Here is a 57,671-nt window from a genome sequence, read left to right on the forward strand (position 1 = left end):
GGTTCCTGGCGCACAACACGGCCCGGTTGGACAACCTGTACGGTCCGACCGAGGCCGCGGTGTCGGTGACCTTCCACGAGGTCGACGACGCCACCGGGGTGTCGGTGCCGATCGGTGTCCCGGAGTGGAATTCGCGGGTGTACGTGCTCGACGCGCGGCTGAATCCGGTCCCGGCCGGCGTGCCCGGCGAGCTGTACCTGGCGGGTGCGCAGCTGGCGCGCGGCTACCACGGCCGGGCGGATCTGACGGCGGAGCGGTTCGTCGCCTCGCCGTTCGGCGACGGCGAACGGCTCTACCGCACCGGTGACCTGGTGCGGTGGGATCCGGCGGGTCGCCTGGAGTACGTCGGACGCACGGACTTCCAGGTCAAGATTCGCGGTTTCCGCATCGAGCTCGGCGAGATCGAGGCCGCGCTGCGCGGCGTCGACGGTATCCGGGACGTGGCGGTGATCGTCCGCGAGGACGACCGGGTCGGACCGCAGGCGATCGCCTACGTGGTGCCGCAGCCCGGCGTCGTGCTCGACGTCGCCGACGTGAGCACGCAACTCGGGCGGGACCTGCCGTCGTACATGGTGCCGGCGGCGTTCGTGGTGCTCGAGGCGCTGCCACTGAACGTCAACGGCAAGCTCGACCGCAAGGCGCTGCCGGCGCCGGTGTTCGAGGCCCGGGAGTTCCGGGCCCCGACCACCGTCACGGAGGAGGCCGTGGCGCGGGTGTTCGCCGAGGTGCTCGGTCTCGAACAGGTCGGTCTCGACGACGACTTCTTCGCCCTCGGCGGCGACAGCATCGTCTCGATCCAGCTGGTCTCGCGCGCGAAGGCCCGCGGCGTGGTGTTCACCCCGCGGGACGTGTTCGAACGCAAGACCGTCGCGGGTCTGGCGGAGGTCGCCACCCTCACCGGCGGTGGGGCGGGTGCACCCGCGGAACTGCCCGGCGGCGGTGTCGGCGACGTCCCGCTGACGCCGGCGATGCGTGACGCGCTCGACGCCGCCGGCCACGTCGAACGACTCGCCGTGGCCACGGCGGTGATCCTGCCCTCCGGCGTCGACCACGATGCCCTGGCCGGGGCGATCGGCGTGCTCGTCGACCATCACGACGCGCTGCGTGCGATCGTCGAGCACGACGCCGACGGCGCCGTCGCCCTGCGGGTGCGTGCCACCGGCACCGTCGACCCGGAAACCCTGCTGGCGCAGGCGGAACCGGCAACGGACGCGGCCGACGACGTGCGGGCCCGCGCCGAGCGGGCCCTCGGGGCGGCCGTCGAGCGACTCGACCCCGCCACGGGCCGGATGGTGCAGTTCGTCCGCATCGACGACGGGCGCGGCGAGACGCTGCTGATCGTCGCCCACCGTTTCGTGGCCGACGACGCGTCCTGGCGCATCCTGGTCGACGATCTGGCCGCCGCGTACGACGCCCTCGCGGCCGGACGCCCGGTGGTGCTGCCCCCGGTCGGTACCTCCCTGCGCCGCTGGGCGCACGGGCTGGTCGAGGCGGCCGGCCGGCCCGAGCGCCGCACGGAACTCGCACTGTGGCGCTCGATCCTCGACGGACCGGACTTCCCGATCGGGAACCGCCCGCTCGACCCGGCCGTCGATCTCGGCGCCACGGTCGAGCACGTGCGCGGCACCGTCCCCGCCGCGGACACGGAGGCGCTGCTCACCGCGGTGCCCGAGCGGTTCCACGGCACCGTCCGCGACGGTCTGGTCACCGCGCTCGGCCTCGCGCTGGTGCGGTGGCGCCGGGACCGGGGCATCGACGAGACGTCCACGCTGCTCGCGGTGGACGGGGACGGACGCGACGCGGCCGTGGTCCCCGGTGCCGACCTGTCCCGGACCGTCGGATGGTTCACCACCGTATTCCCGTTCCGTGCCGGGTTCGAGGGAATCGACCTCGACGACGCGTTCGCCGGGGGACCGGCGATGGGCGCCGCCGTCAAGGCGGTCAAGGAACAGCTGCGGGCCCTGCCCGACGGTGGTGCCGGCTTCGGTCTGCTGCGGCACCTCGACCCCGATTCCGCCGGGGAGCTCGGCGCTCCGCGGCCGCAGGTTGCGTTCCACTACGGCGAGCCGGTCCCGGGCGGCGCGTGGGCGCCGGCCGATGCGTTCGGCGACCTCACGGTCCGCCCCGCCGGCCTGCCCGTCACCGCGACGATCGACGTCGCGGCGACCGTGTCGTACCGCCCGGAGGGCCCGCAGCTCGAGGCGCGCTTCGGTTTCCCCGCCGGGGTGGTCGAGCGCTCGGAGATCGAGGAGCTGGCACAGCACTGGCATGAGGCCCTGGCTGCGCTGGCCCGCCACGTCCGCGAGCCGGGCGCCGGGGGCCTGACCCCGTCGGACGTGCCGCTCGTGTCGGTCGCCCAGCACGACCTCGACGTGTGGCAGTCGCGGTACCCGTCGGTGACCGACGCGTGGCCGCTGTCGCCGCTGCAGGCGGGTCTGCACTTCCACGCGCTCATGACCGAGGCGAGCGTGGACGTCTACACGATGCAGGCGGTGCTCGAACTCGGCGGTGCGGTCGATCCGGAGCGGCTGCGCGCCGCGGCGCAGGCGCTGCTGGACCGGTACCCGAACCTGCGGACGGTGTTCGTCACCGACAGCGGCGATCCCGTGCAGCTGGTGCTGGGTGACGTCGACGTGCAGTGGCGGCACGAGCACCTCGGCGGCCTCGCCGAGGACGCCCGCGACGCCGAGCTGGCCCGCATCCTGCGCGACGAGCAGGTCCGGCGCTTCGACCTCGGCACCGCCCCGCTGATCCGGTTCCTGTTCGTCGACGTGGCCGAGGGCCGCTCGCTGCTCGCGGTGACGGTCCACCACATCCTGCTCGACGGCTGGTCCATGCCGGTCCTCATGCAGGACCTCATGGCGCTGTACGTCACGCACGGGGACACCACCGCGCTCCCGGCCGTCCGCTCCTACCGGGAGTTCCTCGAGTGGCTGGCGGAGCAGGACCGGGAGGCGTCGCTCGAGGTGTGGGCGAAGGCACTCGCCGGCGTCGAGGAGCCGACCGTCCTCGCCCCGTCGGTGCGGCATCCCGACGCGGACGCCATCTCCTCGGTGCACGTGGTGTTCGACGAGGAACGCGCCGCGGCGGTGACCGCCCTGGCCGCGAGCCTCGGGGTCACCGTGAACACCCTGGTGCAGGCGGCCTGGGCGGTGCTGCTCGGCCGGATCGTGGGACGCTCCGACGTGACCTTCGGCGCCACCGTGTCCGGCCGGCCGGCCGAGCTGCCCGGCGTCGAGTCGATGGTCGGCCTGTTCATCAACACCCTGCCGGTGCGGGTGGACACCGATGACGACGAGACCGTCGCGCAGCTGCTGCGCCGCGTGCAGGCACAACAGGCGGAACTGCTCGGCCACCACTACCTGGGTCTGACCGAGATCCAGCAGCGGGCGGGCGGGCGGATCGGATTCGACACGCTGCTCGTGTTCGAGTCGTACCCGATCGACCGGGCCGCGCTGTCCTCCGCCGCCACGGACCTCGACGGCATGACCGTCACGGACGTCCGGCTCGACGACGCGACCCACTACCCGCTGACGCTGCTCACCCTCGCGCAGTCGGAGATCGTGTTCACCTTCAAGTACCTGGAGCGGTACTTCGACGAGACGGAGGTGACCGTGCTCTCGCAGCGGTTCGTGCGGGTCCTCGACGCCTTCGTGGCCGACGCCCAGGCGGCGGTGGGGGACATCGACCTCATGGACGCCGCGGAGCGGGCACACCTCGTCGCCGAGGCCGAGCCGGCGCAGGCTTCGGCCGCGAGCACCGGCCGCACGCTCGCCGCCGTGCTGGCCCACGTGGTCGAGGAGGATCCGGAAGCCCCGGCCGTGGCCGTCGACGGCACCGAGGTGCCGTACCGCGAGCTGGACGCGCGGTCGTCGCGGCTGGCGCGGCTGCTCATCGCGCGCGGCATCGGCACCGGCGACGTCGTCGCCGTCGCCGTCCCGCGGTCGGTGCAGTCGGTGGTGGCGCAGTGGGCGGTCGCCAAGACCGGCGCGGCCCTGCTGATGGTCGATCCCGGCGGCCCGTTCGTCGGGGCGCCGGGCGCCGCAGGGGTGACGCTGGGCTTGACCGTGGCGGAACTCACCGCCGGCCTGCCCGGCACCGTCACGTGGCTGCCGCTCGACGACGAGCAGCTGCGCGCCGAGCAGGCGGCGCAGGCCGCACACCCCGTCTCGTACGCGGACCGGCTCCGGGTCGTCGGGTCCGAGAGCCCGGCCCTGGTCACCGCGACCCGCACGTTCACCCAGGCCGAGCTGATCGACCGGATCGGCGAGCTGCGCGAGCAGTACGGCCTGACCTACGAGTCGCGCAGCGCCGCGGTCGGGTCGACCGCGGCGGAGGCCGGTGCGCTCGAGCCGCTGCTGGTCACGGCCACCGGCGCGACGGTCGTCGTGGTGCCGGAGGGCGCCGACTCGGGGGAGGCACTCGACGCCGCCCTGTACGACGAGTGGGTCACCCATGCCCACCTGACCGCCGACGCGCTCGACACACTCGAACCCGGGGGGCTCGAGGATCTGGCGGTGGTGGTCGTGGTCGATCGGGCGCCGGAGGACCTGCTCGAGCGGTGGCGCACGGCCCATCGGGTCGTCGTCGCCTGAGGTCCGGCCCGCCGCGGTGAGGCTCCCCTTTTCGTCGGGGGAGCCTCACCGCGTCCGGTCCCGGCGGGGGCCCGAGGGTAACGTCGCGGGCGCATCGGTGGATGAACGAGTGGCGGCTACCGGCCGGTACGGTCCCGCCGAGGGCGCCGGGCGCAGTGACTATGCTTGCTCGTTCGCGCGCGAGCAACGGAACCGAAGCGAAGGATGTGGGCATCTACATGCGGTCTTCTCGACACGACGGCAGCCTGGGCGGGAGCGATCCGGCGATCGCTCCCCAGTCGCCGGCCGTCGAGCGCCGCGAACGCCCCGCCCGCAGCCGCCGTCCCGCCCCCACCCGCCCCCAGCGGGGCTCCCGCACCCGCACCCAGGCGACGTTGCTGCCGCAACTGCTGGTATCGGCCGTGGAGGAACGCGGCGATCACCCGGCGGTCGTCGCGGCGGGCGGGGCGACGCTCACGTACCGGGAGCTGGACGAGAAGTCGTCGCAGCTGGCGCGGCTGCTGATCGAGCGGGGCATCGGCCCGGGCGACGTGGTGGCGGTCGCCGTGCCCCGCTCGGCGGAGTCCGTCCTGTCCGTGTGGGCGGTGGCGAAGTCGGGGGCGACGTTCCTGCCCGTCGACCCGAAGTACCCGGCCGAGCGGGTCCTGCACATGGTGTCCGACTCCGGCGCGGCCGTCGGCCTGACCCTCACGGCCTTCGCCGCGGACCTGCCGGGCTCGGTGCGGTGGACCGCGCTCGACGATCCCGGCGTGGCCGGTGACATCGCCGCCCGCCCCGGCCACCCGGTGTCGTACGCCGATCGGATCCGGCCGCTGTCCGAGCTGCACCCGGCCTGGATGATCTACACCTCCGGGTCGACGGGCCTGCCGAAGGGCGTGTCCGTCCCGCACACCGGCATCGCCGGCCTGATCACCGCCGAACGCGAGCACTACCGGGTCACCGCCGAGGCGCGGGTGCTGCACATCTGCTCGCCCAGCTTCGACGTGTCGATGCTCGAGCTGCTGAGCGCCTTCACCGCCGGCGCGACCCTGGTGGTCTCGCCGCCGACGATCGTCGGCGGCGCGGACCTGGCGGAGCTGCTCGCGGCCGAGCGCGTCACCCACACCTTCATCACCCCGGCGGCGCTGGGGTCCGTCGACCCGCAGGGCCTGGACGACCTGCGCGTGGTCGTGGTGGCGGGGGAGAGCTTCGGTCCCGATCTCGTCGAGCGCTGGGCCGCGCCCGGCCGCGACTTCTTCAACGGATACGGGCCGACCGAGGCGACCGTCCTGGCGGTGAGCAGTGCCCCCTTGCACCCGGGCGAGCCGATCCGCATCGGTACCCCGATCCCCGGCGTGGGGGCATACGTGCTCGACACGCACCTGCGCCCGGTCCCCGCCGGTGTCACCGGTGAGCTGTACCTGGCGGGCGCACAGCTCGCGCTGGGGTATCACGCCCGTCCGGGCCTGACCGCCGACCGGTTCGTCGCCAACCCGTTCGCGGACGGCGGGGCGCGCATGTACCGCACCGGCGACCTCGTGCGCCGGGACGACAGCGGTGTGATCGAGTACCTCGGCCGCTCCGACTTCCAGGTCAAGATCCGCGGCTACCGCATCGAACTCACCGAGATCGACGCGGTCCTCGTCCGGCACCCGGACGTCGAGTTCGCCACCACCGTGGGCCGCGCCCTGCCCTCCGGGGAGACCGCGCTCGTCTCCTACGTCGTGCCGGCCGCCGGGGGCGCGGACCTCGACACCGGCGCTCTCGTCGAGTTCGCGGCCGGCTTCCTGCCCGACTACATGCTCCCGGCGGCGGTCGTCCCCATCGCCGAGGTGCCGCTCAATCCCGTCGGCAAGCTCGACCGCGCGGCCCTTCCCGCCCCGGTGTTCGCGGTCCGGGAGTACCGGGCGCCGCAGACCCCGGCCCAGCAGGCCGTCGCCGACGTCTTCGCCGACGTCCTCGGCGTCGAGCGGGTCGGTCTCGACGATTCGTTCCTCGACCTCGGCGGCAACTCCCTCGTCGCCACCCGGCTCGTCGCCCGGCTCGGCGCGGCCCTCGACACCCGGGTGCCGGTGCCGCTGGTGTTCGAGGCGCCGACGGTGGAGGCGCTCGCGGCGCGGCTCGAGTCGCAGGCCGGCTCGGGTGCCGTGGCGCTGGTCGCCCGCGACCGCCCCGAGCGGATCCCGTTGTCGCTCGCCCAGCAGCGCATGTGGTTCCTGAACCGGTTCGCGCCCGAGTCGGCGGTGGACAACATCCCCGTCGCGATCCGGCTCGCCGGGCGTCTCGACGTCGACGCCCTGCGCGGCGCGGTCGCCGACCTCGTCGCCCGGCACGAGTCGCTGCGCACCGTCTACCCGGAGACCGACGGCGACGGCTACCAGGTGGTACTGCCGGTGGCCGAGGTACTGCCGGATCTCGCCCCCGTCGAGGTTGCGGCCGAGGACGTTCCCGCTCGCGTCCTCGAGCTGGTCGGCACCGGGTTCGACGTCACCGCCGCCGTGCCGTGGCGCGTCGCGCTGCTGCGGATCTCCGACGAGGAGCACGTGCTCGTCTTCGTCGTGCACCACATCTCCGGCGACGGTTTTTCCATGACGCCGCTGACCCGTGACGTCGTCGCCTCCTATCGGGCGCGCACCCGTGACGAGCCGAATCCGTTGCCGCCGTTGTCGGTTCAGTACGCCGACTATGCGCTCTGGCAGCGCGAGGTGCTCGGCGACGAGGACGATCCGGAATCCGTGCTGTCGCGGCAGCTCGCCTACTGGCGCGCGCAGCTCGCCGACCTGCCCGAGGAACTCACCCTCCCGGTGGACCGGCCCCGTCCCGCCGTTGCGTCCAATCACGGTGCCGCCCTTCGTGTCCCGATCGACGCCGAACTGCACGCGGCGCTCGCCGACCTGGCCCGCACCCACAACGCGAGCGTGTTCATGGTGGTGCACACGGCGCTGGCCGTGCTGCTGGCCCGGCTGTCCGGCACCGACGACATCGCCGTCGGCACCCCCGTCGCGGGCCGCGGCGAGGCCGCCCTGGACGACCTGATCGGCATGTTCGTCAACACGCTGGTGCTGCGCACCGCCGTCGAACCCGGTGAGCCGTTCGCCGACCTGCTCGCCCGGGTGCGCGGCACGGATCTCGAGGCGTTCGCGAACGCCGACATGCCGTTCGAACGGCTCGTCGAGGTGCTCGACCCGCCCCGCTCGCAGGCCCGGCACCCGCTGTTCCAGGTGATGCTCACCTTCCAGAACCTGCCGCAGTCCGCCCTGGAGCTGCCCGACCTGAGCATCTCCGGGGTCGAATTCGACACGGCCATCGCGAAGTTCGATCTGCAGGTCACCGTCGCCGAGCAGCTCTCGGAGCGCGGCGCCCCCGGCGGGATGACCGTCGAACTCGCCTACGCCACCGATCTTTTCGACGCCCCCACCATGCGGTCCCTCGCCGACCGGTTCACCCGGATCCTGCGCGGCGTCACCGTGGACGCCGCCACCCCGGTCGGCGCGCTGCCGTTCCTGGACGACGCCGAGGCCGAGCGGATCCTCACCGAGTGGAGCACGCTCGGGTCCGGGGTCCGGGTGCCCGCAGCGGCGACCCTCGCCGACCGCTTCGACGCCGTCGTCCGCCGCAGCCCCGACGCCCCGGCCGTCACGTTCGCCGGACGCACCCTCTCGTTCGCCGAGCTCGACGCGCGCGCCAACCGCCTCGCCCGCCGGCTCGTCGCGGCCGGGGCGGGCCCGGAGGAGCTCGTGGCCGTCGCGCTGCCCCGGTCGGCCGAGTTGATCGTGGCGCTGCTGGGGGTGCTCAAGTCCGGTGCCGCGTATCTGCCCACCGACACCACGTATCCGGCGGAGCGGCTGCGGTACATGCTCGAGGACGCACGTCCGCGCTGCGTCGTCACCACCACCACCGGTGACGGCGACGCTCTGCCGGACGTCGGCCTGCCCCGGGTGTACATCGAGGACGACGACCCGCACGCGCCGTCCGGGCCGCTCACCGACGCCGAGCGGAGCGCGCCGCTGCATGCGGACAACCGCGCCTACGTCATCTACACCTCCGGCTCCACCGGCCGCCCCAAGGGCGTCGCGGTCACCCACCGCAACGTGCTGACCCTGTTCGACAACGCCGAACCGCTGTTCGGGTTCGGTGCCGACGACGTGTGGACGCTGTTCCACTCCTACGCATTCGACTTCACGGTGTGGGAGCTGTGGGGACCGCTGCTGTACGGCGGCCGGCTCGTCGTCGTCGACTACCTGACCTCACGCTCGCCCGAACAGTTCCTCGAGCTGCTGCGGGCCGAGCGGGTCACCGTGCTCAACCAGACCCCCTCGGCGTTCCTTCAGCTCGACGAGGCCGACCGGGTCGCGTCCGTGGAGCGTCCCGACGCCGATCCGCTCGCACTGCGATACGTCGTGTTCGGCGGCGAGGCGCTCGACCTCGGCAAGCTCGACGGCTGGTACGGGCGCCGGCCCGTGGCGCCGACGCTGGTCAACATGTACGGCATCACCGAGACCACGGTTCACGTGTCGTTCCTGGCCCTCGACCGCGGCGCCGCGCGCCCCGGTGCCGCCAGCCGGATCGGCCGCTCCCTGCCGGGGCTGCGGCTGCGGGTGCTCGACCGGCGGCTGCAGCCCGTCCCGGTCGGGGTGCCGGGCGAGGTGTACGTCTCCGGTGACCAGCTCTCCCGCGGCTACCTCGGTCGGCCGGGACTGACCGCCGCGCGGTTCGTCGCCGACCCCTTCGGGGCGGGCCGGCTGTACCGCACCGGCGACGTCGCGCGGTGGAACGCCGACGGCGAGCTCGAGTACGCCGGGCGCAGCGACGCGCAGGTGCAGTTGCGGGGCTTCCGCATCGAGCTGGGCGAGGTCGAGGCGGCGCTGCTGCGTGCCGACGCGGTGGCCCAGGCGGTCGCCGTGGTCCGCGACGACGGTCTCGGCGACCGGCTCGTCGGCTACGTCGTGCCCCGCGCCGGCGCGGACGTCGACGTGGCCCGCGTGCGCGAGCAGCTCGGTGCCTTCCTCACCGGCTACATGATTCCGGACCTCGTGGTCGTCCTCGACGAGCTGCCGCTCACCGTCAACGGCAAGCTCGACCGGCGCGCCCTGCCGGTGCCGCAGGCGACCGCCACCACCGCGGGCGGGCGCCGCGAACCGGCCACCGCCGCCGAACGCGCCGTCGCGCAGGTGTTCGCCGACGTGCTCGGCGTCGAGCGGGCCGGTGCGGACGACTCGTTCTTCGAGCTCGGCGGCAACTCGCTCATCGCGACGCGGGTGATCGCGCGGATCAACGAGTCGCTCGGAACCGCCCTCGCGATCCGCGAACTGTTCGAGGCACCGACCGTCGCCGAACTCGCGGCCCGGGCCGACGCGCACGCGGAATCGGCGCCCCGGCCCGCGCTGACCGCCGGGCCCCGCCCCGATCGGGTGCCGCTCTCGCTCGCCCAGCAACGCATGTGGGTGCTCAACCAGCTCGATCCCGCCTCCGCGAGCTACAACATCCCGCTCGCGATCAGGCTGCGTGGCCGCCTCGACACCGCGGCGCTCACCGCCGCGGTGCGCGACGTGATCGAGCGGCACGAGTCGCTGCGCACCCGGTACCCGCAGGACGAGACGGGGCCCTACCAGCACGTCCTCGACGCCGACGCGGTGGTGCCCGCGGTCGTGCCGGTCGAGGTGGCGTCCGAGCAGGAGGCGTTCGCCGAGGTCGTCGCCCTCGCCGCCGAGGGCTTCGACGTCTCCGCGCAGGTGCCGGTGCGCGGCCGGATCGTCTCGGTCGGCGCCGACGACCACGTGCTCGCCCTCGTCGTCCACCACATCTCCGCCGACGGTGCGTCGCTGGCGCCGCTGGCACGGGATCTGATGACCGCCTACGCGTCGCGGTTGTCGGGCGGCACGCCGGCCTGGGCGCCGCTCGAGGTGCAGTACGCCGACTACGCGCTCTGGCAACGTCGGGTCCTCGGTGACGCCGACGATGCGCAGTCGCCGGCCGGTGCCCAGCTGTCCTACTGGCGTTCGCGCCTGGCCGGGGTGCCCGAACTGCTCGATCTGCCCACGGACCGGCCCCGGCCGCCGCAGCCGTCGCTGCGCGGCGGCACGGTGGCGGTGGAGGTCGACGCGCAGATCCGGCAGCGGCTCGACGCCCTCGCGCTCGAGCACCGGGCGTCGCTGTTCATGGTCGTCCACGCGGCGCTCGCCGTGCTGCTCGCCCGGCTCAGCGGCACCCACGACATCGTCGTCGGCACGCCCGTCGCGGGCCGCGGTGACCGGCGCCTCGACGACCTCGTCGGGATGTTCGTCAACACCCTCGCCCTGCGCACGGATGTGGACCCGGCGGCGACCTTCGCCGAGCTGCTCGACCGGGCCCGCGCCGTCGACCTCGAGGCGTTCGGCCACGCCGACGTGCCGTTCGAGCGGGTGGTCGACGACGTGGTGGCCGTGCGCTCCCCGGCCCGGCATCCCGTGTTCCAGACGGTGCTGTCGTTCCAGAACACCGAGGCCGCGCGGCTCGAACTGCCGGGTCTCACCGTCGAGGCCCTCGACGCCGGTGAACTCGCCGCGAAGTTCGACCTGCAGGTGACCGTCGATCCGCGTGAGCACCCGGGCGGCTCGGCCGCCGGCATGCACGTCGGGTTCACCTACGCCGTGGACCTGTTCGACGCCGGCACCGTCGCGACGTTCGCCGAACGCTTCGTGACCGTCCTGCGCGCCGTCGCGGAAACCTCCGACGCGGTGGTCGGGGACATCGACATCCGCACCGAGACCGAGCGCACGGCGCCCACGATCATCGAGCCCGAGCCGGTGGCGGTCCCCGACCGCGTCGAGCGGACGGTGCCGCAGGAGTGGCAGGTCGCCGTGGAGTCCGATCCCGAGGCCCCGGCGTTCGTCGCGGACGGCGTCGAGGTCACCTACCTCGACCTCGACCGCCGGTCGTCGCAGTGGGCCCGGTATCTCATCGCCGAGGGCGTCGGGCCCGGCGACGGCGTCGCGGTCGCCGTGCCGGCGGGCCCCGAGCTGATCACCGCGCTCTGGGCGGTGACCAAGGCGGGTGCCGCGATCGTGCCCGCCGTGTCCGGCTCCGCCACGCCTGCGGAGACACCCGGGCTCGGGTTGACGACGACCGGGTCGGACGCCCGTCGGTCCGCCGCCGCGCGCTGGGTGTGCCTCGACGACCCGGCGACGGTGACGGCCGTGGACACGCTGTCCCACCGGCCGGTCGACTACTCGGAGCGGGTCCGGGTCCTGCAGCCGCAGCACCCCGCGCTGTGGGTGGCCGGCCGCGGGCTCGACCACGGCGAACTGGTCGCCGTGGTCCGCGGCGGTGCGGCCGCGCTGAAGCTGGACTACGAATCGCGGTCGTTGGTGTGCGACCTCACGGCGGAGCAGTGGCGCATCTTCGCGATCCTGGCTGCCGGGATCGCGGGGGCGGTGGTGATCGTGCCCGAGCCCGGCGCCGACCTCGCCGCCGTCGTGGCCGACGAATGGGTAACCCATGCGTTCGTGCCGTCTTCGCTGGTAGACGCGTTGAACGAGGCACCGGGTGACGACCTCGGGGTCGTGGTCGTCACCGACCGCGACGAGGTCCCGCCGGGGTCCGTTGCCGCGGGTGGGCAGTGGACGACAGTGGCCGCCGTCGACCCATGGAGTATGCGGAACTGAATACCGGCCGGTAGATTCCTCCCGGGCGGGACGAGTTCTCCATGCTCTTCCCGCGTGTGGAAGGAGCTGTATCCGTAGTGCAACGCAGGAGCCCGGTCCGGGCAGATCGAGGTCCGGGCGCGTGAGGCGAGAGCCGGGGGTGCGGCGCAGGGAACCGGGCCGGTCGCGTAGCCGGGCCACGCGCGTGGCACTGCTGCCGACTCTGCTGACCTCCGCGGTGGAGGAACGCGGAGACCATCCCGCGGTGGTGGGCGCCGCCGGTGGCCCCGCCCTGTCGTATCGCGAGCTGGACGAGAGGTCGTCGCGGTGGGCGCGGTGGCTGATCGGCCGGGGCGTCGGGCCGGGCGACGTGGTCGCGGTGGCGATACCCCGTTCGGTGGAGTCGGTGCTCGCGTTGTGGGCGGTGGCGAAGTCGGGCGCGACGTTCGTCCCCGTCGACCCGCGCTACCCCCTCGAGCGGGTGGAATTCATGCTGGCAGATTCCGGCGCGGCCCTGTGCATGACGGTGCGCGATTTCGCGGCCGCGGTGCCGGCCGGAGTCGAACAGGTGCTGCTCGACGATGCGGCGGTGGCCGGGCAGGTCGGGCAGCTGCCCGGGCATCCCGTCTCGTACGCCGACCGGACGCGCGCGCTCGAAGGGCCGGACCTCGCCTGGATGATCTACACGTCCGGCTCCACGGGCCGCCCGAAGGGGGTGGCGGTCACCCATGCCGGGATCGCCGGCGTGATCTCCGCCGAGCGGGAGCACTACGGGGTCGGCGCGGACGCGCGGGTGTTGCATGTGTGCTCGCCGAGTTTCGACGTCTCGATGCTCGAGTTGCTGATCGGGTTCTCCGCGGGTGCGACGGTGGTGGTGGCGCCGGCGTCGGTGGGCGGCGGTGCCGACCTGGCCGAGGTGCTGGCGGCCGACGCGGTGACCCACGTGTTCATCACGCCGGCGGCATTGAGTTCGGTGGATCCCACGGGCCTGACGGACCTGCGGGTGGTGGTGGCGGCCGGGGAGGCCTTCGGGCCGGAGCTGGTGAGCCGGTGGACCGGTCCCGGCCGGCGGTTCTTCAACGCGTACGGGCCCACCGAGGCGACGATCCTGGCGACGAGCAGCGCGCCGCTGGTGGCGGGCGAGCCGATCACGATCGGCACCCCGATCCCGGGACTGGCGGCTTACGTGCTCGACGGCCGGTTGCGGCCGGTGCCGCCGGGTGTGGTGGGTGAGCTGTATCTGGCGGGCGCCCAGGTGGCGCGCGGCTACCACCGCCGGCCGGGACTGACGGCGGAGCGGTTCGTGGCCGATCCGTTCGGGTCGGATCCGGGAACCCGGATGTACCGGACGGGAGACCTGGTGCGCCGCGCGGCCGACGGCCCGATCGAGTATCTCGGGCGCAGCGATTTCCAGGTCAAGATCCGCGGGTTCCGGGTGGAACTGGGTGAGATCGACGCCGCCCTGACGGCCCGGCCGGACATCGAGTTCGCCGCGACCGTCGGGAAGGTGCTGCCGTCGGGGGAGACGGCACTGGTGTCGTACGTGCTGCCCGCGGCCGGAACCCGGATGGACGCGCCGGCGGTGCTCGCCGGGTTGGCCGAGACGCTGCCCGGCCACATGGTGCCGGCCCTGGTGATGGTGCTCGACGCGGTGCCGCTGACCCCGGTGGGCAAGCTCGATCGGGCGGCGCTGCCCGAACCGGTGTTCGCCGAGCGGGAATACCGGGCGCCGCGCACCCTGGTCGAGGAGACGGTCGCGTCGGTGTTCGCCGAGGTGCTCGGGCGCGAGCGCGTCGGCGTGGACGACTCCTTCCTCGAGCTGGGGGGAAATTCGCTCCTCGCGACCCGGTTGGTGGCGCGCCTGGGTGCGGCCCTGGAGACCCGGGTGCCGGTGCCGGTGGTGTTCGAGGCGCCGACCGTGGCGGCATTGGCGGCGCACCTGGAGTCGGGTGGCGCGGCGGCACACGCTGTTCCGCTGGTGGCGCGGGAGCGCCCGGACCGCGTACCGCTGTCGTTCGCGCAGCAGCGGATGTGGTTCCTCAATCGGTTCGATCCGGCCTCCGCGGCCGACAACATCCCGGTGGCGATCCGGCTGACGGGCCGGCTCGACGTCGATGCCCTGCGAAAGTCGGTGTCCGACATCGCGGTCCGGCACGAGATCCTGCGAACCAGGTATCCCGAAACGGACGGGCGCCCGTACCAGACGGTCGTTCCCGCCGCCGGATACACGCCCGACTGGGCGTCGGAATCGGTGCCCGGAACGGAGCTGGCCGACCGGATCGCCGACGTGGTGGCCACCGGATTCGACGTGACCGCCGAGGTGCCGTTCCGGGTGCGGCTGTTCCGGGTCGCGGACGACGAGCACGTGCTCGTGTTCGTGGCACACCACATCAGCGCCGACGGCTGGTCGATGGCGCCGTTGACGCGCGATCTGATGACCGCGTACGCCGCGCGGGCCGCCGGCCGGGAGCCCGGATGGGAGCCGTTGCCGCTGCAGTACGCGGACTTCGCGCTGTGGCAGCGTGAGGTGCTCGGATCGGAGCGGGACGCGGACAGTCCCCTCTCGGCACAGGCGGAGTACTGGCGGCGGGTCCTCGCGGATCTCCCCGCGGAACTGCACCTCCCGACGGATCGGGCCCGCCCGCCGGTGCAGTCCTTCGCCGGCGGCCGGGTCGCGTTCGATATCGATGCCCCGACGCACCGGCGGGCGGGGGAACTGGCACAGCAGTGCGGGTCGACCCTGTTCATGGTCCTGCACACCGCGCTCGCGGTGTTCCTCGCCCGGATGTCGTCGTCGCACGACATCGCCGTGGGTACCGCGGTCGCCGGCCGCGGTGACGCCGCGCTGGACGAGATGGTCGGCATGTTCGTCAACACCTTGGTGCTGCGCACCCGGGTCGATCCCGGTTCCGGGTTCGCGGAGCATCTCGCGCGGGTCCGCGAGAGCGACCTGGAGGCGTTCACCCACGCGGAGATCCCCTTCGAGCGCGTCGTGGAACTGCTCGCCCCGGAGCGTTCGACCGCGCGGCACCCGCTGTTCCAGGTGGCCATCGCCTTCGAGAACCTGCCCCCCGCGGGTCTCGAGCTGCCGGGCCTGAGCGTGGCGGCGGTGCCGTTCGATGCGGCCACCGCGAAGTTCGATCTGTCGTTGACGCTGCGTGAACACACGGACCCCGGCGGGGGACCGGCGGGAATGTCGGCGGACTTCGTCTTCGCCAGGGACCTGTTCGACGACGAGACGGTGGCCGAATTCGCGCGACGGTTCGTGCGGCTGCTGGCCGCCGCCGTGGCGGACCCGGCCGTGCCGGTCGGTGACCTGGCGCTCCTTGCCGACGACGAAGCCGACCGGCTCACCCGTGCCCCGGACGACGCACCGAGCGGTGCCCGCACGCTCGCCGAGATCCTGACGGCGGCGGTCTCCCGGGACCCCGAGGCGCCGGCCGTCCGGTACCAGGACCGCACGATCAGCTACCGCGAACTCGACGAGTCGTCGTCCCGGCTCGCGCGGGAACTGGCAGCACGCGGCGTCGGCCCCGAGGACGTGGTGGCGCTGGCGTTCCCGCGTTCCTACGAGATGGTGCTCGGCGTGTGGGCGGTCGCGAAGGCCGGCGCCGCGCACCTTCCGGTGGATCCGTCCTATCCGGCGGAGCGGGTCCGGTACATGCTCGCCGACTCCGGTGCGGCGGTGTGCCTGACCACCACCTCGTACGCCCCCGCGCTGCCCGCGTCCCCGCCCCGGCTGGAACTGGACGATCCCGAGGTCGTGCGGGCCGTCGCGACACGATCCGCCGCCCGGATGTCCGACGCCGAGCGGGTACGGCCGCTGTCGCTGCAGCACGCGGCGTACGTCATCTACACGTCGGGGTCGACCGGGCACCCCAAGGGTGTGGTGGTCACCCACGCGGGTCTCGACCCGCTGCTCGGTGCCGCGGTGACGCTGTACGGCGTGACGTCACGGTCGCGGTTCCTGCACGTGTGCTCGCCCAGCTTCGATCCGTCGGTGCTCGAGTGGATGGCCGCGTTCTCCCAGGGCGCGACCCTGGTCGTGGTGCCCTCGACGATCGTCGGCGGACCCGAACTCGCGGAACTGCTTCGGGCCGAACGGGTCAGCCACACCATCGTCACGCCGGCGGTGCTGGGGACGGTCGATCCGTCGGGACTCGACCGTCTCGGGGTCGTGTCCGTCGGCGGGGACGTGACATCGCCGCAACTGCTGGCGCGGTGGGCGCCGGGACGGAGCTACTTCAACGGCTACGGGCCTACGGAGACGACGATCATCTCGTCGTTCGCGCGGCTGCAGCCCGGGCGCCCGGTCACCGTCGGCCGGCCCGTACCGGGGGTGGCCGCCCTGGTGCTGGACTCCCGGCTGCGGCCGGTGCCGTCCGGCGTGGCCGGCGAGTTGTACCTGGCCGGGGCCGCTCTCGCGCGGGGCTACCACCGGCGCAGCGGGTTGTCGGCGGCACGGTTCGTGGCGAACCCGTTCGGAGCGCCGGGCACGCGGATGTACCGGACCGGGGACGTGGTCCGATGGCGCAGCACCGGCGCGGTCGCCGAACTGGAGTACCTCGGGCGCAGCGACTTCCAGGTCAAGCTGCGTGGATTCCGGATCGAACTCGGCGAGATCGACGCCGCACTGGAACGGAACCCCTCCGTCGCGCAGGCCACCACGGTGCTGCACACCGATCCGCGCGGCGGGGACAGGCTCGTCGGCTACGTCGTCGGCGCGGCCGGCGCCGTGCCCGACCCGGCGCACCTGCGCGAGTTCCTCGCCGGGGAACTGCCGAACCACATGGTGCCCGGCCACATCGTCGTGCTCGACGCCCTGCCCCTCACTCCCGGTGGCAAGCTGGACAGGCGGGCACTGCCGGTGCCGCTGCCCGAGTCGGCCGAGTACTGCGCCCCCGCCACGTCCGACGAGCAGGCGGTCGCAGACGTGTACGGGGCGGTGCTCGGGGTCGAGCGGGTCGGCCGCGCCGACGACTTCTTCGCGCTCGGCGGCAACTCGCTGCTCGCGATGCAGGTCATCGCGCGGCTCGAGGCCGCCCTCGGCGTCCGGGTCCCGGTGCGGACGTTGTTCGAAGCGCCGACCGTGTCGGCCCTGGCGGCGCGGATGGGGGATCCGGTCGCGGTCCCGTCCCGGATGCCCCTGCGCCCCCGGCGGCGCCCCGAGCGGATTCCGCTGTCGCTCGCGCAGCGGCGGATGTGGTTCTTCAACCGGTTCGACCCGGACTCCGCCGCCTTCAACATCCCGCTCGTGCTGCGATTGACCGGGGCGCTGGATGTGCCGGCGCTGCAGGCCGCCCTGCGCGACCTGCTCGCCCGGCACGAGGCCCTGCGCACCGTCTTCCCCGACTCCGACTCCGGACCGTTCCAGGTGATCGTTCCGCTCGAGGACGTACCGCTCGATCTGGCGGCACAGGACGTGGCCGAGGACGACCTGCACCCGCGGATCGCCGCCCTCGTCTCCCGGGGGTTCGACGTCACCGGTGCGGTACCCGTCCGGGCGGCCCTGTTGCGGCTCACCGACCGGGACCACGTGCTGGTCGTCGTCGTTCACCACATCGCGAGCGACGGCGGATCCCGGGCCCCGATGGCCCGGGATCTGGCCACCGCGTACCTGTCCCGCAGAGCGGGCCGGGCACCGGAGTGGACTCCGCTGCCGGTGCAGTACGCCGACTACGCCCTGTGGCAACAGGACGTGCTGGGCTCCGAGGACGACCCCGAGTCGGTGCTCGCGCGCCAGTTGAACTACTGGACCACGGCGCTGGCGGACCTGCCGGACCTGGTGGAACTGCCCACCGACCGCCCGCGGCCCGCCGTGCAGACCGGGCGCGGCGCGAGCCTCGACTTCACCCTGGACGAGGCGTTGGCCGCCCGGCTCGATCGGCTCGCCCGGGATCACGGCGTGACGTTCTTCATGCTCGCGCACGCCGCGCTCGCGGTCCTGCTGGCCCGCCTGTCCGGTACCGACGACATTCCCGTCGGGGCACAGGTCGCCGGCCGCGGCGAGGAGGCGCTCGACGATCTCGTGGGGATGTTCGGCAACACCCTCGTGCTGCGCACCCGGATCCACCCGGACGCCACCTTCTCCGAGCTTCTCGCCGGCGTGCGGGAGGTCGACCTCGCCGCCTTCGGCAACCCCGACGTTCCGCTCGAACGGCTCGTGGAGATCCTCGATCCCGTCCGGTCCACCGCGCATTCGGCCCTGTTCCAGGTGCTGCTCGTGGTGCACAACTTCACCCGCTCCGAGATCGCATTGCCGGACCTGCACATCGCGCCGGTCGGGACGGCCACGGGCGGCGCCAAACTCGATCTCGAGATCCACCTGACCGAGATGCGCGACGAGCAGGGGCGGCGGGACGGGGTCGCGGGATCCGTCGTCTACGCGTGTGACCTGTTCGACGAGGACACCGTGCGGACGTTCGCCGCGCGACTCGCGTCGATCCTGGAGGCGGCGGCGGACGATCCGGGCGTTCCGGTCGGCGGCATCGACCTGCGCACCGCGGAGGAACGTGCCCGGCTCGACGAGCTGAACCGGACCGCCGCGCCGCTCGGTGACCGGTTGGTGCTGGACGCGTTCACCCGGCAGGCGCGGCGCACCCCCGACGCGACGGCGGTCGTCTTCGAGGACACCGCGCTGACCTACGCGCAGTTCGCCTCTCGGGTGGACCGGCTCGCCCGGCGCCTCGTCGCGTGCGGCGTCGGGCCCGATCGGCTGGTCGGCGTCCACATGAGCCGATCGGTCGAGATGATGGTCGGGATCTATGCGGTTCTCCGGGCCGGTGGCGGGTACGTGCCGCTCGACCCGGAACACCCCGCCGAGCGAACGGCATACGTCCTGGCCACCGCCGAGCCGGTGGTGGTGCTGACCACGACGCGCGATCGGGGCACGCTCCCCGATTCCGTCCCGGCCCTCGTGGTCGACGAATCGGACTTCGCCCCGGCGCCGGTCACCGAGTTCGCCGACCACGAGCGCCTGGCGCCGCTGCATCGGGCGAACATCGCCTACGTGATCTACACCTCCGGGTCGACGGGCCGGCCCAAGGGCGTTGCCGTCACCCACGGCGCCGTCGTCAACCAGATGACGTGGATGCGCGAGCGCTACGAATTCGGCATGGGGGACACGGCGCTGCAGAAGACCCCCATCACGTTCGACGCGTCGGTGTGGGAGCTGTTCTTCCCGCTGCAGGTCGGTGCGCGGCTCGTGGTCGCGGCACCGGGAGGCCATCGCGACCCGGAGTACCTGGCCCGCCTGTCGCGGCAGTGGGCCGTCGGCATCCTCGAGTTCGTTCCGGCGATGCTCGCCGTGTTCCTCGCCGATCCCGCACTCGAGCTGCCGGCGACGCTGAAGTACCTGTCCGTCGGTGGCGAGGCGCTGCCGGGAGAGCTCGCGGCCCGGTTCGCCGAACGCTCGGATGCGCTGCTGGACAACACGTACGGCCCGACCGAGGCGACCGTCACCGCGACCGTGCTGCGCTGTGCCGGACGTCGCACCGATGCCGGCACCGTGCCGATCGGCCGTCCGATCCGCAACACCACCACGCATGTTCTCGACGAGCGGCTGAACCCGGTGCCGATCGGGGTGCCGGGGGAGCTGTATCTCGGTGGGGTGCAACTTGCCCGCGGTTACCATGCCCGCCCGGATCTGACCGCGCAGCGGTTCGTCGCGCACCCCGGCGGGGCGCGGCTGTACCGCACCGGGGACCGGGTCCGGTGGTTGCCGGACGGTACCCTCGAGTTCCTGGGCCGCAACGACTTCCAGGTGAAGGTGCGCGGTCTGCGGATCGAGCTGGGGGAGATCGAGGCGGCACTGCAGGCGCAGCCGCAGGTGGCGCAGGCCGTCGTGACCGTCCACGACGGGCCCCACGGCGCGCAGATCGCCGCGTACGTCGTGTCCGCGGACGGCGCCGAGGCCGACGCGGACGCCGTTCGCGCGGCAGTGGGGCGCCTGCTGCCGCGGTACATGGTGCCCGACGTGGTGACCGTGCTCGGGGAACTCCCGCTCACCACATCCGGAAAGGTGGATCGCCGGGCCCTGCCGGAACCGGTCCCGGCCGTCCGTAAGTTCCGGGCGCCCACCACCGCGATCGAGAAGACCGTCGCCTCGGTGATCGGTGAGGTGCTCGGCGCGGAGCGGCTCGGTCTCGACGACGACTTCTTCGCGCTCGGCGGGAATTCGTTGATCGCCACGCGTGTGGTCGCCCGGATCGGGTCGGCGCTGCGCGCGTCGGTGCCCGTCCGCGTGATCTTCGAGGCGTCGACGATCGAGTCGCTGTCGGCAGCCGTGGAACGGCACGTCGGGTCCGGCGGCCTGCCCGCCCTGGCGGCCCGGCCGCGTCCGGAGCGGATCCCGCTGTCGCCGGCCCAACAGCGGATGTGGTTCCTCAGCCGGTTCGAGGCGACCGCGGCGGCCTACAACATCCCGATGGCCGTGCGGCTGACCGGACGGCTGGATCCGGTCGCGCTGCAGTCGGCGGTCGCCGACGTGGTCGCCCGGCACGAGGTCCTCCGGACCGTCTACCCCGAGGTCGACGGGGTCCCGGTCCAGCAGATTCTGCCCGCGGGCGCCGGTGTGCCGGCCCTGCGCCCGGCGGACGTCGACGAATCGGAGCTCCAGGCCGCCGTCCGGTCGGCGGCGGCGGTCGGATTCGATGTCACCCGGTCCGTTCCGGTTCTCGTGCGGCTGTTCCGGGTGTCCCCGGCTGAACACGTCCTGCTGGTCGTGGTGCACCATATCGCCGCCGACGGCTATTCCGTGGCGCCGCTCGTGCGGGATCTCGCCCTCGCGTACAGCGCGCGACGGGAGGGCCGCGAACCCGCATGGCGGCCGCTGCCGGTGCAGTATGCGGACTACACGCTGTGGCAGCGGGAGGTGCTGGGCAGCGAAGCCGATCCCGCCTCGCGCGTCTCCCGCCAGCTCGCCTACTGGGCCGACGAACTGGCCGGGCTGCCCGACCAGTTGCCCGTGCCCACGACCCGGCCGCGGCCTCCGGTGCAGTCCTACCGGGGAGACCGGGTTCCCGTCACGATCGACGCGGACCTTCACGGCAGGGTGGCCGCGCTCGCGGCGGCCACGAGGACCACTCCCTTCACGGTCGTGCACACGGCCTTCGCGGTGCTGCTGGCCCGGCTGTCCGGCACCGAGGACGTCGCGGTGGGCACCCCGGTGGCCGGTCGGGGTGAGGCGGCCCTCGACGACCTGATCGGGATGTTCGTGAACACCCTCGTGTTCCGCACGCGGGTCGATCCCGCCGTCTCCTTCGCGTCGCTGCTCGCGCAGGTCCGGGAGCAGGACATCCAGGCCCTGGCCCATGCGGACGTCCCGTTCGAACGACTCGTCGAGGCGCTGGCGCCGGCCCGGTCCATGGCGCGGCATCCGCTGTTCCAGGTGGGGTTGTCGTTCCAGAACCTCGGAGCGGTCGCCTTCGAACTCCCGGACCTGGTGGCGGCTCCGGTCGACGTCGCAGGGGAGATCGCCCAGTTCGACCTGCACCTGATCGTCGGCGACAGTTACGGCGCAGACGGGACGCCTGCGGGTATCGGCGGGCATCTGTCCTACGCCACCGATCTCTTCGACGTACGCGCGGCCGCGTCCATCGCGGACCGGTTCGTTCGGATCCTGGGCGAACTCGTCTCGGTTCCCGACCGGGCGGTCGGCGACGCCGATCTGCTCGGCGCCGACGAGCGGCGGGCGCTGCTCGAGGCGACGAACGACACCCGGGTCGAGGTTGCGGGCGGCGGCTGCCTCCCCGAGCTGTTCCAGCACCAGGTGCACGAACGCCCGGGGGCGGTCGCGCTCGTCGGGGACGGCGTGCAGCTGACCTTCGGGGAACTCGGCGCTCGCGTCGCCCGGCTGGCCCGCGCGCTGGTGGCGGCCGGCGTCGGGCCGGAGACCCGGGTCGGTCTGATGATGCCCGGCTCCGTGGACCTCGTCGTCGCCATCTACGCGGTGTCCGCCGCCGGGGGCGCCTACGTTCCGCTCGACCCGTCGCTGCCGATCACCAGGCTGGCCCGCATGGTCGAGGCGGCGCGGCCGGCGACGGTGCTCGCGACGGCGGTGTCCACGCGCGTCGCGAGGGAGGTTGTGCCGGAGCCGATCCCGGTGATCGATACCTCGAGTGTGGACCTGTCGCGGTACTCGGCCGCCCCGGTGACCGACGCCGATCGCAGTGCGCCGCTGCGGCCCTCGAACCTCGCCTACATACTGTTCACGTCGGGATCGACCGGGGTGCCCAAGGGCGTGGCGGTGGCCCACGGCGCGGTGGTCAACCAGTTGCGCTGGATGCATGCGGAGTTCGGGTTCGGTCCGGACGAGGTGACGGTGCAGCGGACGGTGGCGACGTTCGACCTGTCGGTGTGGGAGTTCTGGGGCGCCACGACATGTGGCGGCCGGCTGGTGGTGGCGGATCCCGAGGCTCGCCGCGATCCGCTCCGCCTGCTCGCGCTCGTCGAGCGGGAGTTCGTGACGACGCTGTACCTGGTTCCGTCCCTGCTGAGCGCCCTGATCGCGGGTGCAGACCGAGAATTGCCGACCTCGGTGCGGCGGGTGCTCTCGATCGGGGAGACGCTACCGGGTGCCGTGGCCGGGGCGTGGCGCCGGTCGAGCCGGGCGGAGCTCGTCAATCTGTACGGACCCACCGAGGCGGCCGTGTCGGTGACGGCGCACCGGGTCACGGGCGCGGACACCGACCAGGTGCCGATCGGGGTGCCCGGGTGGAACACCCGCGTGTACGTACTCGACCGGCGGCTGCGGCCCGTGCCGGTGGGAGTGACCGGAGAGCTCTACCTGGCGGGCCGGCAACTCGCGCGGGGCTACAGCGGCAGCCCCGGGGCGACCGCGGACCGGTTCGTTGCCGACCCCTTCGGGGCCGGGGGCCGTCTGTACCGCACCGGTGATCTGGCCCGGTGGACCCCTGCGGGCGTCCTCGAGCACGTGGGCCGCGGAGACTCCCAGGTCAAGCTGCGCGGTTTCCGGATCGAACTCGGAGACATCGAGGCGGCGCTGCTGCGTCTGCCCGCCGTGGCGGCCGCGGTCGCGACGGTGCACCACGACGCCGCGACCGGCGCTCGGATCGTCGCGTATGTCGTTGCCGCGCAGGGTGAGTCGGACCTCGACCTGGGGGCCCTGCGGAGCGCGCTCGCGGACGAGCTGCCGAACTACATGCTGCCGGCCTCGATCATGCGCCTGGACCGGCTCCCCGTCGGAACGACGGGCAAGGTCGATCGCGGCGCGCTGCCCGCGCCGATGCCCGAGCGGGCGTCCTACCGGGCTGCGGCGACGCCCGTCGAGCGTGCGGTTGCGCAGGTGTTCGCGGACGTCCTCGCTGCGGACCGGGTCGGATCCGACGACGACTTCTTCGTCCTCGGCGGATCCTCGCTCATGGCCGTGGGGGCGACGCGGGAACTCGCGCGCCGGCTCGGCCGTCCGGTGCCGCTCGAGTGGGTGTTCGCCCATCCGACGGTGGGGGACCTTGCGGCCCGGATCGAGCGGTCGGCGGGGGAGAGGCCGCCGGCGAGTGGGTCCGCCGACCCCTCCCTGGACGTGCTGCTGCCGCTGCGCGAGGGCGACGACGGACGCGATCCGGTGTTCTTCGTCCATCCGGTGATCGGCCTCGCCTGGAGCTTCGCCTCGCTCGCCGGCTACGTCGAGCCGGGCCGTGCGGTCTACGGACTGCAGTCCCCGGCGCTGTCCGGGGAGTCGGACCTACCGGATTCGATCGAGTCCTGGGCGGCGCGGTACGTCTCGGAGGTCCGGCGGGTCCATCCGGACGGTCCCTTCCACCTGGTCGGATGGTCCCTCGGCGGGGTGATCGCCCACGAGATGGCGGTCCAGCTCCAGCGAGCCGGACTCGAGGTCGGTTCACTCGTGCTGCTCGACGCCTATCTGCCCGATGCCGTGCGCGGCCCGGTGGATCCGGTCGCGGTGGCTGCGGCGGCCTTCGGTGCGAACCGCGCCGGCGGCGGGGAACCGGCGTACGCCCTCGGTGACATCGGGATGCTCGCCGACGAGATCGATCCCACCCTCGCCTCGTCCGTCCTCACGAGCATCGACTGCTCGTTCGAGGCGCTCGAGCGGCACGTGCCGGCCCGGTACGAGGGACGCATCCTCTTCGTCGGCGCCGCGCCGCAGACCGTGCCGGATCCCGAATCGGGCCGGGACTGGTCACCGTACGTCTCCGGCGGCGTGCACCGGCACGACCTGCCGACCTCGCATTGGGAGATGACCGGGCCGAGTGCGTGCGCTCGTCTCGGGCCGCTGCTGGCGCGCTGGACGTCCGGCGGCTCCTGCCCGGAATGCGACGGCGTGGATCGCTGACCCATGGGTGAGCGGCGGCCGTGTTCGAGCTCACATTCGACATCGAACGTCTGCTGTCCAACAGTTGGATGAAACGTGTGCATTGTCTAGGCTTGGCGGGGTTCGTGGTGCGGTCGGAACGGCCGAACGGCCGGAAGGCGGTGCCGAACGGCCCGGAGGCGGTGCCGAGGTCCTTCGCCTCGCGCCGCCGGAACCTGCAGGCGGCGAGGCGGATCCGGCGCGAGGGCCGGGATCTCCCCGCCGCGGTCGGGTGCGGCGGTCCGGGCCGTTCGTCCCGTGCGGGGCGACGCTGTGTCGCGCGGCGAACGTCGCGCCGGGGCCGCGCCGACGCTCTCGCCGGGCCGGCGACTCCTGTCCGGAATGCCGGTCTACCCGTCGGTAACTTAGTTACCGGACATACGTACAGGTGGCACGGTTTGTTTTCGTGTGGAATGGTGACGAAGTGCTCTAGCGCCGGGAATCGTCGGGGTTCCGGTGCGCGAGGCGCAGTGGAGCGGCGACCGCCGGGGGAGGGCGGGCGTCGCCGTAGTTCTTGACACCCCGGCGGTGAACGGAGCCGGGATGCGCACGCGCGCAACGGCTCCGGAATTCGGAGGGGAGAGCCGATGAAGGTGATCGACCGAACCGTCCGCGGAAATCTCCGCGGTTCGCGCCGCCGGACGCCCACGGCACTGCTGCCGCACCTGCTGTCGGCCGCCGTCGAACGCGATCCCGGCGCGCCGGCGCTCACGTCGGAGGGACGCACCCTCACCTACCGCGATGCCGACGCCGAGTCGTCCCGGCTCGCCCGCCTGCTCATCGCGCGGGGAATCGGCCCCGAGGACCGCGTCGCGGTGCTGCTCACCCGCTCGATCCGGTCCGTTCTCGCCGTCTGGGCGGTCGCCAAGGCGGGCGCGGCGTTCGTCCCGGTGGACCCCCGCTACCCGGCCGATCGGGTCCGCTACATGCTGTCGGACTCGAACGCCCGCCTCGCCCTCACGGTGGCCGGGCACCGGCACGTCGTCCCCGAGGGGTTCGACACCGTCGTCCTGGACGGCGCCGAGATCCGGACGGAGCTCGACGCCTGCCCGGCCGACCCGCTCGCCTTCGTCGACCGGGTGCGGCCGCTGCGCCCCGACCATCCCGCCTACGTCATCTACACCTCGGGCTCCACGGGACAGCCGAAGGGCGTCGTGGTCACCCAGGCCGGGCTCGCCGCCTTCTGCGCCGAGCAGGTCGAGCGCTACCACCTCACCCCCGGCGCCCGCACCCTGCACTTCGCGTCCCCCAGCTTCGACGCGTCGGTGCTCGAGCTGCTGCTCGCCGTCGGTGCCGGGGCGACGATGGTCGTCGCCCCGCCCTCCGTGTACGGCGGCGACGAGCTGGCCGGACTGCTGCGCAGCGAGCGGGTCACGCACGCCTTCGTGACCCCGGCGGCCCTCGCCTCGGTGGAGCCCGCCGGCCTGGACGACCTCGGGGTGGTGGTGGTCGGCGGCGAGGCGTGCCCGCCGGACCTGGTGGCGCGCTGGGCGCCCGGCCGCCGGTTCCACAACGGGTACGGCCCCACGGAGACCACGATCATGACGAACATCTCCGGGCCGCTTCGGCCCGGCGAACCCGTCACGATCGGCCGGCCGATTCGCGGAGTCGCCGCCGAGGTCCTCGATTCCCGCCTTCGGCCCGTGCCGGCGGGCACGGCCGGCGAACTGTACCTGACCGGGCCCGGCCTCGCCCGCGGCTATCACGCTCGTCCCGGACTCACGGCCGCGCGCTTCGTCGCCGCGCCCGGTGGCGCCCGGAGGTACCGCACCGGTGACCTGGTGCGGTCCCCGCGCTCGGCCCGCGAGGGCATCTCGTATCTGGGCCGGAACGACTTCCAGGTCAAGGTGCGTGGCTTCCGCATCGAGCTCGGTGAGATCGATGCGGCGTTCGCCGCGCACTCCACGGTCGACTTCGCCGCCACCGTCGGTCACCGGGGTGCGACGGGGGACACCCGTCTCGTCACCTACGTGCACGCCGCCCCCGGTTCCGCGATCGACGCCGCCGCGCTCACGGCCTTCGTCGCCGAACGGCTTCCGTCGCACATGATTCCGTCGTCGGTGATCGCGCTGGAGGCCATTCCGCTGACGCCGGTGGGCAAGCTCGATCGCGCGGCCCTGCCCGAGCCCGAGATCGCGTCGGCCCCGTACCGGGCGCCGGCCACCGTCGCGGAGGCGGCCGTCGCGGAGGCGTTCGCCGACGTGCTCGGGGTGCCGCGGGTCTCGGTCGACGACGACTTCTTCGACCTGGGCGGCAACTCGCTGCTCGCCACTCGCGTGATCGGTCGGATCAGGGCGGCGCTCGACGTCACCGTCTCCGCCGCCGACCTGTTCGACGCCACCACGGTCGCGTCGCTCGCGGCCCGGGTCGAGGCCGCGCCGGCGGCCGCCCGCGGCCTGCTGCCGCGGCACCCGCGACCCGACCGGATCCCGCTCTCTCCCGCGCAGCAGCGCATGTGGTTCCTCAACCGCCTCGATCCGGACTCGGCGGTGTTCAACATCCCGCTCGCCGTGCGGCTGTCCGGCAGGCTCGACGTCGACGCGATGCGCGCGGCCGTGCGGGACGTCGTCGCGCGGCACGAGACGCTCCGGACGGTGTACCCCGAGGTCGACGGCGTCGGCGAGCAGCGCATCCTCGCCGTCGGCGACGTTCCGCTCGACCTCGGGCCGGAGGACGCGACCGACTCCGACGCCCCGGCCCGCCTCGCCGGCCTCGCGGGCAGGCGCTTCGACGTCACCGGCGAGGTTCCCGTCCGCGCCCGGCTCTTCCGGATCGCCGACGACGAGCACGTGCTCGCCGTGGTCCTCCACCACATCGCCGGCGACGGCTCGTCGCTGGGGCCGCTCGTCCGGGACCTCGTCACCGCCTACACCGCACGGTCGGCGGGACGGGAACCGTCGTGGGAGCCCCTGCCCGTCCAGTACGCCGACTACACGCTGTGGCAGCTCGACGCCCTCGGCGACGAGGACGATCCCCGGTCCGGGACGGCCCGGCAGCTGGCCTACTGGCGACGTGCGCTCGCCGGCATCCCCGAGCACCTCGAGCTCGCCACCGACCGGCCGCGCCCCGCGGTCATCGGCCATGCGGGCGAACGGGTCTCGGCGCAGATCGACGAGGCCACCCGCGACGCGATCGCGGCTCTCGCGCGCGAGCACGGCGTGACCCCGTTCATGGTGCTGCACGCGGTCCTCGCGGTGCTGCTCGCGCGGGTGTCGAACACCCACGACGTGGTTGTCGGCACCCCCGTCGCGGGACGCACGGCCCCCGAACTCGACGGCCTGATCGGCATGTTCGTCAACATGCTCGCCCTGCGGACGGACGTCGACGTCGCCGCGTCGTTCACGACGCTGCTCGGGCAGGTCCGCGACACCGATCTGCAGGCGTTCGCGCACGCCGACGTGCCCTTCGAACGCCTCGTCGAGGTGCTCGACCCGGTCCGGTCCACCGCGCGCCATCCCCTCTTCCAGGTCGGGTTCTCGTACCAGAACTTCGCCCACGACGCCCTCGAGCTGCCGGAACTGCGGATCGCCCCGGTCGAGAGCGATTCGTACGCAGCGCGTTTCGATCTCCACGTCACGGTGGTCGACCACGGTGCGGGCGGCGGCCCGGGCGGTTTCGACGTCGAATTCGGTTACGCCACCGACCTGTTCGACGCGCCGACGATCCAGCGCATGCTCGACCGGTACCTGCGGATTCTGCGGGCGATCGTCGCCGAACCCGACACCGTCGTCGGCGACATCGATCTGCACGACGCCACGGAACTCGCCGGGATGATGCGGGCATGGGAGGCCGAACAGGCCGACCTCACCGCCGGCCGGACCCTCGTCGACCTGTTCGACGAGCAGGTCGCGGCCACCCCGGACGCACCCGCGCTGGTGTTCCGCGGCGGCACCCTCACCTACCGGGAGTTCGACGAGCGCGTCACCCGGCTCGCCCGCCACCTCGTGGCGCAGGGAGTGGGACCGGAATCCACGGTGGCCCTGTGCATCCGGCGTTCGGTCGACCTCGTGGTGGCGATGTACGCCGTCGCCAAGGCCGGCGGCGCCTACCTGCCGCTGGATCCCGACCACCCCGCGGCCCGCAACGAGTACATCCTCGGCGCCGCGGCCCCGCAGTGCGTGCTGTCGACCACCGCCGACCGGGTCGACGCGCTGGCCGGGCGGACGGTGCTCGACATCGACCGCCTCGACCTGAGCGACGTCGATCCCGCGCCGCTCGGTGACGCGGACCGGCGGACACCGCTGCGCGCCGCGAACACCGCCTACGTCATCTACACCTCCGGATCGACCGGACGCCCGAAGGGCGTGGCCGTGCCGCACGAGGCGATCGTCAACCAGATCGCCTGGAAGCGGGCGCACTACGAGCTCGGCCCCGACGACGCGGTACTGCTCAAGACCGCCGCGACCTTCGACCTGTCGGTGTGGGAGTTCTGGTCCGCGCTCACCTGCGGGGCCCGCCTGGTGATCACCGCCCACGACGGGCACCGCGACCCGTCCTACCTCAACGACCTGATCCGCCGGGAGAAGGTCACGACCCTGCACGTGGTGCCGTCGATGCTCGAGGCGCTGCTCGAGGACTCGGCCGGCGAGCTGCCCGACACCCTGCGCCGCGTCCTCGCCATCGGCGAGGTGCTGCCCACCCCGACGGCGGAGCGCGCGCTCGGCGCCTCGAACGCGGACCTGGTGAACCTGTACGGCCCGACGGAGGCGGCCGTCTCGGTGACCGCGCACGCGGTCACCGCACTCGCGCACACGTCGGTGCCGATCGGCGACCCCATCCCCAACACCCAGACGTTCGTCCTCGACGAGCGGATGCACCCCGTGCCGCCGGGCGTGGCCGGCGAACTGTACCTGGCCGGGGTGCAGCTCGCCCGCGGGTACCTGGGCCGACCCGGCCTGACCGCCGAGCGGTTCGTCGCCAATCCGTTCGGCGTGCCCGGCTCACGCCTCTACCGCACCGGGGACGTGGTGCGCTGGCGCGTCGACGGTGACGACCCCGGCCGCGGCACCCTGGAATACCTCGAGCGCGCCGACTTCCAGGTCAAGGTGCACGGGTTCCGGATCGAACTCGGGGAGATCGAGGCCGCGCTGCGCGCCCTTCCGGCGATCCGCGACGCCGCGGTCACCGTCCACGGCGGGGACCGGCTGGTGGCCTTCCTGGTCCCGGCCGCCGGGCCGGTCGACGTCGCCCGGCTGCGCGCCGCGCTGGCCGAGACCCTGCCCTCCTACATGGTGCCCGCCGGCTTCGTCACCCTCGACGCGTTGCCGCTGAACCCGCACGGCAAGCTCGACCGCGCGGCACTCCCCGAGCCGGTGATCGCCCCGCGGAGCCACCGCCCGCCGCGCACTCCGCTCGAGACGGAGGTCGCCGCCGCATACCGGGAGGTCCTCGCGCCGGCCGGGGGAACCGATACCGGGGCGTTCCCGGTCGGCCTCGACGACGACTTCTTCGACCTCGGGGGGAACTCCCTCAGCGCCGTGCGGGTGATCGCCCGGCTGCGCGAGCGCACGAGCCTGCCGGTGTCGCTGCAGTGGCTGTTCCTCACGCCCACCGTCGAAGCCCTCGCCGCCCGGATCGAGGCATCCGCCGGCGATCCCGGTCCGGCCGATCACACCGCAGGGTTCGACGCGGTGCTGCCCCTGCGCCCGGGCGGTTCCGCCGAACCGGTGTTCTGCATCCACCCGGTGATCGGCCTGTCGTGGAGCTTCGCCGGCCTGGCCCGCCACCTCGACCCCGAGCGTCCCCTCTTCGGACTGCAGTCCCCGGCCCTGCGCGACGACGAACCGCTGCCCGAGAGCATCGACGCGTGGGCGGCCGACTATGCGGCCCGGATCCGGCATGTCCAGCCGGCCGGTCCGTACCACCTGGTCGGCTGGTCGCTCGGCGGCATCCTCGCCCACGCCGTCGCGGTCCGTCTGCGCGCCGACGGCGACGAGGTCGCCACCCTCGCCCTGCTCGACGCGCATCCGCCCACCGCGCCGACCGGGACCGCCCCCTCCGCGGTCACCGTCGCCGACCTGCTCGGCGCGATCGGAACCGACGTCGGGTCCGACGTCGCCCTGGCGGAGTTCACCCCCGCGCGGGCACTGGAGCTGGTCGCCGACCTGCCGGCCCCGTTCGACGCGCTGTCCCTGCCCCGGCTCGAACGCCTCTTCGAGGGCGTGCGCCTGTCCTACCGGCTGCTCGGCGAGCACCGGCCCGCCCGATACGACGGTGATCTGCTGTTCTTCGCCGCGGGGGAGGACGGAACCTCGGCCGCCCGCGCCGCGCAGCAGTGGCGGGCCCACGTCACCGGCACCCTGGCGGTCGAATCGGTCCAGGCCACCCACTGGAAGATGACGTCGCAGGAAGCCCTCGCCCGGATCGGTCCGGTGCTGGACCGCTGGATCGGGGGCGCCCGCTGACCCGTATCCTCCGTCGTCCTCCCGGCGACCGCGGCGGGTGATCCGCGGTCGACCGCCCGGTTTCGGCCGTAACGAAGCGCCCGACGCCCCGATGGTCTAATGGGGCTGGCGCGTGCCACCCTGCACTGTCGTGTGCAGAGGGCAGCGGCTGGGACGATGAGGGATACGCGAGGTGGATGATGCCTGGAGTGCACGCGCAGGACGACCGGCGACGGAGCACGCGGGGATGAGTGTCGACGGTTCGGGGGACCGACGACCGGACGAATCACGCAGCCGCCGGCCGGTCCGGCAGCGGCCCACACGCCGGCGCGGACCCCGCGTCGCCCTTCTGCCCCAGCTCCTGGCCGCCGCGGTCGAACGGGACCCCGGCGCACCCGCCGTGGTGTTCGAGGACCGCACCTTGAGCTACGGCGAGCTCGACTCGGCCTCCTCCCGGCTGGCGCGGCTGCTCATCCGGCGGGGGATCGGCCCGGAGGATGTGGTGGCGGTCGCCGTACCCCGCTCGATCGAGTCGGTGCTGTCGGTGTGGGCCGTCGCCAAGACCGGCGCCGCCTTCGTGCCCGTCGACCCGAACTATCCGGACGACCGCGTCCGGCACATGATCGACGACTCGGGCGCCCGGGCCGGCCTGACCCTCGCGGCCTCGGTGCCCGGCCTGCCCGGCTCCGTGCCCTGGATCGCCCTCGATTCCGCCGAGACCCGCACCACCCTCGCCGAGCAGTCCGCAGCGCCCGTCGCGCTCGACGACCGGGTCCGGACGCTGCGGGCGGAGCATCCCGCCTACGTGATCTACACCTCCGGTTCCACGGGCCGGCCCAAGGGCGTGGTCGTCACCCACACCGGCCTCGAGGGTTTCTGCGCCGAGCAGGTCGAGCGGTACACGCTGACCCCGGACTCGCGGACCCTGCACTTCGCTTCGCCCAGCTTCGACGCCTCCGTCCTCGAGCTGCTGCTCGCCGTCGGCGCGGGCGCCACCATGGTGATCGCCCCACCGTCGGTGTACGGCGGCGAGGACCTCGCCGAACTGCTGCGCAGCCGGCAGGTCACCCACGCCTTCGTCACGCCCGCCGCCCTGGCGTCCGTCGACCCGGCCGGGCTGGACACCCTCGGCGTGGTGATCGTGGGCGGTGAGGCGTGCCCACCCGACCTCGTCGCGCGATGGGCGCCCGGTCGCCGCTTCTTCAACGGCTACGGGCCCACCGAGACCACGATCATGACGAACATCTCGCACGCGCTGCAGCCCGGCGAGCAGGTCACCATCGGCCGGGCCGTCCGCGGGATGACCGCGCACGTGCTGGACGAGCGCCTCAACCCCGTCCCGGCCGGTGTCGTGGGGGAGCTGTATCTCGAAGGACCCGGCCTCGCCCGCGGCTACCACCGTCGCGCCGCGCTGACGGCCGAGCGGTTCGTCGCCGGGCCCGGCGGCACCCGCCTGTACCGGACCGGTGACCTCGTCCGATCGGGCGAGACCGGCCTGATCTACGCGGGGCGCAACGACTTCCAGGTCAAGATCCGCGGATTCCGCATCGAACTCGGCGAGATCGACGCCGCGCTGGCCGCACACCCCGATGCCGACTTCGCCGTCACGGTGGGACGGCCGACCCCGTCGGGGGAGGCCCGGCTGGTGTCGTACGTTCACCCCGTGCCGGGGGCGGTCGTCGACCCCGACGCGCTGACCGAGTTCGTCGCCCGCCGGCTGCCCGCGCACATGGTGCCGACCGTGATCGTGCCCCTCGACCGGATCCCCCTGACGCCGGTCGGCAAGCTCGACCGGGCGGCCCTGCCCGAACCGGAGCTGCCCGCCCACGAGTACCGCGCGCCCCGCTCCGCCGCGGAACACGCGGTGGCCGAGGTGTTCACGGAGCTGCTCGGCACCGAGCGGGCCGGGCTCGACGACGACTTCTTCGAGCTCGGCGGCAACTCGCTCGTCGCCACCCGCGCGGCCGCCCGCCTCGGGGAGCGGCTCGCCACCCGGGTCCCCGCGCGGCTGCTGTTCGAGGCGTCCACCGTCGAGGGTCTCGCCGCACTCGTCGAACCCTCCGTCGGGGAAGGAGCGCAGCAACCGCTCGTCGCCGGGCCGCGCCCCGACCCGATCCCGCTGTCGCTGGCACAGCAGCGGATGTGGTTCCTCAACCGGTTCGATCCGGCGTCGGCCGCGAACAACATCCCCGTCGCACTGCGCGTCCGCGGGGGGCTCGACGTCGATGCCCTGCGCCGGGCCCTCGCCGACGTCGTGGCCCGGCACGAGGTGCTGCGCACCGTCTATCCCGATCGCGACGGCGTCGGGTCCCAGCTGGTCCTCCCGCCGGAGCAGGCGGCGCACTCCCTCGACCCGGTGCCGACGCCGCCCGACGAGATCCCCGGAGCGGTCGCCCGGCTCGCGACGGCCGGCTTCGACGTGACCGCCGAGGTGCCGCTGCGGGTCGCACTGCTGCGGTCGGCCGACGACGAGCACGTTCTCGTCGTGGTCGTCCACCACATCGCCGCCGACGGCGCGTCCATCGCCCCCTTCGTGCGGGACCTGGTCACCGCGTACGTCGCCCGCACCGGCGGCGCGGCCCCCGCGTGGGAACCGCTCGCGGTGCAGTACGCCGACTACGCCCTCTGGCAGCGCGCGGTGCTCGGTGACGAGTCCGACCCCGCGTCGCCGGCCGCGCGGGAGATCGAGTTCTGGCGCGGCGCGCTCGCCGACCTCCCGGATCGGCTCGACCTGCCGACCGACCGGCCCCGCCCGGTGGAGGCGTCGGGCCGCGGCGCCACCGTCGACTTCGAGGTCGATGCCGCCCTGCACGAGGCGGTCGAGGCCACCGCCCAGGCGACCGGCACGTCCGCGTTCATGGTCGTCCACGCCGCGCTGGCGGTGCTGCTGTCGCGCCTGTCGGGCACCGCGGACATCGCGATCGGCACGCCCGTCGCCGGCCGCGGCGAGCGTGCGCTCGACGACCTTGTCGGCATGTTCGTCAACACCCTCGTGCTGCGCACCCGCATCGAGCCGGCCGCCACGTTCGCCGAACTGCTCGGCCGGGTCAAGGACACCGACCTCGCCGCGTTCGACAACGCGGAGCTGCCGTTCGAGCGGCTCGTGGAGGTGCTCGATCCGGTGCGGTCGACCGGGCACCACCCGCTGTTCCAGGTGGCGCTGTTCTTCCAGAACCTCGACCGTGCCGAGGTGACCCTGCCGGACGTGGAGATCGAGCCCGTCGACCTCGGCGGGGCCATCGCCAAGTTCGATCTGCAGCTGACCGTCTCGCCGCGGGAGGACGCCGGGAAGCCGGCCGGAATGTCGGCGCAGTTCACCTACGCCACAGACCTTTTCGACGAGTCCACGGTGCGGGATTTCGCCGGCCGCCTGATGCGGATGCTCGCGGCGCTCACCGCCGACGCCGGCCGCGTGGTCGGCGACGTCGACCTCCTCGACACCGCCGAGCGCCGCGCCCTCGCCGTCGGCAACGACCGTGCGGTGCATCCGGTCCGGGCGACCGGGCTCCTCGCCGCGTACCGGGACGCCGTCGCCCGCCACCCGGATGCGGTGGCCGTCGTCTTCGGTGACGAGTCGCTCACCTACGCCGAGTTCGACGCGCGCGTCAACCGGCTCGCCCGGCACCTCATCGGTCTCGGCGTCGGACCCGAAACCCTGGTGGCCCTCGCGATCCGGCGATCGATCGAACTCCCGGTCGCGATCTACGCGGTCATCGCGGCCGGCGGCGCCTACGTCCCGCTCGACCCCGACCATCCGGCCGAGCGGATCGGGCACATCCTGGCCACGGCACAGCCGGTGTGCGTCCTGAGCACCCGCGCGGACGCGGCGGACCTGCCCGGCACGGTCGCCCCCGTCCTGGTCGACGACCTCGACCTGCAGTGCTACGCGCCCGACCCGATCCGGGACGGCGAGCCGGCCGGCCCGATCCGCCCGGACACCCCCGCCTACGTGATCTTCACGTCCGGTTCCACGGGACGCCCCAAGGGCGTGTGCGTCTCGCACGAGGCCATCGTCAACCAGCTCGCGTGGATGGCCCACGAGTACGAGATCACCGGCGGCGACGTCTATCTGCAGAAGACCGCCACCACCTTCGACGTGTCGCTGTGGGGCTGGTTCCTGCCCCTGCGCGCCGGCGCCACCCTCGTCGTCGCCACCCACGACGGTCACCGTGACCCCGTGTACGTCGCCGAGACGATTGCCCGGCACGGCGTGACGCTGACCGACTTCGTGCCCTCGATGCTCACCGTGTTCGCCGCCCATGCGCCGGCCGGCACCTGCTCGACGCTGCGGCACGTGTTCGTGATCGGCGAAGCCCTGCCGCCCGAGACCGTCGACGCGTTCCGCCGGGTCTCGGACGCTGCGGTGCACAACCTGTACGGCCCGACCGAGGCGGCAGTCTCGGTGACCTACTGGCCCGCCGGTGACGAGCGGCAGAGCGTGCCCATCGGCGTGCCCGAGTGGAACGTGCGCGTGTACGTTCTCGACGGCCGGCTGCACCCCGTCCCGGTCGGCGTGCCCGGCGAGTTGTACCTTGCCGGAGGGCAACTCGCACGTGGTTACGTGGGCCGCCCGGACCTCACCGCGGATCGCTTCGTCGCCGACCCCGCCGGCGCCCCCGGCGCTCGCATGTACCGCACCGGTGACCTCGTCCGGTGGCGCCGCACCGCCGGCGGCGAGCCCGTCCTCGACTACATCGGCCGCACCGACTTCCAGGTGAAGTTCCGCGGTCAGCGGATCGAGCTGGGGGAGATCGAGACGGCTCTGCTCGCGCAGCCCACGGTCGGTCAGGCCGTGGCGCTCGTCGTGCCCACGGCCACCGGTGAGCAGCTCGTCGGATACGTCGTCCCCGCCCCGGGCGCGGCGGTCGAGAGCGCGCAGCTGCTCGGCGCCGTCAAGGAGATCCTGCCCGCGTACATGGTGCCGTCGGCGCTCGTCGCGCTCGACGCCTTCCCCCTCAACGCGAGCGGCAAGCTGGACCGCAAGGCGTTGCCGGAGCCGGTGTTCGAAACCCGCGGGTTCCGCGGGCCGCGCACGCCTGTCGAGGAGATCGTCGCGGGCATCTTCGCCGACGTGCTCGGCCTCACCCGCGTCGGTCTCGACGACGACTTCTTCACCCTCGGCGGGAACTCGCTCGTCGCGACCCAGGTCGCGGCGCGGCTCGGTGCTGCGCTCGACACCAAGGTGGCCGTCCGCGTGCTGTTCGAGACCCCCGAGGTGGAGGCTCTCGCGGCCCGCCTCGAATCCGAGGTCGGCCGGACCGGGCGCGTCGCCCTGCGCCCCCGGCCGCGACCGGAGGTCGTCCCGCTGTCCCTCGCCCAGCAGCGCATGTGGTTCCTCAACCGCTTCGACCCCGACTCCGCGGTGAACAACCTGCCGCTGGCCATCCGGCTCCGAGGTGACCTCGACGTCGGGGCGCTGCGCGCGGCGATCGACGACGTGGTGTTCCGGCACGAGTCGCTGCGCACGGTCTACCCGGAGGTCGACGGGGTGGCGCGCCAGGTCGTCCTGCCCACCGCGGATCCGGCCGCCGGACTGGAGCCGACGCCGGTGAGCGAGGCCGACCTCGCGGCCGCGGTCGCCGCCGAGATCGGTGCCGGATTCGACGTGACCACCGGAGTCCCGCTGCGGCTGAGACTGTTCCGGCTGTCCGAACGGGAGCACGTGCTCGTCGTCGTGCTGCACCACATCAGCGGCGACGGATTCTCGATGGGGCCGCTCACACGCGACGTGATGCTCGCCTACGCCGCACGGGCCGCCGGCCGGGAACCCGACTGGGCGCCGCCGGCGATCCAGTACGCGGACTACGCGCTGTGGCAGCGGGAGGTTCTCGGCGCCGAGGACGATCCCCGGTCGGTGCTCGCGCAGCAACTCGGCTACTGGCGCAGAACGCTGTCCGGGATCCCCGACCAGCTCGACCTGCCGGCGGACCGGCCCCGTCCGCCCGTCGCGTCGAACCGCGGTGCCGTCGCCGGCTTCTCCGTGGACGCCGGCACGCACGCGGCGCTGACGGCCCTCGCCCGGGAGCACGGCGTCACGCTGTTCATGGTCGTCCACGCGGCACTGGCCACTGTGCTGGCGCGGCTGTCCGGCACCGAGGACATCGTGATCGGCACGCCCGTCGCCGGGCGGGGCGAGGCCGAACTCGACGACGTCATCGGCATGTTCGTCAACACCCTGGTGCTGCGCACCCCGGTCGGCCCCGGCGACACGTTCGCCGCCCTCCTCGCTCGCGTCCGCGAGACCGACCTCGAGGCGTTCGGCCATGCCGACGTGCCGTTCGAGCGCATCGTCGAGGTCCTCGATCCGGAACGGTCCCAGGCGCGGCACCCCCTGTTCCAGATCGCGCTCAGCTTCCAGAACCTGGCGCGCACCCGCCTCGAACTTCCGGGCCTGGCCGTCGAACCGGTCGACTTCGCCTTCGACCAGGCGAAGTTCGATCTGCAGGTGACCGTCTCGGACGTGGTCGCCGAGGACGGTGCGCCGGGCGGGCTGTCCGTGGCGCTGACCTATGCGACCGACCTGTTCGACGCCGGCACCATGGAGGCCTTCGCCCAGCGGTTCACCCGGGTGCTCGCGGCGGTCGCCGCCGATCCGGCCACGGTGGTCGGGGACATCCCGCTGCTGCCGGACGAGGAGCGGGCCGTCGTGCTCGAGGCGTGGAACGCGCCGGGCACCCGCGCCGCCGGCGAGACGCTCGTCGACCGGTTCCAGGCGCAGGCCGGCCGGACCCCCGACGCGGTCGCCGTCACCGCCGGCGACCGCAGCCTGACCTACGGGGAGCTGGCGTCGCGCGTGAACCGCCTCGCCCGTACCCTGATCGACCGCGGAGTGCGGCCGGACAGCCTCGTGGCCGTGGCCCTGCCGCGCACCGAGGAACTCGTCGTCGGACTCCTCGCCGTGCTCCAGGCCGGCGGTGCCTACCTGCCGTTGGATCTGACGTATCCGGCGGACCGCCTCGAATTCATGCTCGCGGACGCCGCTCCCGTCTGCGTGCTCGTCTCCGGCACCGATCGGGAGGCGCTGCCGGACACCGCCGTCGAGGTGATCGACGTGTCGGCGCTCGATCTGTCCGCGGTCCCCGGCGCACCGGTCGGCGACGACGAACGACGGGCCCCGCTGCGCGTCGACAACCTCGCGTACGTCATCTACACGTCCGGCTCCACCGGCCGTCCCAAGGGCGTGCAGGTTCCGCACCGGACGGTCCTCGAACTGTTCGAGAACACGTGGCCCGCCTTCGAGTTCGACGAGCGGGACGTGTGGACGATGTTCCACTCCTACGCGTTCGACTTCTCCGTGTGGGAACTGTGGGGACCGCTGCTCTACGGTGGCCGGCTCGTCGTCGTCGACCACTACACCTCGCGCTCGCCCGAGGACTTCCGCGCCCTGCTGGCCAGGGAACGGGTGACGGTGCTCAACCAGACCCCGTCGGCGTTCTACCAGCTCGCCGAGGCGGACCGGGCGGCCGCGGAACACGGCGACGAGACGGGCCTTCCGGCACTACGGCATGTGATCTTCGGTGGTGAGGCGCTCGATCTGCGGCGGCTCGCCGGCTGGTACGCCCGGCACGCCGAGGACGCGCCGCGTCTGGTCAACATGTACGGCATCACCGAGACCACCGTGCACGTCTCGCACCTGCCGCTCGCCGCGGCCGACGCGGGACTCGCCGCGAGCGTGATCGGCCGTGGCATCCCCGGGCTGGGCATCTACGTCCTCGACGCGCGCCTGCAGCCCGTTCCGGTCGGCGTGCCGGGGGAGATGTACGTGCGCGGAGCGCAGCTCACCCGCGGCTACCTGGGACGCGCCGACCTCACCTCCGGCCGGTTCGTCGCCGATCCGTTCGGCGCGCCCGGCACCCGCATGTACCGGACGGGCGACATCGCCCGCTGGAACGCGCGAGGACAGCTCGAGTACGCCGGACGCAGCGACTCCCAGGTCCAGTTGCGCGGCTTCCGCATCGAACTCGGCGAGATCGAGGCCGCTCTCACCGGCGTCGCCGGTGTGGCGCAGGCCGTCGCGGTCGTGCGCACCGACGAACGCACCGGCGACCGCCTCGTCGGCTACGTGGTGCCGCGCGCGGGACACGACCTCGAGCCCGCGACGGTCCTGGACTCGGTGGCCCGGTTCCTCACCGGATACATGGTTCCCGACGCGATCGTGGTGCTCGAGACGCTGCCGCTGACCGCGAACGGCAAGCTCGACCGCAAGGCTCTACCCGCTCCGATATTCAAGGGCGACAAGAGATTCCGTGCTCCCGGCACCCCCACCGAGGTCGCGATCGCCGCGGTCTTCGCGGAGGTCCTGGGCGCGGAGCGGATCGGTGCCGACGACTCGTTCTTCGCGCTCGGCGGCGACAGCATCGTTTCGATCCAGCTGGTGTCGCGGGCGAAGGCCCGCGGTGTGGTCTTCACCCCCCGCGACGTGTTCGAACGCAAGACCGTGGCCGGGCTCGCCGAGGTCGCGCGCGTCGGTGCGGAGGCGGCGGTACCCGCGCTGGCCGAGCTTCCCGGCGGCGGCGTCGGCGACATGCCGTTGACGCCGATCGTCCGGTTCATGGTCGAACGCGGCGGCCGATTCGATCGCTACACCCAGACGCTCGCGCTGGAACTGCCGGCCGGCATCGACCGCGACGGCGTCGTGGGAACCCTCACGGCCGTCGTCGACCGCCACGACATGCTCCGGGCGCGCCTGCGCCGCAACGGCTCCGGCGACTGGGAGCTGTCGACCACGCCGCCGGGCAGCGTCGACGTCGACGCGCTCGTCGCCCGCATCGAGGTCGCGCCCGGGACCGACGAACAGGCGCTCGCCGACCTCGCCGCGCGGGCACTCGACGAGGCCGAGTCGCGGTTGCGGCCGGCCGAGGGCGTCGTGCTGCAGTTCGTGTGGCTCGACCCGGGCGCGGCGCGCACCGGGCGGCTCGTCGTCGTCGCGCACCACCTCGTCGTCGACGGCGTCTCCTGGCGCATCCTCGTTCCGGACCTCGTCACGGCGTGGGCGCAGCTGTCGAACGGCGGACGTCCGGAGCTTCAGCCGGTCGGCACGTCGTTCCGGCGCTGGGCGCACGCCCTCGCCGAGACCGCGGTCCCGGCCCGTGCGGCCGAACTCGGGCTGTGGCGCTCGATCGTCGACGGGCCCGATCCGATGCTCGGCGCGCGCCCCTTCGATCCCACCGTCGACCTCGCCTCCACGGTGGATAAGGTGCGGATCCAGGTCGATCCCGCGACGACCGACGCGTTGCTGACGACGTTGCCCGCACGGTTCCACGGGGGCGTCAACGACGCACTGCTCGCCGCGCTGGCACTCGCCGTCGCCCGGTGGCGCCGCGACCGGGGCGTCGCCGAGCCGTCGGCGCTGGTCCGGCTCGAGGGGCACGGCCGCGAGGAGGAGGTCGTCCCCGGCGCGGACCTCGGCCGCACCGTCGGCTGGTTCACCACCATCTACCCGGTCCGGCTCGACCTGTCCGGGGTGGATCTCGACGACGCGTTCGCCGGGGGCCGCGCCGCGGGCGCCGCGATCAAGGCCGTCAAGGAGCACCTGCGCGCCGTTCCGGACAAGGGCATCGGCTACGGGCTGCTGCGCTATCTCGATCCGGCCGCCGGCCCCGTGCTGCGGGCGCTGCCGTCCGGGCAGATCAGCTTCAACTACCTCGGCCGGATCGACGCCGGCGAGATCCCCGAGGGCGCGGCCGGTCTCGGCTGGCTGCCCGCCGGGGACCTCGGCGACCTGTCGGGTCGCGACGACGCCGACGCGCCCGCGATGGCCACGGTCGACATCAACGCCGTCGTGATCGGCGGCCGGCTCGGCGCGAACTTCGGATACGCGAGCGGTCTGCTCGACCGCGGCGACGTCGAGGAACTCGCGCAGCTGTGGGTGCGCGCCCTGGAGGCGCTCGCCGCCCACGCCGCCCGGCCCGACGCGGGCGGTCTGACGCCGTCCGACGTCCCCCTCGTGCACGTCGGCCAGAGCGACCTCGACACGTGGGAGACGCGGTACCCCGCCCTGGTCGACGTGTGGCCGCTCGCCCCGCTGCAGTCCGGTCTGCTCTTCCACGCGATGCTCGCCGACGGCCGGCCCGACGTCTACACCACCCAGGTGCTGCTCCACCTCGCGGGCCGGGTCGACGTGGCCCGGTTGCGCCGGGCGGCGGAGGCACTGCTCGAGCGGCATCCCAACCTGCGCACGGCGTTCGTCGCCGGCGAGTCCGGCGAGCCGGTGCAGCTGGTGCTCGACGACGTCTCCCTGCCGTGGCGCGAGGTCGACGCCGTCGGCGCGGACGGCTCCGACCTGGAGGCGATGGTGCGGGCGGACCAGGACGTCCCGTTCGACATGGCCGCCCCGCCACTGATCCGCTTCCTCGTCGTGCGCACCGCCCCGGACGCGTGGACGCTGGCCGTCAGCAGCCACCACATCCTGCTCGACGGGTGGTCGATGCCGCTGCTGCTGAAGGACCTGCTCACCCTCTACGCGACCGACGCCGATGTGACGATCCTGCCGCGGGTGCCCGCGTATCGCACCTACCTGGAGTGGTTGGCCGCGCGCGACCACGACCGGTCCCGCCGGGCCTGGGCGGACGCGCTGGCCGGCCTCGAGGAGCCGGCCATGCTCGCCGAGGTGCTCGGTGACGGCGAGGCGGGAGCCGTGGGCGGCGCGGAGCACCGCGTCGCGATCGACGCCGACACCACCGCCGCGCTGACCGAGTACGCGAGCCGGCTCGGCGTCACCGTCAACACCGTTCTCCAAGCGGCCTGGGCCGTGCTGGTGGCCCGCTCCACCGGCCGCGACGACGTGGTGTTCGGAACCACCGTCTCCGGCCGGCCCGGCGGGCTCGAGGGTGTCGAGTCGATGGTCGGGTTGTTCATCAACACGATTCCGGTGCGCGTCCGCCTCGACCCGGACATGGCGGTCGACGCGGCGCTGCGTGCCCTGCAGGCCGAGCAGGCCGACCTGCTCGACCACCACCACATCGGGCTGGCGGAGATCCAGCAGCTCGCGGGGACCGGCGCGTTGTTCGACACCCTGCTCGTGTACGAGTCCTATCCGATCGACCGGAGCGGCCTCGAGCAGGCCAGCTCGATCGACGGCATGACCGTCGCCGGCGTGAACACCCGGGACGCCACCCACTATCCGCTCACGGTGGTGGCCACGGCCGAGGAGTCGCTGGCCTTCGGGTTCAAGTACCGCCGGGACGCCTTCACGGCCTCCGCCGTGCAGAACCTCGCGCAGCGCTACCTCCGGGTGCTCGGCGGCCTCGTCGCCGGGACGGCCGGCACGACCGGGCAGCTCGAGATCCTGGGCGACGCCGAGCGCGACGATCTCGTCCGACGGACCGGACGCCCGGCGGAACCGGCCGTGCCGCTGGCCGACCTGCTGGCCGCGGCCGCCGCCCGCGACCCGCAGTCCACCGCACTGTCGTACCGGGGTCGCGAGCTGACCTACGCCGACCTCGATGCCCGCTCGTCGCGGCTCGCGCGTCTGCTCATCGCCCGCGGCGTCGGGCCCGAGGACGTCGTGGCCGTGGGGCTGACCCGGTCCTTCGAGTCCGTGATCTCGGTGTGGGCGGTCGCGAAGACCGGTGCCGCGTACGTGCCGGTCGATCCCGGCTACCCGGTCGACCGGGTCGTGCACATGGTCACCGACTCGGGGGCGCGGGCGGGAGTGACCGTCGCCGCCGAACGCACCGGCCTGCCCGACACGATCCCGTGGGTGGTGCTCGACGACGAGGAGGTCGAGTCCGAACTCGCCGTGCTGTCGCCCGCGCCGGTGACGGACCGTGACCGGGCGCGTCCGCTGCATGTGGACAACCCCGCCTACGTCATCTACACCTCCGGCTCCACCGGGCTGCCGAAGGGCGTGGTCGTCACCCACACCGGCCTGGCCAACTTCGCCGCCGAACAGCGCGAGCGTTACGGCCTCGGACCGGCCACCCGGGCGCTGCACTTCGCGTCGCCGAGCTTCGACGCCTCGGTGCTCGAACTGCTGCTCGCGGTCGCGCCCGGGGCCACGCTGGTGATCGCACCGCCCACCGTCTACGGCGGCGCGGACCTCGCGGAACTGCTGCGTCACGAACGCGTCACCCACGCGTTCGTGACGCCCGCGGCACTGGCGTCGGTCGATCCCGCGGGCCTCGACGACCTGCGGACCGTCGTGGTCGGCGGCGAGGCGTGCCCACCGGAGCTCGTCGCGCGATGGGCGCCGGGCCGGGCGTTCCACAACGGGTACGGGCCCACCGAGACCACCGTCATGACCAACATCAGCGATCCGCTGACCCCCGGCGGGCCGCTCACGATCGGCGGGCCGCTCCGGGGCACGCGCTCGCTCGTCCTCGACGACCGGCTCCGGCCCGTGCCGGTCGGGGTGGCCGGCGAGCTGTATCTGTCCGGCGTCCAGCTGGCACGGGGGTACCACGCCCGGCCGGCGCTGACCGCGTCCCGGTTCGTCGCCGATCCGTACGGCACCGGCAGCCGCCTCTACCGCACCGGCGACGTCGTGCGATGGACCGGGGCGGGCGAGATCGAGTACGTGGGCCGGTCGGACTTCCAGGTGAAGGTCCGCGGCTTCCGGATCGAACTCGGGGAGATCGACGCCGTGCTCCGCCGTGATCCGGCGGTCGACTTCGCCGTCACCGTCGGACGGACCTCCGAGGCGGGCGTCGTGCGGTTGGTCTCGTACGTGACGGCGCGGCCGTCGGCGACCGTCGACACCGCCGCGTTGCTGGCCTCGGCGGCGAGGGCGCTGCCGGGACACATGGTGCCGTCGGCGATCGTCGCCCTCGACGAGGTCCCGCTCACGCCGGTGGGCAAGCTCGACCGTGATGCGCTGCCGGAACCGGACACGGCAACGCGGCCGTACCGCGCCCCGGAGACCGATGCGCAGCGGGCCGTCGCGGACATGTTCGCCGAGGTGCTCGGCCTCGACCGGGTCGGGCTCGACGACGACTTCTTCGAACTCGGTGGCAACTCCCTGGTGGCGACGCAGGTCGTCGCGCGCCTGCGGGACGCGCTCGGGGTGGAGGTGCGGGTGCCCTGGTTGCTCGCGGCGCCGACGGTGGAGTCGTTCGCCTCCCGGATCGGCGGCGACGACGCCGGCGGGGACGCGGCGCTCGCCGTGGTCCTGCCGCTGCGCGCCGGCGAGCCCGACGTGACCCCGCTGTTCTGTATCCATCCGATGATCGGCCTGGCCTGGCCCTATGCGCCCCTGGCGGCGCGGCTCGCTCCCGGCCGGCCGGTCTTCGGGCTGCAGACGCCGGCGCTCACGGACCCGGGATTCGTCCCGGCGTCGATCGAGGCGCTCGCGCAGCGATACGCCGACGAGATCGCGCGGGTCCGTCCCGAGGGGCCGTACCGATTGGCCGGCTGGTCGCTCGGTGGGGTGCTCGCCCACGCGGTGGCGGTGGAGTTGCAGGCCCGCGGCGCCCGGGTCGAGCACCTCGCGATGCTCGACTGCATCCCGCGGATCGACACGGACCGCTTCGGCGCCGAGTTCGCCGAGAACCTCCGCAGTCTCGGAGTGGACGCGGATCCGGACGCGCTGCGCGACGGTTTGCCGGCGGAGGCGGCGAACGCTGTGGCCGCCGCGGTGCCCCGGGAGCTGATCGAACTCGACGCGCCGCGGGTGCAGCGCATCTTCGCCGCGGCGGTGCTCTCCCCGGAGCTGATCAACCGGCACGAACCGGGGCTCTTCGCCGGCGACGTCGACTTCTTCAGCGCGCGGGACGAGCACCCGACGGAGGCAGACGCGGCGGTTCTGTGGGTCCCGTACGTGTCCGGGCGGGTCCGGAATCGGTTCGTGCCCGGAGCGCACGGCGCGATGATGGATCCCCCCGCCCTCGACGTGATCGTGCCGGCGTTGGATCGTGACGCGATCGATGTGACGGATGTGAACGGTGAGGTTTCTGACGGCCGGTACGCAAGGTAACGTTCACGCCCGTGCTGTCGATTCAGTACATGCTGCGCCGCAGGGCGCACCCCGGTTCGCCGGGGCTTGGGGACGCCCGCCCGCCGGGCCTGAGGAGGTTGACGGAATGAGTGTTGTCGAGTCGCGGAGCCGCGCTCGGAGGCTGGGAACAGCCGCGATCTCGGCGGCGGTACTCGCGCTGCCGCTGTTCACGGGCGCCTCGTTCGCCTCGGCCGACCCGGTGGCCGACACCCTGCAGCCCATCACGGCCGTCACGTCCGAGAACGGGTCGTACATCACCAGGATCGAGAACTACGGAGAGCAGCAGCTGCTCGTCTGGGTCTACTCGGCGTCCATGGACGAGGAGATCCTGCTGGACGTGTGGCGCCCGGCCGACACCAGCAAGCCCGCGCCGACGCTGTACCTGCTCAACGGTGCCGGCGGCGGCGAGGACATGGCCACCTGGCGGGGTCGCACCGATGCGATCGAGTTCTTCAAGGACAAGCACGTCAACGTCGTCTCGCCCGTCGGCGGCATGTTCAGCTACTACACCGACTGGAAGAACCCCGATCCCAAGCTCGGCGTGAACAAGTGGGAGACCTTCCTGACCAAGGAGATCCCGCCGCTGGTCGACGGTGCGCTCGGCACCACCGGCGTCAACGCGATCGCGGGCATCTCCACCTCGGGCACCTCGGTGTTCCAGCTGCCTCTCGCCGCGCCGGGACTGTACCGGGGTGTCGCCGCCTACAGCGGCTGCGCGCAGACCTCCGATCCGATCGGCCAGCAGTTCGTCAAGACCACGGTCGAGACGTGGGGCAGCGGCGACACCGAGAACATGTGGGGACCGACGAACGACCCGACGTGGGCGGAGAAAGATCCCTACGTCAACGCCGAGAAGCTGCGCGGGCTCGAGATGTACATCTCCAACGGCAGCGGTCTGCCCGGTCCGTACGACACGCTGACCGGACCGGAGATCGACGGGGACGCCGGTGTCCTGGCGAACCAGATCGTCGTCGGTGGCGTCATCGAGGCCGCCACCAACTACTGCACCCACAACCTGAAGAACCGGCTCGATACGCTCGGCATCCCCGCCACCTACAACTTCCGCGAGACCGGAACCCACTCGTGGGGCTACTGGCAGGACGACCTGAAGGACTCGTGGCCCGTGCTGCAGCGGGCCCTCGGGGTCTGACACCCGGCGCGGTGAGCATGCGAACGGCCCCTCCCGCCGGGAGGGGCCGTTCGCATGCCGGGGATCTACGGGTGTCAGCCGGCGGGCGGCGCGGTGCAGGGCGCGGGCACGGTCTCGGCGTAGTGCGGATCGAGAGCCGACTTCACCAGGTGCAGCGACTCCGGAAGTTCCAGGAGGGCGAGGTGATCGGCCGGGCTGGTCGGGCACACGTCCTCGACCCACACGTTGTGCACTGCGCTGTCCGCGCCCGGTTGCAGGAACGCATTCTCCGGGGGCGTGGCCACCGTGTCCTGACGGGTGGCGATCGACGTGTAGTCGATCCCCGGCAGGGTCTCGGTTCCGGAGTTGAGCCGGGCCAGCACGCGCGATCCGATCAGCTGCTGACGACCGGCGATACCGAACACCATCTGCGCGACGCGCTCGGTGGCCCATTCCTGGTTGCCCAGCCCCAGGCGGGCGAACAGGGAATACAGCTGCTGCATCCCGTTGAAGGTGGTGCCGTGGTTGGTCGCCCCCAGCATCACCAGCTTGTCGACCTCGTTGCGGGCCGGGTCCGCCGGGTCCGCGCCGCCCTCGAACCGCAGGTACTGACGGGAGACCGGTCCACCCTGCGAGTGGCCCACGAGATCGACCCGATCGGCCCCGGTGTGAGCGCGCACCGCATCGACGAACTCGCCGAGCTGCTTTGCGGATTCCTCGATGCTCCCGACGCCCCAGATCATGAGGCCGGGGTCGACGAGCGAGCGGATGCCCCCGTAGTTCAGGGCGTAGACGCAGTAGCCGAGGTCGGCGAGCTGCGGGGCCGCCACGGCCCACGAGCTGGTCATGTCCATTCTCGTTCCGTGCACGAGAACCACCGGCCGGGGATGTTCGGGGGAGGGCACGCAGTCGAGGTTGTTCGCCCCCGCGGGGCTCGGCCCCATCGATTCGAGCAGCACCGGCAACGAGGCGGCGTCGGTGGTGTCCGCGGCGGCCGTGGGCAGCGCCGGCCCGGCGGCGGTCAGGGCGGCGGCCATCACCGCGACGGTGATCCGGCGGGCATACTTCATCGGCTTTCCTCCGAGGGGCCGCACTGCGGTGACAGTGCCGTGGCTGCAGCAGCCGTTGTGCGGCCGCGGGTCGGCGGACAGGATAACAGCCGGGGACGGCCGTTCGGGGTCGCCGAGGTCAGCCCTCCTCGGCTGCGCGCCGGTAGCCCCGGATCGCCGGAATCGTGAAGACCGCGATCATGAGGGCCGACCACATCAGCGTCTTGATCAGCGGTTCCGCGAGCGGACCGCCCATCGCCAGGGCCTTCATCGTGTCGATCGCACACGACATGGGCTGGTTCTCCACGACCGGCTGCAGCCACCTCGGATAGGCCATGACCGGCACGAACCCGGAGTTGAAGAACATCAGCAGGGTGCACGCGATCGACACCAGTTCCACGAGGGGCAGCTTGCTCGACATGGTGGCCAGGACCGTCACCATCAGGGCGAACCCGATGCCGAAGAGAACGGGGATGACGAGGATCGCGAGTCCGGCGGCGAGACCCTGGGTGAAGCGGAAGCCCAGGCCGACGCCGGCCGCCAGGATGATGAGGGTCGTGGCGAGCACACGGACGGCCTCGGCGAGCATGCGGCCCAGCAGCCCGGCCGCCCGGTGGATCGGCAGGGTGTAGAAGCGGCCGAGCAGGCCGCTCTGCCGCTCCGTGCGCAGGCCGACGGCGCTGACCACCGACCCGAACATGGCACCGACCAGGATGATCATGGGGACCGTGCCGTAGATCGCGGGCTGTCCGGTGGCGGCGGTGACCGTGTTGCCCAGGACGACCCGGAACATGAGCAGGGTGAGCGCCGGGTAGACCAGCGCCTGGATCATCGTTGCGGGATCGCGCGCCCAGCGCAGCAGCAGCCGCTGGCACTGGATGCGGCTGTGCTCCCACAGGGCGCCCCACGATCGCTCCGGACGAGCGTGCTCGGGCGGCGGGAAGGTGAAGGCGGCGCCGTTGGCGTCGACGGGACGGATGTCGGGAGGTCCGTTCATCTGCCGCTCACCCCCGCCTCGTGCTGGCCCACACGGCGAGCGGGGCGAACACCAGCGCGAGACCCGTGCACCAGGCCACGGTGGGGAACAGGACCGACCACGTGACGCCGCCCTCGGCCATGTCCTGCATGGCGAACGAGAACTGCGAGATCGGCTGGTTGCGCACGAACGGCCGGATCCACTCGGGGAAGCCCTCCTCCGGGACGAACCCGCACGAGAGCATGCCGAGAATCAGCTGCGGCAGCGTCAGGGCCTGCGCGGTGGCCTCGGGGCTCTTCGACAGCGTGCCGATCGCGTCGGCGCCCAGCGACAGGACGAGGCTGATGGCCAGGGCGGTGACGCAGAACAGGACCGCCTGTGCGAATCCCGCCGAGAACCGGAAGCCGATGGCGTAGCCGAACAGGAGCGCCCCCGCCAGGGACACGACGGACCGCAGCATCGCGCTCGACATCCGCGAGATCAGCGGGACCGCGCTGAACACGGGCATGGTCTGCAACCGCGTCGTCAGTCCCGTCATCGCCTCACCCGAGGACAGCTGCGCCGCGGAGATGGCCGTGAACGCCATCGCCTGCAGGACGATGATCGGCATCAGGTACTGCGCGTAGTCGATGCCCTGCAACGACATCACGAACTTCAGCGGCAGGTAGAAGCCCAGGCCGAACACCACCGGGGTGATCGCCGCGACGACGAGTTCGCCGTACCGCGCCATGGTGCGGACCGTGCGCATCGTGAGCGCGCTCCACTGGTTGAGCACCGTCGGGTCGGCCCGGCGGTGCGAGCCCACCCGCTTCTCCGGCAGCGAGATGTTCGCGTCGTGCCGCACCCGCTGGGCGCTGATGCTCTTCGTGTGGACGGTCACGCGGGCTCTCCCGTCGTCGCGGACGTCGTGTCGGCGCCGGCCGAGTGCCCGGTCAGGCTGAGGAACACATCGTCGAGGGAGGGCCGGCGCAGGCCGATGTCGGCCAGCTCGATCCGGGTGGGGGCGAGCCGGCGCAGCGCCTCGGCGAGCGTCGCCGGGCCGTGCGGCGCCGGAATCGAGACGCGGTCGTTGCTGCCCGCGGTGGCCAGCTCGGCGCGCACGTCGGGCGGGACGAGGTTGCCGAGGGCGTGCACCACCCACGGCAGCGCGTTCGGGTCGACCGGGACGATTTCGCAGTAGCTGCCTCCGGTGGAGGCCTTGAGCTCGTTGGCCGTCCCCTCCGCCACCACGGTGCCCCGGTCGATGACGATGATGTTGTCGCTGAGCAGGTCGGCCTCCTCGAGGTACTGCGTCGTCAGCAGCACCGTGATGCCCTGCTTCTTGAGCGCACCCACCAGGGACCAGACGCCCTGCCGGCTGCGCGGATCGAGGCCGGTGGTCGGCTCGTCGAGGAAGACGACCTCGGGGCGCACGACGAGCCCGCATGCGATGTCGACGCGCCGGCGCATGCCGCCGGAGTAGTGCCGCACCGCCCGCTTACCGGCGTCGACCAGATCGAATTCGCGGAGCAGCTCGTCGGCGCGCTGGCGCGCGGCCGCGCGGTCGAGGCCCATCAGACGGCCGAACAGGATCAGGTTCTCCCGGCCCGACAGCGTCTCGTCGAGGGCGGCGTACTGGCCGGTCATCATGATCGAGCGGCGCACGGCGGCGGGGTCGCCGACCACGTCGTGCCCGGCGATCACCGCGCGCCCGCCGGTCGGGCGCAGCAGCGTGGACAGGATCTTCACCGTCGTCGTCTTGCCGGCGCCGTTGGGCCCGAGAATGCCGAGGACCGAGCCTCGTGGGGCGGAGAACGTGATGCCCTTGAGGGCATGGACGTCCCCGAACGACTTGTGCAGGTCGTCGACGAGGACCGCTTCGTCGTGGTATCTCAGCATCACTCTCCGCCGTGGAACTCTCGGTCGGCCGCTTGCGGACCCGTCGACGAGTAGATCCCGCCGTCACGCCGCGATGTTACCGGCCGGTGCCTGCGGCCCCGGTCTTCCGCGAGCGCCGGGCCGTGCGTCCGTCAGCTCCAGACGCCGATCTCGTCGAGGTGCCGGACCAGCCGGCCGGCCCCGTCGGTGAAGTGCCGGCGGGTCTCCCGGCCTGCGGAATCGCCGTCGCCGCGGCGCAGGGCGTCCACGAGGCGCTTGTGCGACGCCACCGCCGCGGCACCCCAGTCGGGGTCGGACGAGTAGAAGTGCACCGGCGTGTAGCGCGTGGCGTTGAGCAGGAACCAGGACAGCTTGCGCGCGCCGGTCGCGCGGTTGAGTGTGCGGTGGAAGGCGAACTCGAGGTCCTCGATCCGCGCCCCGTCCCCGCTGCGCACCGCTTCGGCCAGGCGTTCGTTGAGGTCGGCCAGCTCGGCCACGGTGTCCGGGGTGATCACCGCGGCCGCCCGTCGCGCCAGCTCCTCCGCGATCTGCCCCTGCAGCCAGAACAGGTCGTCGATGTCGCCCCGGCTCAACGGGGCCACGACATAGCCGCGGTGCGGGACGAGCTCCACGAGTCCCTCGCCGCGCAGTGTGAGCAAGGCCTCACGCACCGGGGTGACGCTCACGCCGAGCTCGGCCGCGGTCTCGTCCAGCCGGATGAAGTCGCCGGGCCGGACCCCACCCGACATGATGAGATTGCGGACGTGCACCGCCACGTCGTCGGACAGCTGGGGCCTGCGGCGCAGCGGCCGGGACCCGGGCGACCGGGACTGGGCAGAGGATGTCATTCGGCGCTCCTTCAGTCCCGCGTTCCGGGGCGCGGGTCGCTTCCGTTCGACGGATTATTCCGCACCGGTCGTGCGCCGTGGGGGAGGGGCGCGGGATGCGCGTGCGCTGCGGCCTCCGCTACCCGCCGTTATGGTCGGACCGGTGAGTTTCGAAACGTCACGACGTCGTTTTCTCGGAACCATGGCCGGTGGCCTCGTCGGGCTCGGCCTGATGCACCCTGCGCGCGCGGGCGCCCGGCCGGCGGCCCGGCTGCCCGATCCGGGGACCGTCCCGGTCATCGATCCGGCCCTGCTGAGCGCGGTCGAAGCGGCGAGCCTGCTGCGGTCCGGGCAGTTGCACCCGCGCGAACTCCTCGATGCCTGCCTGCGCCGTAGCCGGGACCACGACGGCGGCGTCGGCGCATGGATCCACCTCTATCCAGACCTCGCCTATGCCGCCGCCGACGCGGCGGCGACCCGGCTCAGCGCCGCCCGGGCGTCGGGCGAGCCCGTCTCGCCCGTGTGCGGGCTGCCGATCGCGCTCAAGGACCTCTTCGCGGTGGGCGGGCTCCCGCTCACCGCGTCGAGCAACGTGCTGCGGGACAACGTGGCCGCCGGGGATTCGGGGGTGTGGCGCCGGCTGCAGGAGGCCGGGGCGGTCCTGCTCGGTCACGTGCACACCGACGAGTTCGCGATCGGCGTGGTCACCCCGCAGGTGGCCAACCCGTGGAACCCGCAGTACTCCCCGGGCGGCTCGTCGGGCGGCAGCGCCGCCGCGGTGGCGGCCCGGTTCGTCCCCCTGTCGGTCGGCAGCGACACCGGCGGCTCGCTGCGGCTGCCGGCCAGCTCGTGCGGCGTCTCGGCGATCAAGCCCACGTACGGGCGGATCACCTCGCACGGGATGATCCCGCTCACCTGGACCCGGGACCACCCCGGCCCCATCGGGCACAGTCTCGCGGACGCCTCGCTGCTGCTGGGTGTCCTCGCCGGCGCGGAGGCGGACGATCCGGTGACGGCCGCCGGTCCGGGCGTGCCCGAGGGCGGCTATCCGCTGGTGCCGCCCGCCGGGACCGCGCCGCTCGCGGGCGTCCGTATCGGCGTGCCGCACGGGGCGACCGACCGGCTTGCCCCGGAGCTGCGGCGCCTGTTCGACGAGTTCCTCGCGACGGCGCGTGCGCTGGGCGCCGAAACCGTACCGGTGTCGATGCCGCACCCACCGGATTCGCTCCTGGCCGGCGACACGGCGGAGATGGGGGCCTACCCCCGGCAGTTCGTGGACCGGCTCGGCGACTATCGCATCGATCTCGCACCGCTCGTGAGCGCGGCGGTGGCGTCGCTCGCGCTGCCGGTGGCCGACTACTTCGGGCTCGAGCGCGACCGGCTGCGCTACCAGCACCAGTACAACGCCATGTTCCGGGACCACGATCTCGACGTGATCGCGTTGCCGGGCGCGCTCGACGACGGCTGTCCCCGCGACGCGTTCGCGGGCCTGAGCGTGCTGTCCGGGGTGGCCGGCGACGTCCAGTGGGCCAATTACACCGGCGCCCCTGCCGTTTCGTTCCCGGTCGGCCGCTCGGCGGTGACCGGGCTGCCGTTCGGTGTCCAGCTGGGCGCGCTGCCCTGGCAGGAGGCCGCGTTGATCTCGGTGGGGCTGGCCCTGCAGGAGGCGTTGCCGGTGTGGCGCGACGTGCCGCCCGTGGCGCCGGCGCCGCGCGAGCTGCCGGTGGCCACGCCGGCGGCGCCGGGACCGGGTCCCGATCCGACCAACACGCTCGGGGCGGCGGCGCCCGTGCGGACGCCCGCGACGTTGTCGACCGGAGGGTGGTGACGGCCGCGCGGCCGGGGCGAAGTTGAGAATGCCGACCGGGTCCTGCATACTGGTCGGGTTGCCTTGACCGGGTCACGGTTTTCCGCGGCTCGGAACGAGATCGAGTGACAGTCGCGGATCGAGCCTGACGGCCTGGTCGCGGCCACATGCAAGACGGAAGCAGTACCTCCCTGTACCCGTACGGGTGCATCCGGCAGGTCGATCCGTGGTGTCGAGCGTTGGTTCGACGCCGCGGAGCGAGCAGTAGGGCGACACGCCCGACCGCGTGTGCCGGAGAACAATGACAGATGAACAGCGGCATGCGGATCGGGTGCGCCCGGTCACGAAGTGTGAAGAGTGCTGTTCGCCGTCGCCGTTCGGGTGGAACTGTGCAGACGAGGTGGTTCCCGACTCGTTCGGGTACTACGAAACGCGGCAAGAAAAGGACACTAAGCGTGGCGGGACAAAAGATCCGCATCAGGCTCAAGGCCTATGACCATGAGGCGATCGACGCATCTGCGCGCAAGATCGTCGAGACGGTGACCCGCACGGGCGCCCGCGTGGTCGGCCCGGTGCCGTTGCCCACCGAAAAGAACGTGTACTGCGTCATCCGCTCGCCGCACAAGTACAAGGACTCGCGCGAGCACTTCGAGATGCGGACTCACAAGCGGCTGATCGACATCCTCGACCCGACGCCCAAGACCGTCGACGCGCTCATGCGCATCGACCTCCCGGCGAGCGTCGACGTCAACATTCAGTGACTTTCGAGACCAGCGAGCTTGTAGAAGACGCAGCGGAGACAACACATGACTAACCAGATCAAGGGAATCCTGGGCACCAAGCTCGGCATGACCCAGGTCTTCGACGAGAACAACCGGGTCGTTCCGGTCACCGTCGTCAAGGCCGGACCGAACGTGGTCACCCAGATCCGCACCGAGGAGCGCGACGGCTACAGCGCCGTGCAGCTCGCCTACGGTGCGATCGACCCGCGCAAGGTCACCAAGCCGGTCGCCGGCCAGTTCGCCAAGGCGGGTGTCACCCCTCGCCGCCACATCGTCGAGCTTCGCGTCGACGACACCGAGGGCTTCGAGATCGGCCAGGAACTGACCGCCGAGGTCTTCGAGGACGGCGCATTCGTCGATGTCACCGGCACCTCCAAGGGCAAGGGCTTCGCCGGCACCATGAAGCGCCACGGCTTCGCCGGCCAGGGCGCCTCGCACGGTGCGCAGGCTGTGCACCGTCGTCCGGGCTCCATCGGTGGCTGCGCCACCCCGGGCCGCGTGTTCAAGGGAACCCGCATGTCCGGGCGCATGGGTAGCGACCGCATCACGACGCAGAACCTCTCGGTCCACAAGGTGGACGCCGAGAACGGCCTGCTGCTGATCAAGGGTGCGATCCCGGGCCGCAAGGGCGGCGTCGTGATCGTCAAGACCGCAGTGAAGGGTGGTGCACGGGCATGACCAGCACCGAGACCGCAACCAAGCTGACGCTCGACGTCAAGGCCCCCGGCGGCCAGACCAACGGCACCGTCGATCTCCCCGCCGAGATCTTCGACGCCCCCGCGAACATCGCGCTGCTCCACCAGGTGGTTGTCGCGCAGCTCGCCGCGGCTCGCCAGGGCACGCACGCCACCAAGACCCGCGGCGAGGTCCGCGGCGGTGGCCGGAAGCCGTACCGCCAGAAGGGCACCGGCCGCGCTCGCCAGGGTTCGACCCGCGCGCCGCAGTTCGCCGGCGGTGGCACCGTGCACGGCCCGCAGCCGCGCGACTACAGCCAGCGCACCCCCAAGAAGATGAAGGCCGCCGCCCTCCGCGGTGCCCTCTCCGACCGGGCCCGCAACGAGCGCATCCACGTGATCACCGAGCTCGTGGCCGGACAGACGCCGTCGACCAAGGGCGCGCGCACCTTCCTCGCGGAGCTGACCGATCGCAGGAACCTGCTCCTCGTCGTCGGCCGTGAGGATCTCGCGGCGTGGAAGAGCGTGCAGAACCTGCAGAACGTGCACGCGATCGCTCCGGACCAGCTGAACACCTACGACGTGCTCTACAGCGACGACGTCGTGTTCAGCGTCGAGGCGCTCGACACGTTCATCCACGGGCCGGCCGAGTCCGCCCAGGCAGAGAAGGAGGAGAGCAAGTGAGCACGATCGCGGATCCGCGCGACATCCTGCTGGCTCCGGTCATCTCCGAGAAGTCCTACGGGCTGATGGAGGAAGGCACCTACACCTTCCTGGTGCACCCGGACTCGAACAAGACGCAGATCAAGATTGCCGTCGAGAAGGTCTTCGGCGTCAAGGTGACCAGCGTCAACACCGCCAACCGTCAGGGCAAGCGCAAGCGGACCCGGTTCGGTTACGGCAAGCGCAAGGACACCAAGCGCGCGCTCGTGACCCTGTCGGCCGACAGCAAGCCCATCGAGATCTTCGGAGGGCCGGTCGCGTAGGCGGCCGGGTCTCGAGAGATAGAGGACGAGAAGACTCATGGCAATTCGTAAGTACAAGCCGACAACCCCGGGTCGGCGCGGCGCGAGTGTCTCGGACTTCGCCGAGATCACCCGCTCGACGCCCGAGAAGTCGCTGGTTCGCCCGCTGCACGGCCGCGGTGGTCGCAACGCGCACGGCCGCATCACCACCCGTCACAAGGGTGGCGGACACAAGCGTGCCTACCGCCTGATCGACTTCCGCCGCAACGACAAGGACGGCATCCCGGCCAAGGTCGCTCACATCGAGTACGACCCCAACCGCACCGCCCGCATCGCGCTGCTGCACTACGTGGACGGCGAGAAGCGCTACATCATCGCCCCCAAGGGCCTGGTGCAGGGCGCCCCGGTCGAGTCCGGCCCGCAGGCCGACATCAAGCCCGGCAACAACCTGCCGCTGCGCAACATCCCGACCGGTACCACCATCCACGCGGTGGAACTGCGTCCGGGCGGCGGCGCCAAGATGGCCCGCTCCGCCGGCGCCAGCATCCAGCTGCTCGGTAAGGAAGGCACCTACGCCACCCTGCGTATGCCCTCCGGTGAGATCCGTCGCGTCGACGTGCGCTGCCGCGCCACCGTCGGCGAGGTCGGCAACGCCGAGCAGTCGAACATCAACTGGGGCAAGGCCGGCCGCATGCGCTGGAAGGGCAAGCGCCCGACCGTCCGTGGTGTGGTCATGAACCCGGTCGACCACCCGCACGGCGGTGGTGAGGGCAAGACCTCGGGTGGTCGCCACCCGGTCAGCCCCTGGGGCAAGCCCGAGGGCCGCACCCGCAAGAACAAGGCGTCCGACAAGCTCATCGTCCGTCGTCGCCGTACCGGCAAGAAGCGCTAGTCAAGGAGGGAGTTAGAGAATGCCACGCAGCCTCAAGAAGGGCCCGTTCGTCGACGACCACCTCCTGGCGAAGGTCGATACGCAGAACGAAAAGGGCACCAAGCAGGTCATCAAGACCTGGTCGCGCCGTTCCACCATTCTGCCCGACTTCATCGGTCACACGTTCGCCGTCCACGACGGTCGCAAGCACGTGCCGGTGTTCGTCTCGGAGTCGATGGTCGGCCACAAGCTCGGCGAGTTCGCGCCGACCCGTACGTTCAAGGGCCACATCAAGGACGACCGGAAGAGCAAGCGCCGATGAGCAACGCGAAGAGCTCGGCACAGCTGAGCACCGAAACACCCGCAAACAGCGCTCGGGCTGTTGCGCGCCACGTGCGCGTGACCCCGATGAAGGCGCGCCGCGTCGTCGACATCGTCCGGGGCAAGTCCGTGGACGAGGCTCTGTCGATCCTGAAGTTCGCACCGCAGGCCGCGGCCGAGCCGGTCGCCAAGGTGATCGCGAGCGCTGCCGCGAACGCGCAGAACAACCTCGACCTCGACCCGAGCACGCTTGTCGTCGCGACGGCGTACGTCGACGAGGGCGCGACCCTCAAGCGGTTCCAGCCGCGCGCCCAGGGCCGTGCATTCCGCATCCGCAAGCGGACGAGCCACATCACCGTGATCGTCGAGAGCAAGGCGCCTGCGTCTGCTGGAAACCGTAACCGCCGGAAGGGAGCTCAGTAGTGGGCCAGAAGATCAACCCGCACGGCTTCCGTCTGGGCATCACCACCGACTGGAAGTCGCGCTGGTACGCCGACAAGCAGTACGCGGAGTACGTGAAGGAAGACGTCGCGATCCGCAAGTTCCTGGCCACCGGCCTCGAGCGTGCCGGCATCGCCAAGGTCGAGATCGAGCGCACCCGCGACCGTGTGCGTGTGGACATCCACACCGCGCGTCCGGGCATCGTCATCGGCCGCCGCGGCGCCGAGGCCGATCGCATCCGCGCCGAGCTCGAGAAGCTGACCGGCAAGCAGGTTCAGCTGAACATCCTCGAGGTCAAGAACGCCGAGTCCGAGGCTCAGCTGGTGGCGCAGGGCGTCGCCGAGCAGCTCTCGAACCGCGTCGCGTTCCGTCGCGCCATGCGCAAGGCCATCCAGTCGGCCATGCGCCAGCCCAACGTCAAGGGCATCCGGGTGCAGTGCTCGGGCCGCCTCGGCGGCGCCGAGATGTCCCGCTCGGAGTTCTACCGCGAGGGCCGGGTCCCGCTGCACACGCTGCGCGCGGACATCGACTACGGCCTGTACGAGGCGAAGACCACCTTCGGCCGCATCGGCGTGAAGGTCTGGATCTACAAGGGCGACATCGTCGGTGGCCGTCGTGAGCTGGCCGCTGCGGCCGCCGCCCCGGCCGACCGCCCCCGTCGCGAGCGTCCGAGCCGTCCCCGTCGCTCCGGTGCCTCGGGCACCACCGCGACGAGCACCGACGCCGGCCGCGCCGCCTCCGCCGATGCACCCGCTCCGACCGAGAATCAGGAGGGCTGACGCATGTTGATCCCACGGCGGGTCAAGCACCGCAAGCAGCACCACCCGAGCCGCTCGGGTGCCGCCAAGGGTGGGACCCAGGTGACCTTCGGTGACTACGGCATCCAGGCTCTCGAGCCGGCCTACATCACCAACCGGCAGATCGAGTCCGCTCGTATCGCCATGACCCGGCACATCAAGCGTGGCGGCAAGATCTGGATCAACATCTTCCCGGATCGCCCCCTCACCAAGAAGCCGGCCGAGACCCGCATGGGTTCCGGTAAGGGCTCGCCCGAGTGGTGGGTCGCGAACGTCAAGCCCGGACGGGTGATGTTCGAGATGAGCTACCCGAACGAGGAGATTGCCCG

The 57,671-nt window shown here is 72.5% G+C and carries 20 protein-coding genes and 2 pseudogenes (1 of these 22 running past the window's edge); 17 read left to right on the forward strand and 5 right to left on the reverse strand.

The genetic code is table 11. From position 1 onward, the window contains the following. From AIIKEEIJ_RS18110 to AIIKEEIJ_RS18135, 7 genes and pseudogenes are all read left to right on the forward strand, one after another. On the forward strand, positions 1-4,595 hold a 4,595-nt coding region (locus tag AIIKEEIJ_RS18110), incomplete at its 5' end, for a condensation domain-containing protein (protein ID WP_161996285.1). A gap of 218 nt (positions 4,596-4,813) precedes the next feature. Next, positions 4,814-12,217, forward strand: a complete 7,404-nt coding sequence (locus AIIKEEIJ_RS18115; protein WP_161996286.1) for a non-ribosomal peptide synthetase — start codon at positions 4,814-4,816, stop codon at positions 12,215-12,217. A 184-nt stretch (positions 12,218-12,401) separates the two neighbouring features. After that, on the forward strand, positions 12,402-24,512 hold the full coding sequence (locus tag AIIKEEIJ_RS18120; protein ID WP_338020978.1) for a non-ribosomal peptide synthetase: 12,111 nt from the start codon (positions 12,402-12,404) through the stop codon (positions 24,510-24,512). A 611-nt stretch (positions 24,513-25,123) separates the two neighbouring features. Next, a complete protein-coding gene (locus AIIKEEIJ_RS18125) occupies positions 25,124-30,934 on the forward strand; it encodes an amino acid adenylation domain-containing protein (protein ID WP_443217114.1) in 5,811 nt (1,936 codons plus the stop codon). Between the two features lie 328 nt (positions 30,935-31,262). After that, positions 31,263-43,979 (forward strand): annotated as a pseudogene (locus AIIKEEIJ_RS18130) (amino acid adenylation domain-containing protein); the annotation flags it as partial. A gap of 135 nt (positions 43,980-44,114) precedes the next feature. Then, positions 44,115-44,825, forward strand: a pseudogene (locus tag AIIKEEIJ_RS34350) (thioesterase domain-containing protein); the annotation flags it as partial. Between the two features lie 106 nt (positions 44,826-44,931). Next, positions 44,932-45,996, forward strand: a complete 1,065-nt coding sequence (locus tag AIIKEEIJ_RS18135; protein ID WP_006947136.1) for an alpha/beta hydrolase — start codon at positions 44,932-44,934, stop codon at positions 45,994-45,996. 74 nt (positions 45,997-46,070) lie between these two features. Here the strand turns inward: AIIKEEIJ_RS18135 and AIIKEEIJ_RS18140 are convergent, their stop codons facing one another. From AIIKEEIJ_RS18140 to AIIKEEIJ_RS18160, 5 genes are all read right to left on the reverse strand, one after another. Next, on the reverse strand, positions 46,071-47,045 hold the full coding sequence (locus AIIKEEIJ_RS18140; protein ID WP_006947138.1) for a lipase family alpha/beta hydrolase: 975 nt from the start codon (positions 47,043-47,045) through the stop codon (positions 46,071-46,073). Between the two features lie 118 nt (positions 47,046-47,163). Next, complete coding sequence (locus AIIKEEIJ_RS18145) at positions 47,164-48,021, reverse strand: ABC transporter permease (RefSeq protein ID WP_006947142.1); 858 nt, start codon at positions 48,019-48,021, stop codon at positions 47,164-47,166. Positions 48,022-48,028: 7 nt separating this feature from the next. Next, positions 48,029-48,880 carry an ABC transporter permease gene (locus tag AIIKEEIJ_RS18150; RefSeq protein WP_006947143.1) on the reverse strand — a complete coding sequence of 284 codons (852 nt, stop codon included), beginning with the start codon at positions 48,878-48,880 and terminating at the stop codon, positions 48,029-48,031. Continuing rightward, positions 48,877-49,878, reverse strand: coding sequence for a daunorubicin resistance protein DrrA family ABC transporter ATP-binding protein (locus AIIKEEIJ_RS18155; RefSeq protein ID WP_006947144.1), 1,002 nt, complete (start codon positions 49,876-49,878; stop codon positions 48,877-48,879). The genes AIIKEEIJ_RS18150 and AIIKEEIJ_RS18155 overlap by 4 nt, the downstream gene beginning before the upstream one ends. Before the next feature lie 131 nt (positions 49,879-50,009). Next, a complete protein-coding gene (locus AIIKEEIJ_RS18160; RefSeq protein WP_006947145.1) occupies positions 50,010-50,705 on the reverse strand; it encodes a GntR family transcriptional regulator in 696 nt (231 codons plus the stop codon). A gap of 142 nt (positions 50,706-50,847) precedes the next feature. Here AIIKEEIJ_RS18160 and AIIKEEIJ_RS18165 point away from each other — a divergent pair, with 142 nt between their 5' ends. From AIIKEEIJ_RS18165 to rplP, 10 genes are all read left to right on the forward strand, one after another. Beyond that, positions 50,848-52,512, forward strand: a complete 1,665-nt coding sequence (locus tag AIIKEEIJ_RS18165) for an amidase (RefSeq protein ID WP_338020979.1) — start codon at positions 50,848-50,850, stop codon at positions 52,510-52,512. Positions 52,513-52,946: 434 nt separating this feature from the next. Beyond that, on the forward strand, positions 52,947-53,252 hold the full coding sequence (gene rpsJ, locus AIIKEEIJ_RS18170; protein ID WP_003938093.1) for a 30S ribosomal protein S10: 306 nt from the start codon (positions 52,947-52,949) through the stop codon (positions 53,250-53,252). 45 nt (positions 53,253-53,297) lie between these two features. Continuing rightward, the gene (gene rplC, locus AIIKEEIJ_RS18175) at positions 53,298-53,951 is read left to right on the forward strand and encodes a 50S ribosomal protein L3 (protein ID WP_006947147.1); all 654 of its coding nucleotides are present in this window, start codon (positions 53,298-53,300) and stop codon (positions 53,949-53,951) included. Next, positions 53,948-54,631 (forward strand): 50S ribosomal protein L4, encoded by a 684-nt coding sequence (gene rplD, locus AIIKEEIJ_RS18180; protein WP_006947148.1) that lies wholly within the window; start codon positions 53,948-53,950, stop codon positions 54,629-54,631. The genes rplC and rplD overlap by 4 nt, the downstream gene beginning before the upstream one ends. After that, positions 54,628-54,933, forward strand: a complete 306-nt coding sequence (gene rplW, locus AIIKEEIJ_RS18185; protein ID WP_003938090.1) for a 50S ribosomal protein L23 — start codon at positions 54,628-54,630, stop codon at positions 54,931-54,933. Before rplD ends, rplW begins: the two co-directional genes overlap by 4 nt. A gap of 37 nt (positions 54,934-54,970) precedes the next feature. Continuing rightward, positions 54,971-55,804: a 50S ribosomal protein L2 gene (rplB, locus tag AIIKEEIJ_RS18190; protein ID WP_003938089.1), complete on the forward strand. Its 834-nt coding sequence runs from the start codon at positions 54,971-54,973 to the stop codon at positions 55,802-55,804. A gap of 19 nt (positions 55,805-55,823) precedes the next feature. After that, positions 55,824-56,105 (forward strand): 30S ribosomal protein S19, encoded by a 282-nt coding sequence (gene rpsS / locus AIIKEEIJ_RS18195; protein WP_003938088.1) that lies wholly within the window; start codon positions 55,824-55,826, stop codon positions 56,103-56,105. Beyond that, the gene (gene rplV, locus AIIKEEIJ_RS18200; protein WP_037201025.1) at positions 56,102-56,527 is read left to right on the forward strand and encodes a 50S ribosomal protein L22; all 426 of its coding nucleotides are present in this window, start codon (positions 56,102-56,104) and stop codon (positions 56,525-56,527) included. Before rpsS ends, rplV begins: the two co-directional genes overlap by 4 nt. Next, on the forward strand, positions 56,527-57,324 hold the full coding sequence (rpsC, locus tag AIIKEEIJ_RS18205) for a 30S ribosomal protein S3 (RefSeq protein ID WP_003938086.1): 798 nt from the start codon (positions 56,527-56,529) through the stop codon (positions 57,322-57,324). Before rplV ends, rpsC begins: the two co-directional genes overlap by 1 nt. A 3-nt stretch (positions 57,325-57,327) precedes the next feature. Beyond that, positions 57,328-57,671, forward strand: the 5' portion of a protein-coding gene (gene rplP / locus AIIKEEIJ_RS18210; RefSeq protein WP_006947154.1) for a 50S ribosomal protein L16. 73 nt of this gene lie beyond the right edge of the window; only the first 344 of its 417 coding nucleotides appear in the window; its start codon is at positions 57,328-57,330; its stop codon lies beyond the right edge, outside the window.

Origin of the sequence: Rhodococcus sp. YH1 (genome assembly GCF_009939605.1) — a bacterium.
Classification (GTDB): domain Bacteria; phylum Actinomycetota; class Actinomycetes; order Mycobacteriales; family Mycobacteriaceae; genus Rhodococcus; species Rhodococcus aetherivorans.

Bases quoted from the DNA above. Each gene is read 5' to 3' on its own strand.
- AIIKEEIJ_RS18115 (WP_161996286.1), top strand. From the start codon at position 4,814: ATGCGGTCTTCTCGACACGACGGCAGCCTGGGCGGGAGCGATCCGGCG.
- AIIKEEIJ_RS18135 (WP_006947136.1), top strand. From the start codon at position 44,932: ATGAGTGTTGTCGAGTCGCGGAGCCGCGCTCGGAGGCTGGGAACAGCC.
- AIIKEEIJ_RS18140 (WP_006947138.1), bottom strand. From the start codon at position 47,045: ATGAAGTATGCCCGCCGGATCACCGTCGCGGTGATGGCCGCCGCCCTG.
- AIIKEEIJ_RS18145 (WP_006947142.1), bottom strand. From the start codon at position 48,021: ATGAACGGACCTCCCGACATCCGTCCCGTCGACGCCAACGGCGCCGCC.
- AIIKEEIJ_RS18155 (WP_006947144.1), bottom strand. From the start codon at position 49,878: ATGCTGAGATACCACGACGAAGCGGTCCTCGTCGACGACCTGCACAAG.
- AIIKEEIJ_RS18160 (WP_006947145.1), bottom strand. From the start codon at position 50,705: ATGACATCCTCTGCCCAGTCCCGGTCGCCCGGGTCCCGGCCGCTGCGC.
- rplC (WP_006947147.1), top strand. From the start codon at position 53,298: ATGACTAACCAGATCAAGGGAATCCTGGGCACCAAGCTCGGCATGACC.
- rplD (WP_006947148.1), top strand. From the start codon at position 53,948: ATGACCAGCACCGAGACCGCAACCAAGCTGACGCTCGACGTCAAGGCC.
- rplB (WP_003938089.1), top strand. From the start codon at position 54,971: ATGGCAATTCGTAAGTACAAGCCGACAACCCCGGGTCGGCGCGGCGCG.
- rpsS (WP_003938088.1), top strand. From the start codon at position 55,824: ATGCCACGCAGCCTCAAGAAGGGCCCGTTCGTCGACGACCACCTCCTG.
- rplV (WP_037201025.1), top strand. From the start codon at position 56,102: ATGAGCAACGCGAAGAGCTCGGCACAGCTGAGCACCGAAACACCCGCA.